Source organism: Salinimicrobium catena, from assembly GCF_900102915.1.
Lineage (GTDB): Bacteria > Bacteroidota > Bacteroidia > Flavobacteriales > Flavobacteriaceae > Salinimicrobium > Salinimicrobium catena.
Genome location: NZ_FNGG01000005.1, coordinates 1 through 57671, shown reverse-complemented (window position 1 = coordinate 57671; position 57671 = coordinate 1). Strand labels below are relative to the sequence as shown.

Below are 57671 nucleotides of genomic sequence, written 5' to 3'. Positions count from 1 at the left end.
ATTCCCGGTTTTCCGGTAGAGAAAATAAAGGGAATTCAGTTATATTTGGCAATCGACTAGAAAATTATCCCCCGAAAACATTCAGGAAAATCAGAATTTAAAGACATTATGAACAGCAGATATTTTACAGAGGAACACGAATTATTCAGAAAAAGCTTTCAGGAGTTTTTGCAGAAGGAAGTTGTGCCGCACATCGAAAAATGGGAAAAGACCGGAACCATTGAAAGGTTCATCTGGGAGAAATTCGGTGAGATGGGCTACTTCGGGATCAATTATCCTGAGCAGTACGGCGGAATGGGACTGGATATTTTTTATACCGTGATCTTTCTGGAAGAGTTACAAAAAATAAATAGTGGCGGATTTGCGGCTGCCATGTGGGCCCACGCATACCTGGCAATGACGCACGTGGCGAAAGAAGGAAGCGAGGAGATCAAGCAAAAATATCTTACCGCCAGCATTGAAGGAAAGAAAATTGGCTGCCTTTGTATCACTGAGCCTTTTGGAGGAAGTGACGTGGCCGGCATGAAAACCACCGCTGTTAAAAAAGGAGATAAATATGTGATCAACGGATCCAAGACGTTTATCACTAACGGAGTTTATTCAGATTACCTGGTGGTTGCTGCCAAGACCAATCCCGAGCTGCATAACAAAGGGATGAGCATTTTTATTGTGGACAGAGACACTCCTGGGATCTCTGCCACCAAATTGGATAAACTTGGATGGAGAGCATCAGATACCGCCGAGATCGCATTTGATAATGTTGAAATTCCCGCGTCTCATCTTATGGGCGAAGAGGGTAAAGGTTTCCCTTATATCATGCAGCATTTCGCTTTTGAGAGGCTCATCATGGGGATCAACGCACATGCCCGTGCAGAATATGCGCTTGATTACACTTTGCAATACATGAGCGAAAGAGTTGCTTTTGGAAAGACCATTGATAAGTTCCAGGCGCTGCGTCACAGCATAGCCGAAATGGCCAGTGAGGTGGAAATGAACAAAGAATTCAATTACTCGGTTGCTGAAAGACTTGGAAAGGGAGAATACGTGGTGAAGGAAGCGAGCATGTCTAAACTGCTTTCCACAAAGATGGCCGATGAGGTGATCTATAAATGCCTTCAGTTCCTTGGAGGGTATGGATACATGGAAGATTATCCGCTGGCAAGGCTTTCCCGCGACAGCAGACTGGGGCCTATTGGAGGAGGTACCTCAGAGATCCTGAAAGAGGTGATAGCAAAGATGGTCATAGATAAGAAGGAGTATAAGCCGGCGGCTAAATAATTCAAGATTCAGAATTCAAGATCTGGAATTTGGAGCTTGGAATTTGGAATTTTTTCAACTACTTATTTTAAAACTGAAAAATTTATAAAATTTAATTGTGAGATTGTAATTAAGGAGTATCTTTGCAACTCAAAATTTTTAAAGAAAGGAGGTGACACTATGTTAATAATACCAGTAAAAGACGGAGAGAATATTGATAGAGCGCTGAAGCGTTTCAAGCGTAAATTTGATCGCACAGGAACTATGCGTCAGTTGAGAAGTCGTCAGCATTTCACAAAACCGTCTGTAGAACGTAGAGCTCAAGTCCAAAAAGCGCAGTACATTCAGCACTTAAGAGATCAGGAAGAGATCTAGTATCGAATCCTAAGCTTTAGTTCTTAGATATACAAATAAATGAACTGTTGGTAAGTTAAAGTTTGATAACTTTGCTTGTCAACAGTTTTTTTATGCCCCAAAACCAACTCCATTCCTTTCTGCAATACCTTGAACTGGAAAAGAACTATTCTCAGCATACTGTCACTGCCTATAAGAAGGATCTGGAGGCTTTCGCGGAGTTTATAGAGTTTCAATATCAGGGGCAGAACCTCAAGGAGGTGGCTTATCCGCAGGTGCGCAGCTGGCTCGTGCAACTGGTAGAAGAGGGGCTTTCCAATTCCAGCATCAACAGGAAGATATCTTCTCTAAAATCTTATTACAAGTTCCTTCAGAAGACAAAACAGCTGGAGATCTCTCCTCTTGCCAAACATAAAGCCTTGAAAATCTCGAAAAAGCTGCAGGTCCCTTTTTCCGAAAAAGAGATCGACCTGGCACTTGACGCTTTTCCGGCAGCAGGTTTTGAGGAGATCCGGAATAAGCTCATGGTCGTGCTGCTGTATTCCACCGGTATAAGAAGGAGTGAGCTCATCAATATCAAGCTGCAAAACGTGGATGTACCGGGCAGGTCCTTAAAAGTGATAGGGAAGGGGAACAAGGAGCGATTTATCCCTCTTTTGCCTTTTGTTGTAGAAGTATTGGAAGAGTATTTGCCTGAACGAAAAGCGGTGGAAAATAGCCTTTCTGAGGGTTATTTATTTCTCACCGGTAAGGGCGTTAAAATGTATGATTCGCTTGTTTATAGAACAATTAATAATTATTTTAGAGGTATCTCGAGTAAGTTAAAGAAGAGCCCGCATATACTGCGGCATTCTTTTGCAACTCATTTACTGAACCAGGGTGCTCATATAAATGCTGTAAAAGAACTCCTAGGACATTCCAGTCTTGCTGCTACCCAGGTTTACACCCATAACAGCATGGCCGAATTGAACAGGGTTTACAATAACGCGCACCCCCGGAGCAGGAAAAAGGGACCTCAATAATTGTTTAATTAAACTTCAAGTACTATGAAAATGAACGTACAATCGGTCAACTTCACTGCAGATCAAAAATTGATTAATTTCATTCAAAAGAAGCTGGACAAACTGGAGAATCATTTTGACAACGTCATTTATGCCGATGTTTATCTAAAAGTTCAAAACACCAGTGAAAAAGAGAACAAGGTTTCAGAAATTCTTTTGAGCATACCGGGAGATGAGATCATTTGTAAAAAGAAGGGCCGAAGGTTTGAAGTGGGTGTAGATGAGTGCGTTAGTTCGCTGGAAAGGCAGCTTCAAAAACGAAAGAAAAAATTTAACCCTCAGGTTGCTTAAAATATTTTTTAGAAATGTTTTGAGAACTGAAAAAAATGAATACATTTGCAGTCCGTTAGAAATAGCGGACTTTTTTTGTGAAAAGAAGTTCTTTGCCGATGTAGCTCAGCTGGCTAGAGCAGCTGATTTGTAATCAGCAGGTCGTGGGTTCGAGTCCCTCCATCGGCTCTTGAAATTTTGAAAAAAGAGAGGAATTCAGATTAAGAAATTGATCTGATGTGAATTAAGATAAACTTCTCTTTTAGTTCTTAATTTTTTGAAAAAAAGCTTTGGAAGATAGTTTTATTTTCTATTAATTTGCGGCTTCAAAAAGCAAGCCATTCCAAAGCGGTGGTTCTGTGAAATACTGGAAAAGGTAAAAATTGGGGAGATACTCAAGCGGCCAACGAGGACAGACTGTAAATCTGTTGTTTTTTAACTTCGCAGGTTCGAATCCTGCTCTCCCCACAAAATTTAAAATTCCAAAAAATCAAATTCCAAATACCAAATTGGAATTTGGTGCTTGAAATTTGGAAGTTTAAGGTACTGCGGGAGTAGCTCAGTTGGTAGAGCGTCAGCCTTCCAAGCTGAATGTCGCCGGTTCGAACCCGGTCTCCCGCTCAACAAAGAAAGATCTCGTGAACGCGCAGATCTTGTCTTGTGAAATTTAGTGAATAGACCCGCTAGATTTTTATCTCCATAAGGTTTGACTTTTTGGAGATAAGCTTTTTTGCCGACGTAGCTCAGGGGTAGAGCGTTTCCTTGGTAAGGAAGAGGTCACGGGTTCAATTCCCGTCGTTGGCTCTAGATTTTGTATAAAATTGAACACTAATATATAACTAAGATTAAATAAGTATTAATTATGGCAAAGGAAACTTACGATCGGTCCAAACCGCACCTTAACATAGGTACTATTGGGCACGTAGATCACGGAAAAACAACTTTAACAGCAGCTATTACTAAAGTATTGGCTGATGCTGGTTATTCAGAAGCTAGATCTTTTGATCAGATTGATAATGCTCCGGAAGAAAAAGAAAGAGGTATTACCATTAACTCTTCACACGTAGAGTACTCAACTGCTAATCGTCACTACGCTCACGTTGACTGTCCAGGTCACGCCGATTACGTTAAGAACATGGTAACTGGTGCTGCTCAGATGGACGGTGCTATCCTTGTAGTTGCGGCTACTGATGGTCCAATGCCACAAACTCGTGAACACATCCTATTAGGACGTCAGGTTGGTATTCCAAGAATCGTTGTATTCTTGAACAAAGTTGACATGGTTGACGATGAAGAATTATTAGAACTAGTTGAGATGGAAGTAAGAGATCTTCTTTCTTTCTACGAATATGATGGTGATAACGGTCCTGTTATTTCTGGTTCAGCTCTTGGTGCACTTAACGGTGAGCAAAAATGGGTTGACACTGTATTGGAATTGATGGAGGCTGTTGATAGCTGGATCGAGCTTCCACAGCGTGACGTTGATAAGCCTTTCCTAATGCCTATCGAAGATGTATTCTCTATTACTGGTCGTGGTACTGTTGCTACTGGTCGTATAGAGACTGGTGTTGCTAACACTGGAGATCCTGTAGAGATCATTGGTATGGGAGCTGGAAAACTTACTTCTACTATTACTGGAGTTGAGATGTTCCGTAAGATTCTTGATAGAGGTGAAGCTGGAGATAACGTAGGTCTTCTTCTTAGAGGTATTGAGAAAACTCAGATCTCAAGAGGTATGGTAATCACTAAACCAGGATCTGTAACTCCACACGCTAAATTCAAAGCTGAGGTTTATATCCTTAAGAAAGAAGAAGGTGGTCGTCACACTCCATTCCACAACAACTACCGTCCACAGTTCTACGTACGTACAACTGACGTAACTGGAACTATCAACCTTCCAGAAGGTGTTGAGATGGTAATGCCAGGTGATAACCTTACAATTACTGTAGATCTTATCCAGCCAATCGCAATGAACGTTGGTCTACGTTTCGCTATCCGTGAAGGTGGTAGAACTGTAGGTGCTGGACAGGTTACTGAAATCTTAGACTAAGAATAGTCTTTTGATATAAAGTTAAGGTATTCACCCCGGTGAATGCCTTAACTTATACTTACGGGTTTAGCTCAGTTGGTAGAGCACTGGTCTCCAAAACCAGGTGTCGGGAGTTCGAGTCTCTCAACCCGTGCTTAAGGAAATGTTCGGTTATTACCCTGTATTCCTAAATAATATTGATCAATGGGGCAAAAGATTTCTTCAGCAGATAAAATTCTTTGAGCCTGCGCCCGCAAAAATCGGGTGAATAAAATTAAAATACCATGGCAGGAATAGCAAATTATTTATCAGAGTCATACAACGAATTAAAGAACCACGTAACCTGGCCAACCTGGTCAGAAGCTCAAAGACTTACCGTGGTTGTGGCTGTTTTTTCTATCATTTTTGCTTTGGTGATCTGGGGAGTAGACACTGTCTTTAGCGGTGCTATCGAGCAATATTTTGAGTGGATCAAATCATAAATCGTATTGCTATGGCAGAAGTGAAAGACAAAAAGTGGTATGTAGTTCGTGCCGTAAGCGGACAGGAAAATAAGGTGAAGGAATATATTGAGAGAGAGATCTCTCATGAAGGTCTTGAAGATTTTATAGACCAGGTCCTTGTTCCTACCGAAAAAGTGATCCAGATAAGAAACGGGAAAAAAGTGAACAAAGAGCGTGTTTACTTTCCCGGTTATGTAATGATCCTTGCAAATCTTGGCGGGGAAGTTACGCATATAATCAAATCGATTAACGGTGTTATCGGGTTTTTAGGAGAGACCAAAGGCGGAGATCCTGTGCCTCTTAGAAAATCTGAAGTTAACCGCATGTTGGGTAAGGTTGATGAGCTTTCTGTTAAGACAGACAATGTAGCCATACCATTTACCATTGGTGAAACGATTAAAGTTATCGACGGACCTTTCAACGGGTTTAACGGTACTGTAGAGAAGATAAATGAAGAGAAGCGTAAGCTTGAGGTGATGGTGAAGATCTTCGGAAGGAAGACGCCGCTGGAATTGAGCTATATGCAGGTTGAAAAAGTATAATAACTGTTACACACATATTTTCGATAGTTTAAGTAATGCTTCCACTAACAAAACTATCATCTTAAAATTAGAAAAATGGCAAAAGAAGTAAGTAAGGTTGTTAAGTTGCAAGTTCGCGGAGGTGCTGCTAACCCTTCACCACCAGTAGGTCCTGCTTTGGGTGCTGCCGGGGTGAACATCATGGAGTTCTGTAAGCAATTCAACGGAAGGACCCAGGATAAGCAAGGTAAAGTATTGCCTGTTGTTATCACTGTTTACAAAGACAAGTCTTTTGACTTTGTAATTAAAACCCCTCCGGCTGCAGTGCAAATTTTGGAAGCTGCAAAAGCTAAAAAAGGGTCTGGTGAGCCAAACCGTAAGAAAGTAGCTAGTGTTTCTTGGGATCAGGTAAGAGCCATTGCTGAAGATAAAATGCAGGATCTAAATGCATTTACTGTTGAGTCTGCAATGAAAATGGTAGCTGGAACAGCAAGATCTATGGGAATTACTGTAAAAGGACAAGCACCTTTTTAATCCAAAAAGAAATTAAGAATGGCAAGATTGACTAAAAAGCAAAAGGAAGCACAGTCTAAACTTGAAAAAGGTAAAACTTATTCGGTTGCAGAAGCTTCAGCTTTAATAAAAGAGATTACCAACGTAAACTTTGATCCTTCTGTGGATTTGGCAGTTCGTTTGAACGTAGACCCGCGTAAGGCAAATCAAATGGTGCGAGGTGTTGTTACCTTACCACACGGTACAGGTAAAGACGTAAAAGTTTTGGCTCTTGTAACTCCAGATAAGGAAGAAGAAGCTAAAGCTGCCGGTGCAGATTATGTTGGATTAGACGAGTACCTTGATAAGATCAAGGGAGGATGGACAGATGTTGATGTGATCATCACTATGCCTAGCGTTATGGGTAAACTTGGGCCACTGGGACGTGTTCTTGGACCAAGAGGGCTTATGCCAAACCCTAAGACCGGTACGGTAACTATGGATGTAGCAAAAGCTGTTTCAGACGTGAAAGCCGGTAAGATCGACTTCAAAGTTGACAAAACTGGTATTGTTCATGCAGGAATCGGAAAAGCGTCTTTTGATGCTGAAAAGATTGCTGGGAACGCAAGAGAATTATTAACTACCCTGGTAAAATTGAAGCCTACGGCTGCTAAAGGTGTATACATTAAGAGTATTCACATGTCTAGCACCATGAGTCCTAGCGTGGAGATAGATACTAAAAGGTTCACTGAGCAATAATATTATTGGATTATGACAAGAGAAGAAAAATCAAGAGTAATTGAAGATTTAACTGCCCAGTTAGCTGAAAATAACACTATTTACCTGGCAGATATTTCAGGTTTGAACGCCGGAAATACTTCAAATTTGCGTCGTGCCTGCTTTAAGGCCAATGTGAAGCTTGCGGTAGTTAAAAATACACTTTTGGCCAAGGCCATGGAAAGTTCAGATAAGGATTTTGGAGATCTTCCTTCTGTATTGAAAGGAAACACTTCAATCATGTTCTCTGACACTGGAAACGCGCCTGCTAAAGTGATCAAAGAATTCAGAAAGAAATCTGACAGACCCCTTCTAAAAGGTGCTTTCGTAGAAGAAGCTATCTATGTGGGAGATGATTACCTGGAGACCCTGGTGAACATCAAATCCAAAGAAGAAGTTATTGGGGATATCGTTGGATTGCTACAATCACCTGCTAAGAACGTTGTTTCGGCTCTTAAGTCTGGTGGTGGTAAACTGGCTGGAATTCTTAAGACCCTTTCTGAAAAAGAAGGATAAACCAAGTACGCACTTTTTAACAAATATAAATTACATTACATTTTAAAAACGATAGAAAATGGCAGATTTAAAAGATTTCGCAGAACAATTAGTTAACTTGACCGTTAAAGAAGTAAACGAGTTAGCTGATATTTTAAAAGAAGAATACGGTATTGAGCCTGCTGCTGCAGCTGTAGCTGTTGCTGGTGGTGCTGCTGCTGGTGGTGGAGAAGAAGCTGAAGAGCAAACTGAATTTGACGTAATTCTTAAAGCTCCGGGTGGATCTAAACTAGCCGTAGTGAAATTAGTAAAAGAACTTACCGGTCTTGGTCTTAAAGACGCTAAAGAATTGGTAGATGGTGCTCCTAAACCAGTGAAAGAAGGAGTTGCTAAAGACGAAGCTGAAGCATTAAAAGCACAGTTAGAAGAAGCAGGAGCTGAGGTTGAGCTTAAGTAAGCGAAGCCTACAAACTCATATAGGTTTAGACCCGGGGATTAGGTTCTCTGAGGTCTAAACCCTTTTGCGTATATAAACATTTCCTGTTTATTTCGCGCCCATTTTTTTATAATAACATAATTCCGTCCATTGATGTTAGCAACGCAAACTGAAAGATTGAATTTCTCTTCTGTGAAGAACAGACCTGATTATCCCGACTTTTTGGATATCCAAATTAAGTCGTTCCAGGACTTCTTCCAGTTGGAAACGAAATCAGAAGAAAGGGGAAATGAAGGTCTTTATAACACCTTCATGGAAAACTTTCCAATTACGGACACCCGTAATCAATTCGTACTAGAATTCTTAGACTATTTTGTGGACCCACCAAGATATTCCATCCAGGAATGTATCGAGCGTGGACTTACTTATAGTGTACCGCTTAAAGCACGGCTAAAGCTTTATTGTACAGACCCAGAGCATGAGGACTTTGAAACCATCGTGCAGGACGTGTATTTAGGGACCATCCCTTATATGACCCCAAGTGGGACATTTTGTATTAATGGTGCAGAGCGCGTAGTTGTATCTCAGTTACACCGTTCCCCGGGAGTATTCTTTGGACAGTCGTTCCACGCGAACGGAACCAAATTGTATTCTGCCCGTGTTATTCCTTTTAAAGGATCATGGATTGAATTTGCTACCGATATCAACAGCGTAATGTACGCTTATATCGATAGGAAGAAAAAATTACCTGTTACCACTCTTTTCCGTGCCATTGGATTTGAGCGTGACAAAGACATTCTTGAGATCTTTGACCTTGCAGAAGAGGTGAAAGTTTCCAAGTCTGGACTTAAAAAAGTATTGGGCCGAAAGCTGGCCGCACGTGTATTGAACACCTGGTATGAAGATTTCGTTGATGAGGATACAGGTGAGGTGGTTTCAATTGAGCGTAACGAGATAGTTCTTGATCGTGACACCGTTCTCGAAAAAGAGCATATTGAAGAGATAGTAGAAACCGGTTCCAAGACCATTCTGCTACATAAAGAGGATAATCAAACAGGAGACTACGCGATTATCCACAACACATTGCAAAAAGACCCAACCAACTCTGAAAAAGAGGCGGTTGAGCACATATACCGTCAGCTACGTAATGCCGAGCCGCCAGATGAGGAAACGGCAAGAGGTATTATTGACAAATTGTTCTTTAGTGACCAGCGTTACAACCTTGGGGAAGTAGGGCGTTACAGAATGAACAAGAAACTTGGTCTTGATATCGCCATGGATAAGCAGGTGCTTACCCGCGAGGATATCATTACCATCGTTAAATATTTGATCGAACTTATTAACTCCAAGGCAGAGATCGATGATATCGACCACTTGTCTAACCGTCGTGTTAGAACAGTAGGAGAGCAGTTGTCTCAGCAGTTTGGGGTTGGACTTGCCCGTATGGCAAGAACCATTCGTGAGAGAATGAACGTTCGTGACAACGAGGTCTTTACTCCAATCGATTTGATCAACGCGAAGACTCTTTCTTCTGTGATCAACTCTTTCTTTGGAACTAACCAGTTGTCTCAGTTCATGGACCAGACAAACCCGCTTGCAGAGATCACTCACAAGCGTCGTCTTTCAGCTCTTGGGCCAGGTGGTCTTTCAAGAGAAAGAGCTGGTTTCGAGGTACGTGACGTTCACTATACTCACTACGGAAGGCTTTGTCCTATTGAAACACCTGAAGGACCGAACATTGGTTTGATCTCTTCACTTTCAGTTTATGCCAAAGTAAACGGAATGGGCTTCATCGAAACTCCATACCGTGAGGTGGTAGACGGAAAAGTGAACATCAATGAAGAACCAAGATATCTAAGTGCCGAGGAAGAAGAAGAGAGAATGATCGCCCAGGCGAACATCCCTATTTCGGACGATGGAACTATCGAGCCTGAAAGAATTATTGCCCGTGAGGAAGGTGACTTCCCGGTAGTAGAGCCAAAATCTGTTCACTACATTGACGTTGCGCCAAACCAGGTAGCATCTATATCTGCTTCTTTGATTCCATTCCTGGAACATGATGATGCGAACCGTGCCTTGATGGGATCTAACATGATGCGCCAGGCCGTGCCTCTATTGAGAGTTGATTCTCCAATCGTAGGTACCGGACTGGAAAGACAGGTTGCTACAGATTCCCGAGTATTAATAAATGCAGAAGGAGCTGGAACTGTAGAGTATGTTGACGCGAACCAGATCACTATTAAGTATGACAGAACCGATGAGGAGCGAATGGTTAGCTTCGATTCAGATTCTAAAACTTATGAACTGGTTAAGTTTAGAAAGACAAACCAGGGTACCTCTATCAACCTGAAGCCTATCGTAAGAGTAGGAGACAGGGTTTCTAAAGGTCAGGTTCTTTGTCAGGGATATGCTACTGAAGCCGGGGAACTTGCTTTAGGTCGTAACATGAAGGTTGCCTTCATGCCCTGGAAAGGATACAACTTTGAGGATGCGATCGTGATCTCAGAAAAAGTGGTTAGAGACGATATCTTTACTTCTATCCACATTGACGAGTACTCACTTGAGGTGAGAGATACCAAACTGGGTAATGAAGAATTGACCAACGACATTCCTAACGTTTCTGAAGAGGCTACAAAAGACCTTGATGAGAACGGAATGATTCGTGTGGGTGCAGAAGTGAAGCCCGGAGACATTCTTATTGGTAAGATCACTCCTAAAGGAGAGAGCGATCCAACTCCGGAAGAAAAACTATTAAGAGCCATCTTCGGTGATAAGGCCGGAGACGTGAAAGATGCCTCTCTAAAAGCTTCTCCGTCCTTGAGCGGTGTGGTTATCGACAAGAAATTGTTTGCCCGTGCCATCAAGGATAAGCGTAAGAGAGCTCAGGACAAGGAAGATGTTGCGGCATTAGAGAAGAAGTACGAAGCCAAGTTCGCTATTCTTAAGTCTGAACTGGTGGACAAGCTTTTCGCTATCATTGGTGGTAAGACTGCACAGGGAGTTATGAACGACCTTGGGGAAGAGATCCTTCCAAAAGGTAAGAAGTACACCCAAAAGATGCTGAACGCTGTTGATGACTATACGCACCTTACCCAGGGAACCTGGACCACAGATGATCACCTTAACGCGTTGGTGGCAGACCTTCTGCACAACTACCGTATCAAGGAGAACGACATTCAGGGTAACCTAAGAAGAGAGAAGTTCACTATTTCTGTTGGAGATGAATTGCCATCAGGGATCCTGAAACTTGCCAAGATCTATATCGCCAAGAAGCGCAAGCTTAAAGTAGGGGATAAGATGGCAGGTCGTCACGGAAACAAGGGTATCGTTGCGCGAATCGTTCGCCAGGAAGATATGCCGTTCCTTGAAGACGGAACCCCTGTTGATATCGTGTTGAACCCACTTGGGGTACCATCGCGTATGAACATTGGACAGATCTATGAGACTGTTCTTGGATGGGCCGGACAAAAATTAGGGAAGAAATATGCTACCCCAATTTTCGACGGTGCGACTATAGACCAGATCAATGAATTGACAGACGAAGCCGGAATTCCACGCTTTGGTCACACTTATCTTTATGATGGTGGAACCGGAGACCGTTTTGACCAGCCGGCAACTGTTGGTGTCATCTATATGCTTAAGTTAGGTCACATGATCGATGATAAGATGCACGCGCGTTCTATCGGGCCATACTCACTTATCACCCAGCAGCCTCTTGGAGGTAAAGCACAGTTTGGTGGTCAGCGATTTGGTGAGATGGAGGTTTGGGCACTTGAAGCCTACGGTGCTTCAGCTACCCTGCGTGAAATCTTGACCGTGAAGTCTGATGATGTTATTGGAAGGGCCAAGACTTATGAAGCCATCGTAAAAGGTGAGCCAATGCCAGAACCGGGACTACCCGAATCATTCAACGTGTTGATGCACGAACTGAAAGGTCTGGGATTAGATATTAGATTAGAAGAATAAAATTTGCGGCGCGTTGTTCGCGCACCGCGCCGCATTTACAATAATTAGATAGCACCATTTATTATGGCTAGAAATAATGATAAGAATACAGTACAGAGGTTTAACAAGATCTCTATAGGTTTAGCTTCTCCTGAGTCCATTTTGGCTGAGTCTCGCGGGGAAGTTCTAAAGCCGGAAACTATCAATTATCGTACGCACAAACCTGAAAGGGATGGTCTTTTCTGTGAGCGCATCTTTGGTCCTGTGAAGGATTATGAGTGTGCCTGTGGTAAATACAAGAGGATCCGTTATAAAGGCATCGTTTGCGATAGATGTGGTGTTGAAGTAACTGAAAAGAAAGTACGTAGAGATCGTGTGGGGCATATCAACCTTGTTGTTCCTGTAGCGCATATCTGGTACTTCCGTTCTTTACCAAACAAGATTGGATACCTGCTTGGTCTACCGTCCAAGAAATTGGACATGATCATTTACTACGAGAGATACGTGGTAATTCAGCCTGGTATCGCAAAGAATGAAGATGGAGAGCCTTTAAAGAAAATGGATTTCCTTACCGAAGAAGAATACCTGAACATCCTGGATTCTCTTCCGCAGGAAAACCTTTACCTGGATGACAACGATCCAAACAAGTTCATCGCCAAGATGGGTGCAGAGTGTCTTATTGAGATCCTTCAAAGAATTGACCTTGATGCACTATCTTATGAACTAAGACATAAAGCGAATAACGAAACTTCAAAGCAACGTAAAACTGAGGCTCTTAAGAGACTTCAGGTTGTGGAGGCGCTTCGTGACGCTAACAAGAACCGTGAAAACCGTCCGGAGTGGATGATCATGAAAGTGATCCCTATCATTCCGCCGGAATTGCGTCCATTGGTGCCGCTTGATGGAGGACGTTTTGCGACTTCAGATCTTAACGACCTTTACCGTCGTGTGATCATTCGTAACAACCGTCTTAAAAGATTAATGGAGATCAAAGCTCCTGAAGTGATCTTGCGTAACGAGAAACGTATGCTTCAGGAATCTGTGGATTCATTGTTCGATAACACCAGAAAATCTTCAGCAGTAAAAACCGATTCTAACCGTCCGTTAAAATCACTTTCTGACTCCTTAAAAGGTAAGCAGGGGCGTTTCCGTCAAAACTTACTTGGTAAGAGGGTTGATTACTCGGCACGTTCGGTGATTGTTGTAGGACCAGAACTTAAATTATATGAGTGTGGTCTTCCGAAGAACATGGCGGCAGAGCTTTACAAGCCTTTCGTGATCAGGAAATTGATCGAAAGAGGTATTGTAAAGACCGTAAAATCTGCTAAGAAGATCATTGACAAGAAAGAGCCGGTAGTATGGGATATCCTTGAAAACGTATTGAAAGGACACCCGGTATTGCTTAACCGTGCTCCTACGCTTCACCGTCTTGGTATCCAGGCTTTCCAGCCTAAACTTATCGAGGGTAAAGCGATACAGCTACACCCACTGGTTTGTACCGCATTCAACGCCGACTTTGACGGTGACCAGATGGCGGTTCACTTACCACTTGGGCCGGAAGCTATTTTGGAAGCCCAGCTTCTAATGTTGGCTTCTCATAACATTTTGAACCCTGCTAACGGTTCTCCGGTAACAGTACCATCTCAGGATATGGTTCTTGGTCTTTACTATATGACCAAACCAAGAAAATCTACTCCAGAGGTGCCTGTAAAAGGAGAAGGCCTTACTTTCTATTCTGCAGAAGAAGTGGTGATCGCTTATAACCAGAAGAGAGTAGACCTTAACGCGATCATCAAGATACGCGCTAAAGATTACAACGAAGCAGGTGAATTAGTTTACCAGATCATTGAAACTACTGTTGGTAGAGTACTTTTCAACCAGACAGTTCCTGAAAAAGCAGGATATATCAACGAGGTATTGACCAAGAAATCTCTTAGGGATATCATTGGGAACATCCTTAAGATCACCAGCGTGCCTGAAACTGCTGAGTTCCTTGACCAGATCAAGAACCTTGGGTACGGTTTCGCATTTAGAGGTGGTCTTTCCTTCAGCTTGGGTGATATTATCATCCCTGAAGAGAAACAAGGTATGATCCAGGAGGCAAACGAGCAGGTTGAAGGTATTATGGCCAACTATAACATGGGTCTTATTACCAACAACGAACGTTACAACCAGGTTATTGACATCTGGACTTCTACGAACGCCGGCTTAACGGAATTGGCCATGAAGCGTATCCGCGAAGACCAGCAAGGATTCAACTCGGTGTACATGATGCTTGACTCCGGAGCGAGGGGATCTAAAGAGCAGATCCGTCAGTTGACCGGTATGCGTGGATTGATGGCCAAGCCGAAGAAATCTAGCACAGGAGGTGGAGAAATTATTGAGAACCCGATCCTTTCTAACTTTAAGGAAGGTTTGTCTATCCTTGAATACTTTATCTCTACACACGGTGCGCGTAAAGGTCTTGCCGATACCGCTCTTAAAACGGCAGATGCCGGATACCTAACCCGTCGTTTGGTTGACGTGTCTCAGGACGTGATCATCAACGAAGAGGATTGTGGTACTTTAAGAGGTGTGGATGTTGCTCCATTGAAGAAGAACGAAGAGATCGTGGAGTCTTTAGGAGAGCGTATCCTTGGTAGAACTGCATTACATGATGTGTACGATCCAATGAGCGGCGAACTTCTTGTTGAAGCCAACGTTGAGATCGACGAAGAAATAGTAAGAAAGATCACCAGTGCGCCAATAGAGAGTGTAGAAGTGCGTTCTGCACTTACCTGTGAGGCCAAAAAAGGTGTTTGTGTGAAATGTTACGGGCGTAACCTGGCTACCGGTAAAACGGTTCAGAAAGGTGAAGCCGTTGGTGTTGTAGCCGCCCAGTCAATTGGGGAACCGGGTACACAGCTTACCCTTCGTACCTTCCACGTGGGTGGTATTGCAGGAAACATTTCAGAAGAAAATAAATTGATCGCCAAGTTTAACGGGATCGCAGAGATCGAAGACCTTAAGACCGTAAAAGGAGAAGCTCCTGACGGTGGTGAGGCAGAGATCGTGATCTCGAGGACTTCAGAATTGAAGCTGAAGGATGCCAAGACAGGAACAGTGTTGAGTACCAACAACATTCCTTATGGTTCTCAGATCTTCATTAAGAACGGCGATAAAGTTGAAAAAGATCAAGTGATCTGCCAGTGGGATCCATATAACGGGGTGATCATCTCTGAATTTGCAGGTAAGATCCGCTACGAGAATATCGAGCAGGGTGTTACTTACCAGGTTGAGATCGATGAGCAGACCGGATTCCAGGAAAAGGTTATTTCTGAATCAAGGAACAAGAAGCTTATCCCAACCCTTCAGATCTTAGGTAAGAAAGACGAAGTGATTCGTTCTTATAACCTTCCTGTTGGAGCTCACCTTATGGTGGACAACGATGAGAAGATCAAGGTAGGTAAGATCCTTGTGAAGATTCCACGTAAATCTTCCAAGTCTGGGGATATTACGGGAGGTCTTCCACGTGTGACCGAATTGTTCGAAGCGCGTAACCCGTCTAACCCTGCTGTAGTAAGTGAGATAGACGGTGTTGTTTCCTTCGGAAAGATCAAACGTGGTAACCGTGAGATCATCGTTGAATCCAAGCTTGGAGAGGTTAAGAAGTATCTTGTGAAGCTTTCTAACCAGATCCTTGTTCAGGAGAACGATTACGTACGCGCCGGAATGCCGTTGTCTGACGGTTCTGTTACTCCGGAAGATATCCTGAGCATTAAAGGACCAAACGCGGTACAGCAGTATCTTGTGAATGAAGTTCAGGAGGTTTACCGACTACAAGGGGTGAAGATCAACGATAAGCACTTCGAAGTTGTTGTTAGACAGATGATGCGTAAGGTAAGGATCGTTGATCCGGGAGACACTATCTTCCTTGAGAACCAGCTGGTTCATAAAGATGATTTCATCGAACAAAACGACGAGATCTTCGGAATGAAAGTAGTCGAAGATGCCGGTGATTCTGAAACCCTTAAACCGGGACAGATCGTTTCCCCACGTCAGCTTAGAGACGAGAACTCTATCTTGAGAAGGGAAGACAAGAACCTGGCTACTGCAAGGGATGTAACTCCTGCAACCGCTACTCCTGTACTACAGGGTATTACCAGAGCATCGCTACAGACCAAGTCATTCATCTCTGCGGCTTCCTTCCAGGAAACCACCAAGGTGTTGAACGAGGCTGCGGTAAGCGGTAAGGTTGATACGCTTGAAGGACTTAAGGAAAATGTTATTGTTGGACACAGAATTCCTGCCGGTACCGGTATGAGAGAGTACGACAGTATCATTGTAGGTTCAAAAGAAGAATTTGACGAAATGCTTGAGAAAAAGCAGGAAGTAAATTATAACTAAGAAAAAAGGCCGCGAAAGCGGCCTTTTTTTATACCCTATTTTGAAGGATGAGGTAAGAAGTCAGGTACGAATCAGGCGACTGGCAATTCGGAGCCAGTAACTTTGAACTTTAAACCTTGAACCCTGAACTTTATTCCCTACATTTATTCTGAAATAAAAATCACTGAAATGAGCGACGAGAAAAAAAAGCAACAAAAAGGAAAGATCAATATAGAACTGGATGAAAAAGTAGCCGAGGGCACTTATTCCAACCTGGCCATCATTAACCATTCTGTTTCAGAATTTGTGGTGGATTTTGTGAGCATCATGCCGGGAACTCCAAAGAGCAAGGTGAAAAGCCGTATCATTCTCACTCCGCAGCATGCTAAACGCCTGCTGAAAGCCCTGGCCGACAACGTGAACCGTTTTGAAAAAGCACACGGCGAGATCAAGGATTATGAGCAGCCGAACATTCCGTTGAACTTTGGTCCTACGGGACAGGCGTAAAACATTGCTGTAGAATTCGAGTTCAACTTTTCTTTCTTTTGAACCCTTTGCAGGACCATTTTTCATTCTGCTGTTGTTCCTTCTTTTTGGCTTCTGGATCTGGTGTATGTTAGATATACTTACTTCCAGATATAGAGGATCTGAGAAGCTTTTATCGTTTCTACTGGTCGTTTTCGCGCCTGTGATAGGAACGATCATTTACCTGCTTTTAGGGAGGAAAGCCAAAATGAGAAAACAGACATTCAGACCTTTTGAAAAGAGAACCTTTTCGAGATAACCTGAAAAGTGAAATATTATCGGTAAAAAACCCTGAAGCGTTTGCTTCGGGGTTTTTTGTTAATCGGAGAAATTGGCTATTACGGTTTTCCTCATTCTATTTTTAAAATTAACATTATATTCACATTTTGAATGTTCATTTAACCGCAACATACGGAATCTATTACTAACCTAGATGTGCCCCCTATGATTTTGTAGAGCATATCTCAAACCAAAACCAAAATGAAATTTTTAAAATTCACCTTGTTGTTAGTAGCTATTGCATCCTTAACAGGCTGTGCTTCCGGCTACGATTCGATCACTCCCAAATCACTTAATTACGCTTCAGTGAATGTGAAAGATGGAGTTAAATTAGAGTATAAATATGATCTGCTTGATAAAAAATATGAGAAAAAGGAAGATAAAAGAGGAGTGAAGCTGGTAGCAGTTAGCATTACAAACACTTCAGAGAGGGATCTAATCTTCGGAAAAGATCTTACCTTAAGCTATGAGAATGGAGACTATGTTCCATTAATGGAATACGATAAAACCTTTAAAAGCCTTAGGCAAAGTCCGCTGACACATCTGTTTTATCTTCTGCTTACTCCTCTCAATCTGCATATTACCAAAGCAAGTAGCTCCGGAAACATCGTGACCAATTCCTATCCTATTGGATTGCTGCTGGGGCCGGGGATAGCCGGAGGTAATATGATCGCAGCAAGTACTGCCAATGGCAAGTTTAAAAAAGACTTGATGGAATATAATCTTCAGGGGACCATGATAAAAAAGGGAGAGACTAAATACGGTTTGATAGGAATAAATACTGATTCGTATGATGCCTTACAACCAGTTGTAAAGAATGCTTCTGAAGCGGAAACAAAAAAGGAAATTGCTCCATAAATACTGAATTTCAGCATGTCATAAATTAGAAATTCAACATTCATCATGGCAGAACGTATAAAGTCCTACAGCGAATTTTATCGGTTTTACCTTACCGAGCATCAGAACAAGACAAGCAGGGTTCTGCATTTTACAGGAACCTTCCTGGTGTTTATTCTGTTATTCTTAGCCATTTTTAACAGCTGGGGCTGGGAATGGATCTTCCTGCCGCTGGTGGGCTATGGTTTTGTCTGGGTGGGACATGCCTTTTTTGAGAAGAACAAACCCGCTACTTTCAAATACCCTTTTTGGAGCCTGATTTCTGATTTTAAGCTGTTCTTTGAGATCCTCTTCGGCAGAAAGAGTTTTGATTCAGGTAAGGATTAATTGATTCGAAGCCTCGGAAGGATGATCACACTGTCATTCTGAATGAAGCGCAGCGTATTGAAGAATTTGGTATTTGGAGTTTGAAAGTTGGTGCTTTAAAAAAGAAGGGCCTCAAAAAATCACTTTTTGAGGCCCTTCTTTTTTTAGAATTCCGAAGTAAAATGGAATTTTATAGATGGATATTTCTGCTGCGCCATTTGCAAAGAGAAGGCGGAATCTGCCAAAAATACCAGTTGTCCGCGTTTGTCTTTGGCCAGGTATTTTGATTTTACCCTTTTAAAGTCCTTGAATTCTTCACTTTTAGCATCTTCGGGTTCTACCCAGCAGGCCTTGTGTACGTTCAGATTCTCGTAAGTACATTTTGCGCCGTATTCGTGTTCAAGGCGGTACTGTATCACCTCGAACTGCAGGGCTCCCACGGTTCCTATTACTTTTCTTCCGTTCATTTCAAGAACGAATAGCTGGGCTACCCCTTCGTCCATCAACTGGTCAATACCCTTTTCAAGCTGTTTAGACTTCATAGGGTCTGCATTGTTTATGTACCGGAAGTGTTCAGGAGAGAAACTTGGAATACCCTTATACTGAAGGGTTTCCCCTTCGGTCAAAGTATCTCCGATCTTGAAGTTTCCAGTATCATGTAAACCGACAATATCTCCCGGATAGGAAACATCCACGATCTCCTTCTTTTCGGCAAAGAAAGCGTTCGGACTTGAAAACTTAAGATTTTTGCCGTGTCTTACGTGCAGGTAAGGTTTATTTCTTTCGAATTTCCCTGAAACGATCTTTACGAAGGCTAGACGGTCACGGTGCTTAGGGTCCATGTTAGCATGGATCTTGAAAACGAAACCTGTGAAGTCTTTTTCATCGGGTTCCACTTTCCTGGTGTCGCTGTCCTTGGGGCGGGGAGTAGGAGCAATGGAGATAAAGCAATCCAACAGCTCTCTGACCCCGAAGTTATTCAAAGCCGATCCGAAGAAGACAGGCTGCAGGTTTCCGTCCAGGTAATCTTTTTTATTGAATTCCGGGTAAACTCCCTGAGCCAGTTCCAGTTCATCTCTCAGGTTTCCGGCAGCTTTCTCCCCGATAAGGTCATCCAGTTCGTTCGAAGAAAGATCCGAGATCTCTACGGTCTCTTCAATATCTTTTCTCGGGTCACCGGTAAAGAGGTTCACGTTCTGTTCCCAGATGTTATAGATCCCTTTAAAGTCATATCCCATCCCTATAGGGAAACTCAAAGGGGTTACTGTAAGATTCAGCTTTTGTTCGATCTCGTCAAGAAGTTCAAAAGCGTCTTTTCCTTCACGGTCAAGTTTATTGATGAACACGATCATGGGAATGTTGCGCATGCGGCAAACTTCCACCAGTTTTTCGGTCTGTTCCTCGACCCCCTTCGCGACATCTATCACCACGATAACAGAATCAACAGCGGTAAGTGTTCTGAAAGTATCTTCCGCGAAATCCTTGTGCCCCGGAGTATCCAGGATGTTGATCTTGATATCTTTGTATTCAAAAGCAAGTACAGAAGTTGCTACAGAGATCCCCCTTTGCCGCTCGATCTCCATAAAGTCACTGGTCGCGCCTTTTTTGATCTTATTCGATTTTACGGCGCCGGCTTCCTGAATAGCTCCTCCAAAAAGCAGCAGCTTTTCGGTAAGGGTGGTTTTCCCGGCATCGGGGTGGGATATGATCCCGAACGTTCTTCGTCTCCTGATCTCTTCTGAAAATTTCATACAAATATTTAAGGCTGCAAAGATAATTATTTGAACGTGAATTTCGTTCCTCTATTCAAGAAGCTGTTAAACCCAAATCGGCTTTATTTTCTATACCGATTTCGTACATTTGGAGTTCAAAATTTGAAATGAAAGAAGAACAAGTTATCCTGGTAAACGAAAAAGATGAGCAGATAGGCCTAATGCCGAAGATGGAAGCTCATGAAAAAGCACTGCTGCACAGGGCCTTTTCGGTCTTTGTCTTCAACGATAAGAACGAGTTGATGATACAGCAGCGAGCCATGGGGAAATACCATTCCCCCGGCCTGTGGACCAACACCTGCTGTAGTCACCAGAGAGAAGGGGAGACCAATATCGAAGCCGGAAAACGCCGTTTACAGGAAGAAATGGGTTTTAGTACAGAACTGAAGGATACCATTTCATTCATCTACAAAGCACCATTTGATAACGGGCTTACCGAGCATGAATTCGACCATATCCTGGTAGGAACTTATAATGGAGAGCCAAATCTTAACCCCGATGAGGTGCACGCCTATAAATGGGTGGACCTGGAAACGCTTAAGGAAGACATGGCCAAGAATCCGGATATTTATACGGAATGGTTCAAGATCATTTTTGACAAGTATTATAAACACATTCAGCAATGAAGGTTACGGTAAACAGGAAAGCACATTTTAATGCCGCCCACCGCCTCTTCCGGAAGGAGTGGGATGATGAAAAGAACAAACGGGTTTTTGGGAAATGCAGCAATCCTCATTACCACGGGCATAATTATGAGCTTACCGTCTCTGTTACCGGCGAGATCTGTGAGGAAACGGGATTTGTGATCGACCTCAAGGATCTGAAAGATCTGATCTACGAAAAGATCGAAGTGCCTTTTGATCATAAGAACCTTAATCTGGAAGTTCCTGAGTTCAAAGAACTAAACCCTACTGCTGAAAATATTGCAGTGGTGATATGGCGAAAGCTGCGGCATGAACTGGCTGCTCACCTTGATCTCGAGGTAACCTTGTATGAGACGCCACGGAATTTTGTGACCTACAGAGGCCAATAAAAAAACTGAAAAAAATATTTTTCGAATCGGGAAATAGTGTAAATTCGCACCTGAAATCAAGCACAAGATGGCTAACAACAAGAGAACACTTAAAAGAGATATCAATTACGTTTTTGGAGATATCATTGAGGCGGCTTACCTGCACCAGGTAACTCATCCAAAAGAAGATCCTGCAAAATCTGAAGCGATCGTTGATGAGGCAATAGCAGGTTTTGACGAATTGGTAAGCAAGATGAACCAGAAAGATGTTGAAAATAAAAAGCAGCATTTTAAAAATATCGAAAAAGAGCTTGAAGCTAAGGCGCAGGTTCTTGTAGAAAAAGTGAACGCTTTATAATTTAAAGCAATTGCCGATGTAGCTCAGCTGGCTAGAGCAGCTGATTTGTAATCAGCAGGTCGTGGGTTCGAGTCCCTCCATCGGCTCAAAGCTCCTTCAGAAATGAAGGAGCTTTTTTTATGGAGGGACGAGAAGTTTATCCCGAGCGTAGTCGAGGGGAGTCCCTCCATCGGCTCTTAATTAAAAACCTCTCGTTTTCGAGAAGTTTTTTGTTGCATTTTTGTGGGGGACGAGAACCCCGAAGCGTCGGGGCCGAGCGTAGTCGAGGGAGGAGAAGCTTGTCCTGAGGAAAGCAGCCCATTGGCTGCTTTAGTCGAGGTGGATCTCTCTATCGGCACATTGGACCTTCAGAAAGGAATAACTATTTATTGTACTGTGATAAGAAGTCCCTGCCTTCCAGGGAAATTCAACTACTTAAAAAAAAGATCCCGCTTCTCAGCGGGATCTTTCAATTCTGAATAAATAAGAATTCAGTTTATTCTGTATCGGCTTCGGTTTCTGCTTCAGCAGTATCGGCAGTAGCCTTTTCTACAGCTCTTCTTTCAGCTAAGAATTCCTTCAGGCTTTGTCCGTACCTGGAGGTTTTTACTTCCGGAGTTAAAGATTTGTAAATGGTGTCAAGATATTTGATGTTGGCATCATATACTTCTGAGATCGCCAAGTAAGGAGCCACCTCCATATCTTTATTGTTTATAGCAAAATTCACGGTGTACAGATATCTCCTTTTTAACAGGTTGTCATGAGCCTGTTCGGTGGAGTCAATTAATTTCTCATCATTTTCCTTTTTAGCCAACAGGTTTGATTTGATCAACTCCAAATTTTTCGTGTTGAACTTCTGCATCATGCTGCGATATTCGGTAAGTTTTTCCTGATTTTTGGAACCCTCAACCACAGCATCGGTCTCAAAGTTCTTAAGCGTGGTGTTCACTATCATTTCTCCCGGCTCGGCAAAGAACAACAGCCTGTCGTCATAATCACTGTTGTCAACCTTGTTCAGGTAAAAATAGAGAACCTGCGGACCATCAATGAAAGTTTCAAATTCAAAGGTTTCCTGTCCGCTAACAATTACGGAATCCAAAGTGACAAGGGCAGTATCTTCTATCTTTTGCAGATAAAGTGTTCCTTTCTTAAGTCCCTGTACTTTTCCTTTTACAGTAAGGTTCTTTTCTTCGGTTGAACAAGCTGCCAGCACAAGGCAGCACAAAATAGAGGTGAGTAATCCTAGTTTTCTCATGTACGTGTTAAGATGAATTTGGTCGTAAATATTGTAAAAAAGATTCTTTTTTGACTATCCGGCAGAGGCCATTTGCATAAGTATGGTACTTAATATTGCACCATAAGTTCCCACTACATAACCGAACACGGCCAGTAACACTCCTACTGTTGCAAGTGACGGATGGAAAGCGGCGGCTACAACCGGTGCAGAGGCGGCCCCTCCAACGTTCGCCTGGCTTCCTACGGCCAGGAAGAAATATGGAGCTTTGATCAGCTTCGCTACCAGGATGAGAAGGCCTGCGTGAATAGACATCCAAACCAAACCTATGGCGATAAGTCCGGGATTGTCAAAGACCATGGTAAGGTCCATTTTCATACCGATCGTAGCCACCAAAAAGTAGATGAACACACTTCCTATTTTGCTGGCGCCCGCACCTTCATATTCTTTGGCTTTGGTAAAAGAAAGAAGGATCCCCACGGCAGTGGCGATGGTGATCATCCAGAAAAAGGAGGATGAAAAGGATGATAGTGCCGATTTACTGTCGTTAACCGCTTCAAAGTTTGATGCCAGCCATTCTGAAATTCCATTGGCGCCCCAATGTGCAAGTCCAACCGCCCCAAAGGCAATTGCCAGCATTATGATAAGGTCTGCCAGGGAAGGATTCCTGGTGACACTTTCGGCATAAGCAGTTACCTTATGCTTTAATTGGGTGATGGCAGAATTATCTGCCCGCAACCATCTGTCTATCCCTTCGGTTTTCCCGATACCCATCAGGAGGATCGCCATCCAGATATTGGCAACCACGATATCAACAAGTACCATTCCGCCGTAAAGATCCGGATTGTATTCGAAGATCTCCAGCATGGCAGCCTGGTTCGCACCACCACCAATCCAGCTTCCTGCAAGGGTGGCAAGTCCGCGCCAAACGGCATCGGGGCCTACACCGCCAACGGTTTCAGGAGAAAAGATAGAGATCAAAAGTATGGCTAAGGGTCCGCCTATGATTATCCCAATAGTTCCTGTAAAGAACATGATGAGAGCTTTGGGGCCCAGGTTAAAAATGGCTTTCAGGTCAATGCTTAAGGTCATCAATACCAAAGAGGCAGGCAGCATATACCTGCTGGCGACAAAATACAACTGCGAGGTTTCATCTGAGATGAGGTTGAGCGAGTTGAGGATGGCCGGAATAAGGTAGCACATCAATAAGGCAGGAACTACCTTATAGAACTTATACCAAAAACCTGTTTTTTTAGAGGATGTCAGGAAAACGAAACCAAGCGCAAGCATCAAAAGACCTAATACGATGGCATCATTTGTAAAAATGGGGGGATTGTCCATAGCTTATTTTGTAAGGACGGCAAAGTACAATTTTTTAAGAAAATTTTAAAGCTTTCACCGGCTAAGAAAGTCCGAAAAGTTTTTGCAGGCTAATGGCCACCCCGTCTTCTTTTCCATGATGGGTGATTTCATTGGCGATCTCCAGGATCTCGGGCTTGGCATTGCCCACAGCCACACCTCTGCCCACAGCGTGTAGCATTTCGTAGTCGTTGTAATTGTCACCAAAAGCCACACAATCTTCCAGTTGAAGGTGAAAATGCCGTTCCAGAAGTATCTTAATCGCCGTTAATTTGGAAACCTTTCTGTTGGCTATTTCAAGATAGGTGTCTTTGGAGCGGTAGAGGTGAAGTTCGTTCTTAAAGTTACGGCTAAGGTGATCTGTGATGCAGTCAATATATTCTTTTTCTCCCATGCACATGATCTTGTGAGCCCCCTTATTTTCTTCCTTCCATTTTGCAATGACCTCTGCATTTGATAATACTTCTGGGCTGACCCGGGTGTTGTTCTCTTCCCTTTCAGCCCAGCGGTCCATCTTAGGAACGTACCATTCTTCGGCATTGTAAAGACTCAGGTGACAATTGAGATTAGCATTAAAGTCGTGCAGATTTTCGATTATTGGGACCGGGATCTCTGTGGAGCCCACTACCTGGTTGTCGACCAGTATTAGTCCGCCGTTGTAGCAAATAAGCGGTTGATGAGAAATGTGCAGGTCGTGTTGCAGGTGCCGCATAGCCTGGGGCATCCTGGAGGAGATCAATACCACCGGCACCTTTTTTTGCAGTTGCTGAAAGACTTCCTTTGTTAATTCTGAAAGTTTACGGTCCTTGTTCAGCAGGGTGCCGTCAATGTCGGTAAAGATAATTTTATAAGGCATTACAGGGAATTAATGAAATTGGTAATTACCGGAACCAGTTCCGGATGCAGCGGCAGGCCGGCATCATTGTAAGATTTTGAATTTTCGAGATCATCTCCTTCGATCTTTCTGAACACGTGGTTCATCTTTTCCAGGATGACCAATTCGGCTTCGGGTTTGGACTTTTTCAGGTGTTCTGCCTGTTCTTCCTGCACCTGCAGGTCATTGGAGCCATTGATCAGGAGAACCGGGATGTCTAGTTCCTGGATCTCCTTTTGAGGATCATATTGCATCCAGGACAAAATAAAAGGCTGTACCGAAGGTCTGAATACCATCTCCAGCATTGGGTTATAATTCCTGCTGCTTCCGGTTTCCCGCATATCCTTAAAGCTTTGCTGCACATTCTCTTTTAGGCCGGGCATTTGTCCGGCTATCTGATCAACAATGATGGAGTCAATAGGGTAAGCTGCTCCGGCTATAGAGATAAAAGCGTCGGCCTTGTCTTTTGCTGCGATCATCCCCACCAGGGAACCCTGGCTGTGTCCTAAAACGCTGATATTTTTATAGGCATCAGCATTCTTAAAATGGTCTAAAGCTGTAGAAACATCGGTGATAAAATCATCAAAACGAATATCTTCTTCTTTAATACCCAGTCTTCTCATTTGCAGGATTCGCTTGTCAAAACGATAGGTGGCGATCCCGGCTTCGGCGAGTTCGGTTGTTAACTTTTTAAAAGCATCGTTCTTCATGAAAGATTGGTTTCCGTTGCGGTCAACAGGCCCCGATCCCTGTACCAGGATCACCAGCGGCGGTTTCTCCACATCATTTGGAAACGTCAGAGTGCCTTTGATGTATTTGTTAAGGTCAAGTTCTTCTGAAGTGAATGCAGGCTGCTGGGCTACAACAACAGTAGACAGAAGAAAAAGGAAAGCGATTAAAGATCTAGTTTTCATGATCTGATTCGGGTATAGGTTGAAAATATCTTTTTAAAATGTCTTTTGCCGCTGCCGGACGCTGGGTTCCTATCAGGAATTTCCTGTCTTTATGGGTTACTATCTGTATTCCGTTTCTTCCGTAGATAAAATAGGCCTTCCAGTCGCGGCCAATCCCTCTAAGGCCCCAGCCGCCAAATTCTGAAGAATCATACTTTCTTAGGTAGCACTTTTTGATCTCCTTCCAGGAAAAATGTTTTTTGGTAAAACCAAAGGGTTTGAACCAAACGGTAACCCCTTCCTGGTCGATACGGGTTTCGAGCCGCAAATATAGCAGGCCCAGCACAATTGGAAAAGTAATGGCAAGGCTAATAACCGAAACGGCAAGGGCAGTGCCTTCTTCTGCATTAAGTGTGGCGTAATAAGCTGTGCCAATTACAATGACAATGATGGCGAGGATCAACATAGAAAGCCACCACCGGTTAATGAACTGTTTTTCCTGGAAGATCTTCATAAATCATTTGGTTTGTCTTAAAGTTACAAATTTCGGCCGAAGAATTTGGGCAAGGTTCTTGCCTGTATAAAAATGCAGGGGCGTTTTTATATCTTTGCCCTTTAAACACATACTACACATGAAAAAAATTTTATTGATCGCTGCTCTTGTTTTTTCTTCCATATCCTTTGCTTCTGAAGGAGACTGGGGTAGAACCGGCCACCGGGCTACCGGCGAAGTAGCTGAAGAATATCTTTCTAAAAAAGCAAAACAACAAATAAAGGAACTTTTGAACGGGCAGAGCCTGGCTTTTGTCTCTACTTATGGAGATGACATTAAAAGTGATCCTCAATATCGTAAATATGGACCCTGGCATTATGTAAACCTTGATGAGGGGCAAACTGAATATTCGAAAGAAGAAGCCAATCCCAAAGGTGATCTTGTGCAGGCTATAAAAACCAGTATTACTGTTTTAAAAGACCCGAAAGCTTCTAAAGAAGACAAGGCCTTTTATCTTAAAATGCTGGTTCATTTCATGGGAGACCTTCACCAGCCTATGCACACAGGTAGAGGAGAAGATAAAGGCGGGAACGATATACAGGTAAGATGGTTCGGTAAGGGGTCTAACCTGCACAGAGTCTGGGACAGTGAAATGATCAACGATTTCCAGATGAGCTTCACCGAACTTGCAGAAAGTACAGATGAACTTACAGCCAAAGAAATAAAACAAATTAGATCGGGCTCTATTTTGGACTGGATGTATGAATCAAAAGAATTGAGCAAAAAGCTATATGATTCCGTAGAAACAGGAGAAAAATTAGGTTATGAATACATGTATGAGTGGTTTCCTGTAGCTCATGACCAGATCCAAAAAGGCGGAATTCGCTTGGCTAAGGTACTGAATGATATCTTCGGATAATTTAAACACAAAAGGTGTAAAGATCCCGGACTAAAAAGGTCCGGGATTTTTTTTGCTAAACTTTTACAGAATGTAAAGCTTTGTGCTTATTATTGCACTTTTGGTTTTTATGTTGTATAATTCGTTAAAAATAAATAATTTGCAGGGCCCTGCAGTTATAGAAACTTAACCTAAATAATTTGAGAAATAATTACTTTCTGAGTGTTATTGGCTTTCTACTGTGTCTTTCCCTGTATCCCCAAACTACATTAAAGGCTTATAAAGACAGCATTCAGCAGCTAAAAAAAGCTGCCAATGAAGCTTATGATACCTACGATTATAATAAATCTATAGAATATTCGCTGGATATCATCAAACTGGCGGCCCCAAAGAATGATTACTATAATCTTCAAAAGGGGTACAATTTTTTGGGGGTTGCCTATGAAGTTTTAAAAGATACTTCGAGGGCACGGGAGAATTATGAGAAAGCTCTTCGTTATGCTGAACTGACTAAAAATGATACGCTCTTATTAGGTTCATATAATAATCTCGGAAATATACTTTCCTCCAATCCGGAAACCATAGAGCAAGGGCTGGATTATTATGAGAGGGCGATAGAAATAGCATCAAAATCCCTCTCATTAAAAGATGCCATTACTCCTGTAGTTAATATTGCCTGGACACATTTAGAGAATGGTGAGCATTCCAAAGCCTCACCATTTTTGAAAAAAGCGTGGCAATTAAGTAGCCAAGAATCAGATAAAAGTCTCCAAAGTAACCTTTTGACGCTTATGGGAATGTACTATTCGGGAATTGATGAGTTTGCTGATTCCAGAGAACATTTCCGCCAGTCAATTGAAATGGCGAAAAAGGATTCTTTATTAGTAGAAGCTTCCTTCGCATATGAGGAGTACTCTAAAATGCTAGTGAAGAATGGTCTTTTTGAGGAGGCATATTCCGCTCTTAAAGAACATCAGGAGTATGAAGAGTTGCTATTCCAAAAGGAAAAGAATCACCAGAGGGAAGTTGTCTACGGAAGATTCCAAACTGAAGAGTATAAAAAAGACCTTGCTGCTGCCCAACGGGAACAACAATATAAAGATGAGGTACTGGCCAAGACCAGACAGATCACGTTAATTATGATCTTTTCTCTCGCCGGATTGTTTCTTTTTCTCATCTTCCTTTTCAGGAACAATAGAATTCGCAAAAAACTGATAGGAGAGTTGCGCGAAAAGAACGACGAGCTTACCGCTGCCAAAGAAGAAGCCGAACGGCTGTCCCTGCTGAAAACCCGCTTCTTTTCAACCGTTAGCCATGAGCTAAGGACCCCTCTTTATGGGGTAGTGGGTCTTACCTCCCTGTTGCTGGAAGAAAATGAGAACGAAAAACAAAAAGAAGATCTTAAATCTCTTAAATTCTCCGCAGATTATCTTCTGGCCCTTATTAATGATGTGCTCCAGATGAATAAGATGGAGTCAAATCTGGTTCATCTGGAAAACGGAAATTTTGATATGCAGGAGCTGTTCAAAGGCATCGTAAAATCTTTTGAAACCACCCGAAATCATAACAACAACAGCATAGAACTGCAGATAGACGAAAATATTCCTCGCAGCCTTATCGGAGATTCCATGCGTCTTTCGCAGGTAATGATGAACCTGGTAGGAAATGCGGTGAAATTCACCCAAAACGGAAAGGTGTGGATCAAAGCTCAACTCAAAGACTGTGGAGAAAGAGGTTGTGTGATACAGTTCGAGGTAGGGGATACCGGTCCCGGGATTCCCAAAAACAAGCAACAGGAGATCTTCGAGGAATTTTCCCAGCTTCAGTCCAATAACTACAATTACCAGGGAACGGGTCTTGGCCTGCCTATCGTGAAAAAACTGTTGCAGCTTTTTGGCTCAGAGATCCACCTGGAAAGTGAAGAGGGTAAAGGATCTGTCTTTAGTTTTGAGATAGAATTTGAGAAAGGCAATGAAGAGGTCCATACTCCTGTGAAGAAAGTTACTGGAGAGTTCATTGATCAGCAGGTGAAGAGAGCCCTGATCGTAGACGACAATCGTATTAACCAGGTGGTGACCCGCAGGATATTGGAGCAACGGGATTTTGAATGCCTTGTAGCCGGAAGCGGGGAAGAAGCCCTTGCCATCCTTAAAACAGAATCCTTGGATGTGGTACTTATGGATGTGAACATGCCGGGAATGAACGGAATGGAGACTACACAGGAGGTGAGGAAGTTCAATCCTAACATTCCTATTATCGCCCTAACTGCTGTTGAAGTGGGAGAGATGCGCGAGGAGATCCTTAGCGCCGGGATGAACGATATCATCAACAAGCCTTACAACATTCCTGAATTCTTCAGCACCATCTTCAGGAATCTGTTACAGCCGGTAGCTTAAAAATTCAAAATTCAATATTTAAGATTCAATATTAAGGACCTGTACTAAGTTTACACCATAAAAAAACCGCTTTCCTTTCCAGGTAAAGCGGTTTTCTATTGTATTAGAGAAACTTCTATTTCACCATTTCAAAGCTTCGCTTGATAAAGGCGGTAAGCTCTTCGCCTTTTAGAAGGTTTTGAGACAGTTTGGCAAGATCCAGCGACTGCTTGATCAAACGCTCCTGTTTCTTGGCTGTTTTGGTGTTCAGGATCTCAGAGATCAACTCGTGGTTGGTGTTCACCACCAGGTTGTACATCTCTGGCATGTTGCCCATTCCAAACATTCCGCCGCCGGTTTGCTGCATCTCCTTCATTCTTCTCATGAACTCAGGCTGCGTGATGATCAATGGCGCAGCGTTGCTGTCCATGGCTTCCAGCTGGATGCTGTATTTTTCCTTTGGGATCACCTTTTCAAAATCTTCTTTCAGCTTCTCTTTTTCTTCATCAGAAAGTTTGGAGATCTTTTCTTCATCTTTTTTGATTAGGTTGTCTACGTGATCTGAATCTACCCGTACAAAAGAGATCTTCTCTTTAGAAGTTTCCAGTTTTTGTAACAGGTGAGAAACGATAGGAGTGTCCAAAAGAAGCACCTCGTAACCCTTGTCTTTTGCCGCTTCAATGTAGCTGTGCTGCTCATCTTTGTTTGACGCGTAAAGGATCACTTTGTTGCCATCCTTGTCTGTCTGGTTCTCTTTGATCTTTTCTTCGAACTCCTCAAAAGTGAAGTATTTATCATCTACCGTTGGATACAGGGCAAAAGCCTGGGCCTTCTCGAAGAATTTCTCTTCGGTAAGCATTCCGTATTCAATAACGATCTTGATGTCGTTCCATTTTTTCTCGAAATCTTCCCTGTTGTTGTTGAAGAGCGTCTTCAGCTTATCAGCTACCTTACGGGTGATGTAGCTGGAGATCTTCTTTACGGCACCGTCTGCCTGCAGGTAAGACCTGGAAACGTTCAGCGGAATATCAGGAGAATCGATCACCCCGCGCAACATGGTAAGGAATTCGGGGACGATGCCTTCTACATTATCGGTCACGAAAACCTGGTTCTGGTAAAGCTGTATCTTATCCTTTTGGATGTTCATATCCTGTGACATCTTTGGGAAGTAAAGGATCCCGGTAAGGTTAAAAGGATAATCTACGTTTAGGTGAATGTGGAATAACGGTTCCTCGAACTGCATAGGGTATAGTTCCCTGTAGAACTCATTGTAATCTTTGTCCTCAAGGTCTGTTGGCTGCTTGGTCCAGGCAGGATTGGTGTTGTTGATGATGTTGTCAACCGTCTTGGTTTCCGGCTTGGCATCTTCGGGAGCGTCTTCGGGTAACTCGATGGTTTCCTCTTTAGTCCCGAACTTGATAGGTATAGGCATGAACTTGTTATACTTTACAAGCAGCTGCTCTATCCTGTTCTCTTCAAGGAATTCCTTATCATCTTCATTGATATGAAGAATAATGTCTGTTCCGTGTTCTTTTTTATCGGCTTCTTCAAGGGTGAATTCTGTAGTTCCTTCACAAACCCAGTGAGCGGCAGGCTCATCCTTGTATGACTTGGTGATGATCTCTACTTTGTTGGCCACCATGAATGCCGAGTAGAACCCAAGACCAAAGTGTCCTATGATCCCGCTGTCTTTGGCAGTGTCTTTATATTTTTCAAGGAATTCTTCAGCTCCCGAAAAAGCCACCTGGTTGATGTATTTTTCAACCTCTTCCTTGGTCATTCCGATTCCCTGGTCAGAGATCCTAAGTTGTTTTTTCTCTTTGTCGATGGATACCTCAATGACAGGATTTCCGTATTCCACAGAAGCTTCTCCAATGCTGGTGAGGTGTTTTAGTTTTAAGGTCGCGTCGGTCGCGTTTGAGATCAACTCCCTTAGAAAGATCTCATGATCACTGTAGAGAAACTTCTTTATTAGAGGAAAAATGTTTTCTACAGATACATTAATGTTTCCGGTTGCCATATAATTTGATGTTTAGATACTATTAAAATTGTTCAGCCACCAAAAGGCAAAAAAAGTACCAAGGAAACTTCGCTGACAAACTGACATAAATTGTAATGATAAAGAGTTTTTTCCGTCTAAACAGGAGCATGAGGCTGGCTGACAGTGTTTTGCATCATTTTTGAATGTAACTAGCTGAATCAAAACCACAAACGGAATGGCCACTACTAAGAAAACTACTAAAAAGGAGAAGCTTACCCGGGAAAGGCTGATCGCCCTTTACATGGATCAGGTCCTCGAAACGGGTACGACTCCAAAGAACATCTATAAATTCACAAAAGATAATAACCTAAAGGAGGAGGATTTCTATTCTTTTTTCGGAAGTTTTGCAGCCCTCCAAAAAGGTGTTTGGGAGCGCTTTTTTGAACATACGACTGAAGTGATGCAAAAAAGCGAAGAATATTCGGGCTTTTCGGCTAGAGAAAAGTTACTGACATTTTACTATACATTTTTCGAGATCCTGTCTGCTAACAGGAGCTATGTCCTCTTTAGCCTGAAACAGGAGAAAGGAGCGCTAAAAAAACTGCAGCAATTGACCGGGTTGCGAAAAAGAGTAAAAGAGTTTTCCCGCGACCTTATCAGGGAAAGCAGGTTTGCAGAAGAGGAGAGGACCATAAAAACTCCCGGATCTGCTTTTGCTGAAGCTACCTGGCTACAGTTGCTGTTTCTGTTGAAGTTCTGGATGGATGATAGTTCCCTGCAGTTCGAAAAAACAGATGTGGCGATAGAGAAATCGGTAAACACGGTCTTTGACCTGTTTGATACGACAGCTTTAGAACGGGTGCTGGACTTTGGCAAGTTTATCTGGAAAGAAAAAATGGCCTGATCCATCCCCGTTAATTACCCGCAGTTAGAAGACCCCTACTGTTCTGCTGCGGGTTTTTTCTGAAAAAAATCTATGAAGACAATTGATAAGATACCTACCGGAAAACTGGGCCGCACCGGTAAAATGTTGCAAACAGGCCTGAAGGTGGGAGGCAACTACCTGAAATATTACAGCAAAAAAGCGGTAAATCCTGAAGCTTCCCTCGAGGAGCTGCACCAGAGCAATGCAGATGATATCTACAATGGTTTGAAAAGCCTTAAAGGCAGTGCGCTCAAGCTGGCGCAAATGCTCTCTATGGAAAAGAACCTGTTGCCGGGCGCGTATGTGGAGAAATTCAGCCTGGCACAATTCAGCGTACCGCCGCTATCTGCTCCCCTGGTTAGAAAGACCTTTAAAAAATATCATGGCGTATATCCAGAAGACCTGTTCGATTCCTTTTCCAGGGAGTCGGTCAATGCGGCGAGCATTGGTCAGGTGCACAAAGCGACAAAAGACGGAAAAGAGCTGGCTGTAAAGATACAGTATCCCGGCGTGGCCGAAAGCATTAGCTCAGACCTCGCAATGGTAAAGCCCATAGCCCTCAAAATGTTTAACCTGAAGGCAAAGGATTCTGAAAAGTTCTTCAGGGAAGTGGAAGGGAAGCTGCTGGAGGAGACCGACTATCTGCTGGAAGTGAAACAGAGCAAAGAAATTTCCGAAGCCTGCGAAGTGATTCCGAATATGTATTTTCCGAAGTATTACGAGGAGCTTTCCAGCGAAAAGATCATCACCATGGATTGGATGCATGGCCGGCACCTAAGTGATTTTGCCAAAACTAATAAGGACAAAAAGGCTGCTGACAAAATAGGACAGACGCTTTGGGATTTTTATCTGTTCCAGATCCATGGCTTAAAAGCTGTGCATGCCGATCCGCACCCCGGGAATTTCCTGGTAGACGAGGAAAACAACCTAATTGCTATAGATTTCGGATGCATTAAAAGATTGCCTGAGGAATTCTATCAACCTTACTTTGAGTTGACCAAAAAGGAAAATTTTGAAGATCCCGAATTACTGAAGTCCAGGTTACATGATCTGGAGATCCTTCAAAGTTCGGATTCAGAAGCAGAGGAAAATTATTTTACACAGCTGTACTATCAAATGCTGAGTTTGTTTTCCCGTCCATTGAACACCGAAAAATTCGATTTTTCAGACCCGGCATTTCTGGCAGAGATCGCCGCTCTAAGCGAACGTTATGGGAAGGATCCAGGGCTAAGGAAAATGAACACCAACCGTGGCAGTGAACATTTTATATACATCAGCCGTACCTTTATGGGGCTTTATATGTTGCTGCACGAATTGGGGGCGACAGTTGATACCGGGGCGTTTAGAAAGTATTTGTAAGGTTGCTTTGGAGTTCTCCTTCTTTTAGGGGGTAAAATGTTAGTTTATCTTTAAATCTGATAATCAGGCTGTTAATTATCATAAATGACTTAATTTCAGGTGTTTGTAGTGTTATATTAAAATAGGTTCGGAATGGATTCCGGATCATGGAAAGAAATGTCGAACTTAAAAATCAAACACTATGAAAACTTTAAGCTTTAGCCTGTTTTTCTTGTTTACCACCGCCATATTCGCCCAGGATTTTGACACTTATGATGAGAACAATGACGGGGTTTGGGATGAAAATGAGTTTGCAGAAACCAACGATGAAGACTATGACCTGTGGGATACAGATAGCGACGGATTGATCGACGATGATGAATTCAATGAAACTACCTTCAGAACAACCGACAGAGATCGAGATGAACGCATTAACGAAAATGAGTGGAACGAAGGTTCAGAAAGAATGTACAGTATTTATACCGGTACCTACGATTTTGATGACTTTGACACGAATAGAGATGATGCCATAGACAATGATGAATGGAATGAAGGTTTTGCCGAAAACAATGATTGGTTTGATGCCTATGACCGCAATCGTGACGGCAGCCTTGATAATGATGAGTGGAACAGCGGTCTCTTTAACGATTGGGATGATGACGGTGACGGTTTCCTTGATGAGGAAGAGTATACTGTCAACGAATCCTTTTACGAAAGAGATGATTACTAATAGGTGAAAGAAATAGGAATGAAAAAGCCCGCATTTGCGGGCTTTTCTGTTTTTAATTCTGAAGCTGGGGAGTAGCGTTTTCTGAAACTTCCTCCTCCGGGTCCTTGTTCTTTACGTATTTTTCCAGCCACTGGTCCTGCTCCCACAGCACGTGCAGCACAGATTCCTTTGCTCTGTACCCGTGGCTTTCTTTGGGCAGCATAACCAGCCTCGCTGTCGCTCCAAGTCCTTTAAGAGCGTTAAAATAGCGCTCGCTTTGCATAGGATAAGTTCCGGAGTTGTTATCGGCTTCTCCATGGATCAGCAATAAGGGCTCGTCCATTTTTTCTGCGTGCATGAAAGGCGACATGGTGTAATATACTTCAGGCGCTTCCCAGTAGTTGCGTTCTTCGCTTTGAAATCCGAACGGAGTAAGCGTACGGTTGTAAGCCCCGCTTCTCGCGATTCCGGCTGCAAAAAGATCGGAGTGTGATAGCAGGTTCGCCACCATAAAGGCCCCGTAACTGTGTCCTCCAACCGCTACCCGGTTTCTGTCAATGTAACCCATTTCGTCTACCGCGTCTATGGCTGCTTTGGCATTGGCCACCAACTGGTCCCTGAAGCTGTCGTTTGGTTCGGTTTCACCTTCACCTACAATAGGGAAAGAAGTGTCGTCAAGCACTACATAACCTTTGGTCACCCAGTAGATGGGAGAGCCATAATAGGGGTAGGTAAATTCATTTGGATTGGAAGTGTTCTGAGAGGCGCTGTTCTTGTCTTTGTATTCTCGCGGATAAGCCCACATGATCATCGGCGCTTTCTCCTTCTTCTCCTTATCATATCCTACCGGAAGATAAAGAGTGGCATTCAGTTCCAGGCCGTCTTCACGTTCATAGGTGATCACTTCCTTGTGTACTCCCTGCAGTGCCTTGAACGGATTTTCAAAGTCGGTGACCTGCGTAAGGCTGTTCTTCTTGTTGAGGTTCCTGATGTAATAATTAGGATATTCTACCGGAGATTCAATGCGAACCAGGATCTTTCCTTTTTTCATGTCGATAGCCTCTACCAGAGTTTCCTTCTTATCTGTATAGGAAGACTGGTAAAGACGATCTTTCTTTTGTGTTTTCAGGTTGATCTTGTCCACAAAAGGAAATTGACCTTCTTCGCTATAACCTGCACCCATTAAAAAGGCGTTTTGGCCTTCAAGGGTTAGCACAGAAGTTCCGAACTTATTCTTGTGTGTCACGAAATCTCCGGGATCGCTGTAAACGTCCTGGTAATTTCTGTCGAACAGCACCTTGGCTTCTTTGGAAGGATTAGAGGGGTCAAAAACATAAGTTCTGGTATTCCTCGTGTTCCACCAGTAATCCCGTGCAATGGCAGTATTGTCATCACCCCAGATAATACCGGCGTAACGATCTTTGGTCTTTAAAACTGATTTTCCGTCTCCTTTAAAAGGTGCTTCAAGCAGGAACACTTCATCTCGAAAAGGTACTTCTACTTCGGGATCTCCTTTGTCAAGTGCCATTGCATACACAAGGGTAGCCGGCTTGTCGCTGCGCCACTGCATATCTCTTTTTCCTTCTCTCTCGGCCATGAAGCCCTGCGGCAAGACTTCGGTCAATGGCACTTCGAGCACCTTGCTTACCAGGTTTCCGGCTTTGTCATAAACAATGCTTTCAGAAGGGAACCTGTAATAAGGCACCAGGTAAGAAAAAGGTCTTTTTATGGTAGTGACCATCACGTAGTTTCCGTCAGGTGAAAAAGAGATCTGCCTGTACATGTCGGCCGGTTTCCATTCAGAAGAAGAGCCGTCAAGGGAAACTTTTACCAGTTTTGACTTTGCCAGCTGCTCAAAATTATGCTCATCATTCGGGTTTTGTAAAAGGTCCTGGTAAGTCCGGTTCTGGGCCTTTTCCCCGTCGCTTGTTGAAATGGTCGGTCCTGAGGGAACTGCAGTTTTTGTGTCAATAAGTTCCTTTCGGTCATCGGGAAGCATTTTTACCAGTAAGGCTTTTCCGTCTTCAAACCAATCGGCCGGATTGCCAAGATTCGCATTGAGATTAGCCCCGGTAAGTTTCTTTGCCTGCCTGGAGGCAATATCCATTACCCACAGTTCCACCCCTTTTGTAGTAGTATGTGTAAAGGCCATCTTGCTTTCATCTGGTGACCAGTTGAAGTTTGAAAGCCGGGCAGCTTCCGGAAGGCCGGTAACCGGTTGAGGCTGATCTCCATCTATGGACTTCAGCTTAATGTTGTTGTAGTAGTTGGTGCGGCTGCCAATGTTGGTAGCGGGATTGATACGAAGGCCGCCAAGACGCAATTCTTCTTCACTGAGTTCCGCGATAGATTTGTAAGGGTCGCGGTAAAGAAAGATCACTGTTTCCCCCTTGCTGTCCACGAGGGTGGATGGGGCGGGGCTCACGTCTACCAGTTCCAGGATCTCGTTGGAAGGTTTCTGGTAAGTAAGTTTTTCCTGGGCCAGCATGCTGGCCGTGATAAAAAGACTTAGAAAGTAAAAAGAGAGTTGTTTCATAGGAAGAAATTTAAAAGAGTATTTCATACATTAATAAATCCAAAAAGTTAATCTTTCTTATATTGCGCCGGCAATTTTTATTAATTGCTTAAATTAAGAGAAATATTTTATCAGATCCTAAATAATAATAAATGTATCAGTCAAAAATAGCAGGTCTTGGTAGTTATGTGCCGGAAAATGTGGTGACTAATGACGACCTTGCCAAATTAATGGACACAAATGACGAGTGGATCCAGGAGAGAACCGGGATTAAAGAGCGCCGTCATATTAAGAAAGGAGACGGCAATACCACCGCTACTATGGGGGTGAAAGCCGCGAAGATCGCCATTGAAAGAGCCGGAATTTCTAAAGACGATATTGACCTTATCGTTTTTGCCACCCTAAGTCCGGATTATTATTTCCCTGGAGGAGGGGTACAGGTGCAGGATATGCTGGATATCAATACCTGCCCGGCACTTGATGTAAGAAACCAGTGCAGTGGCTTTATCTACGCCCTGTCTGTGGCCGATCAATACATCAAGACCGGCATGTACCAGAATGTGCTTGTGATTGGAAGTGAGAACCACAGCGGGGGATTGGATTTTACCACCCGCGGAAGAGGGGTTTCTGTCATCTTCGGGGATGGGGCAGGAGCTGCCGTAGTTACCCGCAGTGACCATAACGGGCAGGGAATTCTTTCAACCCATTTGCATTCCGAAGGAAAACACGCGCTTGAGCTTTCCCTGAAGGGACCAAGCACTTTGCACTGGGTGCCAGAGATCATTGCTGAAAATCCGCAGGGAGATGACATTCCTTACTATCCCTACATGAACGGGCAGTTCGTGTTCAAGAACGCGGTAGTACGTTTTTCTGAAGTGATCATGGAAGGACTGCAGGCAAACGGTCTTGATGTGAAGGATATCGACATGCTTATTCCGCATCAGGCCAACCTGAGGATCTCGCAGTTCATTCAGCAGAAATTCAAATTAAGCGATGACCAGGTGTACAACAATATTCAGAAGTATGGTAATACCACCGCAGCTTCCATTCCTATTGCCTTAACCGAGGCCTGGGAAAATGGAAAGATCAAAGAGGGTGACACCGTAGTGCTTGCTGCCTTTGGTAGCGGCTTTACCTGGGCCAGCGCCATCATGAAATGGTAATAATTACTCGGAATTTTATCCGGATAAAGTCATATAAACAAAAAACCGCAACGACTTTCGTTGCGGTTTTTTTTGGCTAATCAAACAAAGGTTTAGAACATTCCGCCATTGGCAGTATTGTCGTCACGTTGTTTTCTTTGAAGGGCTTTGTTCTTGCCGCCGCCAAACCTGTAGGAGAATCCTGCGTATACGGTCTGAGTGTCGGGCATGAAACTTCCTTCCTGTGGAAGAGGCCTGGTGGTACTGATGTCCTGGCTCATGGTGTCAAAAATGTCATTCACATTCAGGCTTATTGATGCCCTGTCTTCCCAGAAGCTGTACCTGGCACCGGCATTGAAGAAGTAAGAATCTTCTATGTCAAACTGCAAAGTTGAATGAGGACTGTTGTACATTCCGAAGAGCTGTAATCTAAACCGGTCTGTCACCTTGAAGGTATTGTTGACCTGGATCCTGTAATTCGTGTTCTCATCCTCGATATACTCTGTGCCAATGAATCCAGAAAGGGTTTGGCTGTACAGATTGAAGCTGGCGTTAAGGTCCCAGAACCGGTAAGGGTTAAGGTTCGCTGAAAATTCAAGACCGTAAAGATCATTGTCTCCGACGTTGGCAAAGGTGAGGATGATGTTCTCTTCATCCTGCGGATCGATGGCCATTGTCTGGATAATATCATCTGTGGTCCTGCGGTAGAATACCCCGGCGGTGAGGGAATTCCTTCCAAACTTACGGGTGTAGTTCAACTCATAGGAGTTGGTGAACTCTGGCTGTAATTCAGGATTTCCCACTATGGTAAGTCGGGGAGTGGAGAACTGTCGAACAGGATTCACCTGCCCAAAAGATGGCCTGTCTACCCTGCGGCTGTAACTTACCTGGAAGGAGTTCTTTTCTCCGGGTACATAGGTCACGAACGCTGAAGGGTATAAAGTCAGATAATCATCTTCATAGATCACCGCTTCCTCTTCAATGGCTTCCACATTATAATTTTCAAGTCTTGCACCCACCTGGTAGGCCCATTTACCAAAGTCCTGTCCAAAAGTAGAATAGAAGGAGTAGATGTTCCTGTGGTAATCGTACAGGGTCGAATTGATGAACTCATTGGTGGATTCATAGTCATTCCTGATCCTTAACAACCTCGCTTCTGCACCCAGTTCCAGTTTGCTCTTTTCAGACAGAGGATTTACGTAATCAAGGTTGGCAATCGTGTTAAACCTGTCTTTTACCAGGTCATCCTGGTAGGGAGACGCAACTGCGTTGCCGGCATAAGAATAGAATGCTTCTTCTTCATTGGTGTACTCGTTGTAATCTACTTCAAATCCCAGGTTGTGGCCCTCTTTCTCAAAATCATGGAGAAACACGAAATTATAGGTAGAAGAGATATTTTCCTGGTCTGTATCAAAAAGCTGGGAATAATTTCTATCCGGCTCATTTGGGTATCTTACGTCAACAGTACCGTCAAAATCTTCGTAGAACTTGTTCTGCCTGGTAAAAAAAGAAAGGGTATTGCGCTCGTTCAGGTAGAAGTCCACCCCAAATTTTCCAAGATAACTTCTGTTCCCAAATAACAGGTCGTGGTATTCTCCCGAGCCATCTGTGAGGTTTACAATATGCCCGTCCAGGAGGTTCTTACGGTCGTTGGCGCCAAGGTTGGTGTAAAAGTTGAACTTTCCCTCACGATAGTTCATGTTTAGGGAGCCGTTCCAACTGGTGCGTTCGCCAATGGTTACCCCTCCGCTCACGTCGCCGTTAAAGCCAAGGTTGGTATTCTTGTGCAGTACGATGTTGATGATCCCGCTCATTCCTTCCGGGTCATATTTCGCGGAAGGATTCGTGATCAATTCGATCTTTTTGATAGAGGTGGAAGGGATGGTCTTCAGCAAAGTGGCGGCATCCATGTTTGAAGGTTTTCCGTCTACCAGGACCTTCACGTTCTGGCTTCCCCTAAGAGCGATGTTGCCGTCCTGGTCAACGCTCACCGAAGGGATGTTGTTCATGATGTCTGAGGCTGTAGGTCCCTGGGTGGTGAGGTCTTTCCCTACGTTGATGATCTTGCGGTCAATACGCTGTTCAATGGTCGATCTTTCTGCCACCACGGTCACATCATCCAGTTGTGCCACATCGGCTTCCAGGAAGATCTCTCCCAATTGAAAGTCCTTCTTTCTGTCCGAAATGACCACTTCTTCGGTGTAGGTTTTGTAACCCATGAACTGTACCTGGAAAGTGTATGTCCCTTCTTTCAGTTTTTCAAGGCTGAAGGTACCGTCTTCAGAACTTACTGTTCCGGTGACGATATCACCTTCCGCATTCTTTACACTGATGGAGGCATAGGGGATAGGCTCCTGAAATTGCTGGTCCATGACCACTCCGGTCACGCTGCCTAAAATGGCAGGATCGGTATTGTTTCCGAAAACTGAGGCCGATACTAAGGCGAAAATTAGAATTAAACTCTTCATTTTTTGATTGATTTATGATGATTAATGTAATGCAAGTTACTTGGTAAAGCATACTTCTGAAGCAATAGAGGTTCCAAAAATGCTGCTTTATCCTAAAGACGATCAAAAAGGAACGGCGTTACAGGCTTTTCCATTAATTACTGAAAAACTTGTTTTTAACAGTACCTTGTATAACAATAGACTGTTCAAAACAGATTTTGTTACACCAAAAAAGAAAAAACCCACACAAAAATTGCGTGGGTTTAACATCAGAGCTCTTTTAACACTAACCATCATGTACTTATAGAGACCCCAATGCGGGAAATATTTCTTACCTTAAGAGACGAGGAAATGTTATATTCGTTACAGTTTTTTAAAAAATGTTTAAAATGGAGGATAAGAAGACGCTGGTTATAGGAGCATCAACAAACAGGGGCAGGTATTCAAATATTGCGATCAACAGGTTGAGGTCGCACGATGTACCAACTGTAGCTATAGGGCTTAGAGGAGGGGAAGTTTCCGGAGTGCAGATAGAGACCGAAAAAGTACCTTTCCAGGATATAGGTACGGTCACCCTTTACATCGGTCCGGCAAGACAGCCCCAGTATTACGATTATATCATCTCGCTGAAGCCCCAAAGAGTGATCTTCAATCCGGGTACAGAAAATCCTGAATTTTATAAGCTTCTGAAGGAAAATGGCATCGAGAGCGAAGTGGCCTGTACCCTCATCTTACTTGCGACGGATCAATACTAATCCCAGGAAAGTGATCGCCCCGTTGAGGATGAGCAGTTCGTAATTGAACTGGTAGCCTCCCAGGTATTCCGCAGGAATATTGCCGATGATATAGGTGATGGTAACAGAAAGTACCGCTACCAGCCACACCCATTTGTCCTTTATCTTCATCTTGGTGAAGATCCCAAAGCTGAACAGCCCTAACAGGGGTCCATACGTGTAGGTCGCGGCCTTGAGCAGCAGATCGATCACGCTGCTGTCAAGCAAATACTTGAAGGCAATGATCACGGCCACAAGCAAAACGCTTATCCCTATATGAACCCGCTGTCTTAACCCTTTTTGATGGGAAACCTCCCGTCGTTCGATATCCAGGAAATCCACGCAAAAACTTGTAGTGAGAGAAGTAAGAGCACTGTCCGCACTGGAATAAGCCGCGGCAATAAGTCCCAGGATAAAGATCACGCCAAGTCCTATTCCCATATTTCCGTTTAGGGCAACCTCGGGAAAAAGCAGGTCTGTTTTCTCTTTTCCGTCAAGCATGGGTACTGCAATTCCGCTTTGTTCCGCATAAACAAAGAGCAGGGCTCCCAGGAACAGGAACAATAAATTCACAGGAACAAATACCAGGCTGTATGACATCACGTTCTTTTGCGCGTCCTTCAGGTTCTTACAGGTAAGGTTCTTTTGCATCATGTCCTGGTCCAACCCCGTCATACAGATGGTGATGAACATTCCGCCAAAAAAGGCTTTCACAAAATGGTCTTTGTCCAGGAAACTGTCGGTAAAGAAAGTTTTGGTGTATGGCTGCAATTCCTGCGCAGTAAAGAAATCAGAAAAGCTCCAGTTGAGTTCCTGGGCCACGAAATATACAGCAACGGCAACCGAGCCCAGCATGAACAGGGTTTGTAGAGTGTCGGTCCACACGATGGTCTTGATCCCTGCCCTGTTGGTATAGAGCCAGATGAGCAAAATTGAGATGGTCACGGTCACCACGAAAGGCACGTTCCAGGCTTCAAAAACAAAGTATTGCAGCACGGTGGCCACCAAAAACAGCCTGAATGAAGCTCCCAATACCCTTGATATGAAGAAAAAGAAGGCTCCTGTACGATAGCTCACAAACCCGAAGCGCTGCTTCAGGTACTCATAGATCGAGGTGACATTAAGACTGTAATAGATGGGCAGCAATATGTATGTGATCACTAGGTAGCCCGCCAGGTAACCTATCACCACCTGCATATAGCTGAACTGAGAATCGCGCACCCAGCCCGGTACCGAAATAAAAGTCACTCCAGAGAGCGAAGCTCCCACCATTCCGAAGGCCACTATATACCACGGACTCTCCTTATTGGCTTTGAAAAAGGTCTCGTTGCTGGAATTTCGGCTGGTGAAATAGGATATGATCAGAAGTACGCCAAAATAGGCTGCTACCAACAATAGTATCTGGAGGGGCTGCATAGTTGAAATTTTACCGGGGCAAAATACAAATTAAGCTGAAATGAGCAGCAAAGAGAAGAACTGTAAATTTTCTGGTGCTTGTGTGAAAAAGCCGTAATTTTGAAGCATGGAATTTTCGTCAAAGTTATTGGAGGAAGCGGTGAACGAAATGTCTCAGCTTCCGGGGATTGGGCGCCGAACGGCTCTGCGCCTGGTGTTGCATTTGCTAAAGCAGCCCGAGTCACAGACCGTGGCCCTCAGCAAGTCCCTGGTGGATCTGAAGACCGAAGTGAAATTCTGCAAAAACTGCCACAACATCAGTGATACTGAACTTTGCGAGATCTGCGCCAACAAAAGCCGGCAGAGCGAGATAGTTTGTGTGGTGGAAGATATCCGCGATGTGATGGCCATTGAAAATACCAGTCAGTATAGGGGATTGTATCACGTGCTGGGAGGCAAGATCAACCCTATGGAAGGCGTTGGGCCTTCGCAGCTCACCATCAAGAGCCTGGTGGATAAGGCCAGGAGCGGGGAGGTCAAAGAGATCATTTTCGCCCTTAGCAGTACACTGGAGGGAGATACGACCAACTTCTACATCTTTAAGCAGCTGGAAGGCCTTGACATAAGGACCAGTACCATTGCCCGCGGAATTTCGGTGGGTGACGAGCTGGAATATGCCGATGAGGTGACTCTTGGCCGCAGTATTACTAACAGGATTCCCTTCGAAAACTCTTTAAAGAGCTAAGATCTTTGTACCTTTTGCCCATAAGGCAGAAGAAGCCTTTTTAAAAAAGCGAAAAAATAGCTTCTGCGGAAACCGGTGAAAGTTGTAATTTTACTCGGGAAAGCAGCCTGCAAAAAGGCAGGAGCAGCTTCTGATATTTTTCTGCTGCTGAAAATTTATTATTAAAAAAGCTATTTTTTTAGTAAATTCGCAGTCAATCTAACTTAACACATCTTCGAGATAAGAATATGGCAAAATTTGAACTTAAATTACCCAAAATGGGGGAAAGTGTTGCCGAGGCAACGATAACAAATTGGTTAAAAGAAGTAGGAGAGACCATTGAGGCCGATGAGGCAGTTCTGGAGATTGCCACCGATAAAGTTGACAGTGAGGTTCCCAGTGAAGTAGACGGGGTGTTGGTGGAAAAACTGTTCAATGAAGATGATGTGGTGCAGGTGGGGCAAACCATCGCCATCATTGAGACCGAAGGAGAAGAAGGCGCTGAAGCTACCCCGGTAGCCGAGCAGGAAGTGCCTTCAGAAGAGATACAGGAAGCGGTAGCCGAAGCCGAAAAAAGGGTGGAGGAAGCCAAAGAAATAAGCGTAGCCGATTTTTCGGGCAGCGACAGGTTCTATTCGCCGCTGGTGAAGAACATCGCTAAAGAAGAGGGAATATCTTTCGAAGAACTGGAGCAGGTAAAAGGTACCGGCAAAGACGGAAGAGTTACCAAAAATGACATTTTAGAGTACGTAGAGAACAGATCGGCACAGCCTGCACAGGCAGCCGCGCCTCAGCAAAAAGCCGCGCCGCAGGCAGCGCCGCAACCGGCCAAGACTCCGGTGAGCGTGAACGGCGAAGATGAGATCATCGAGATGTCCAGGATGGGCAAAATGATCGCCCACCACATGGTGGAGAGTGTGCAGACTTCGGCTCACGTGCAGTCTTTCATCGAGGTAGACGTGACCAACATCTGGAACTGGCGCAAGAAGAACAAGGATGCCTTTGAAAAGCGTGAGGGTGAAAAACTCACTTTTACGCCTATCTTCATGGAGGCTGTAGCTAAGGCCATAAAGGACTTCCCGCTGATCAATATCTCTGTTGACGGCGACAAGATCATCAAAAGAAAGAACATCAACCTGGGAATGGCAGCTGCCTTGCCAGACGGAAACCTGATCGTTCCCGTGATTAAGAACGCAGACCAGCTGAACCTGGTAGGCATGGCTAAAAAGGTTAATGACCTGGCTAATCGTGCAAGACAGAACAAACTGAAGCCGGACGATATTCAGGGCGGTACATATACCGTGACCAACGTGGGAACTTTCGGCAGTATCATGGGTACGCCGATTATCAATCAGCCGCAGGTGGGTATCCTGGCGCTGGGAGCCATTAGAAAGGTTCCTGCCGTGATCGAGACTCCAGAAGGGGATTTCATCGGTATCAGGTACAAGATGTTCCTTTCTCACAGCTACGATCATCGGGTGGTGAATGGCGCGCTGGGAGGACAGTTCGTGCAGCGAGTGGCCCAGTACCTTGAGAAATTTGACAAGAACAGGGATCTGTAGATCTCTTTAAAAGAAAATTTAAAGCCATATTTCCGTGAAAAGCGGAATTATGGCTTTTACTTTTTTTAAATGCTGCTGAGAGAAATTTCAGGGCCTGTAAAAAATAGTATCTTTACCAAAACCCGAATTTTTAAAATGGAGTTGAAACTTACCAAACCTATTTGCTTTTTTGATCTGGAGGCAACGGGTACCAATGTGGCAACAGATCGTATAGTGGAGATCTCAATTCTTAAGGTGTTTCCAAACGGGAACAAAGAGAGCAAGACCTGGCTTGTGAACCCCGAAAGGCCTATTCCGAAAGAAGTGGTGGCCGTTCACGGTATCACCGATGAAAAAGTGGCTAATGAACCTACTTTCAAGCAACTGTCGGGGCTGGTTTACGAGATGATCAAAGGCTGTGACCTTGCCGGCTACAATTCCAACAGATATGATATTCCGCTGCTGGCTGAAGAGATGCTGAGAGCAGGTGTTGATTTTGACATGAAGAACATGCTGGCCGTTGACGTGCAGACCATCTTTCACAAAATGGAGCAGCGCACACTTTCCGCAGCCTATAAATTCTACTGCGGAAAAGACCTGGAAGGAGCGCACAGCGCGGCTGCCGATGCCGAGGCTACTTATGAAGTGCTGAAATCTCAGTTGGATCGCTATGAGGAGCACCTTGAGAACGATGTGAAATTCCTTTCGCAATTCAGCGCGAGAAAGAACTGTGCAGATTTTGCCGGATTCATCGCCTTCAACAAAAAAGGGCAGGAGGTATTTTCCTTCGGAAAGCATAAAGGTAAATGCGTGGAAGATATTTTTGACCAGGAGCCCGGGTACTACGGGTGGATGCAGAATTCCGACTTTCCGCTGTATACCAAAAAGGTGCTTACCGCCATCAAGCTGAGAAAGCTCAATACCAAAGTCAAATAAGAAACCTTCCGCAGAAACAGCTATGAAGATCATTTGTGTAGGCCGCAACTATACCGAGCATATAGCCGAGCTTGAGAACGAAAAACCAACAGACCCGGTGCTTTTTATGAAGCCCGATACTGCTATCCTGCTTAAAAAACACCCCTTCTTTATCCCGCCATTTTCAGATGATGTACATTACGAGGTTGAGCTGCTGGTGAGGATCAACCGGGTTGGAAAACACATTCAGAAGAAGTTCGCCCATAAATATTATGACCAGGTGGGATTGGGAATTGATTTTACTGCCAGAGACCTTCAGCAGAAGTTGAAAGAGAAAGGCTTGCCCTGGGAAAAGGCCAAATCTTTTGACGGGGCCGCGGTAATTGGCGAAAAATGGCTGGACAAGCAACGGTTTCAGGATGTGGACGATATCAATTTTAGCCTTCAGAAGAACCGAAATGTGGTGCAAAAAGGAAATTCTTCTCACATGCTTTGGAAGATTGACGAATTAATTGAATATATTTCACAATATTTCACGCTTAAGATAGGCGATGTGATATTTACAGGAACACCCGCGGGGGTAGGCCCGGTAGCTATTGGTGATGAACTCACGGGTTTCATAGAAGAGGAGCAAGTTTTTTCAATACAGGTAAAATAATGAGCAGTTACAATTTAGACAGTGTAGAAGAAATGGCCGGCGGCGACCAGGACTTCGTTAAAGTCGTAGTACAGACATTCATTGAGGAGATCCCGCCCGATCTTGAAGCCATGAACCAGGCCGTGGCCGAGAACAATCCCGGGCAGGCTTACCAGTATGCCCACAAAATGAAGCCCAACCTGCAAATGTTCGGGCTGGAGCTTATGCCGCAGATCAAGATCATTGAAGAATGGTCAAAAGAAGGGAAAAACAAAAAAGAAGTGGACGCGGCCGCTCAAAAGATCACTCTTAAAGTAAAATCTGCCGAGCAGGAGCTCAAAGAAGACTTTGACCTGTAATGACCGCAGAAGTTATCACCATTGGAGATGAGATCCTTATTGGACAGATCGTAGATTCTAATTCGGCCTTTATAGCTAAAGAGCTGAACAAGATCGGTATTTCTGTCTTCCAGATCACCTCCATACAGGATGATAAGCTGCATATCCTCAACGCCCTTGATGAAGCCTCGGCCAGGGCCGATATCATCATCATGACCGGCGGACTGGGGCCTACCAAAGACGACGTCACCAAATATACTTTTTGCGAATACTTTGACGACCGGCTGGAGCTGAACGAGCAGGTGCTTGAACATATCGAGGAACTTTTTAAAAGATATAAGGTCACTCCCATTTCAGACCTTAACCGGGAGCAGGCCATGCTGCCATCCAAGGCCGAAGTTCTCCACAACGAATACGGCACCGCACCCGGAATGTGGATGGAAAAGGATAAAAAGGTCTACATCTCCATGCCCGGAGTGCCATACGAGATGAAGGAGCTTATGGAGCGGGAGGTGATCCCAAGGCTGCGGGAAAAATACCACCGGCCGTTCATTTATCACAAGACCATACTTACTCGCGGTATGGGGGAAAGCGCCGTGGCGAACAAACTTGCTGCCTGGGAAGAAAAACTTCCATCTCATTTGAAGTTCGCTTATATGCCTGATATTGGCAGCGTGAGGCTGCGTATTTCGGGGAAGGGGCAGGACGAGGGTGCGCTTATCTCTGACGTGGAAAAGCAGGTGGAAGGCCTGTATGAGATCCTGGGAGATATCATTTCTGATGAACAGGACGAGGACGAGACCATCGCGGTACAGATCAGCAAGATTCTCACCGCTGAAAAGAAATTCCTGGCCGCGGCTGAAAGCTGTACGGGGGGCGCGCTGGCTGCCGAATTCACCACTCATCCCGGCGCCTCAAAATGCTTTAAAGGCGGAATGGTCTCATATGCCACCCAGACCAAGGTCGAAATGCTGCAGGTGAAAAAAGAGCTTATCGAAGAATTTAGCGTGGTGAGCGCCGAGGTAGCTGAAGCCATGGCCCGGAACGCCCGAAAACTTTTTAAAACCGATTACGCGCTGTCAACTACCGGCAACGCAGGCCCTACAAAAGGCGACAGCGATGCCGAGGTGGGCACGGTCTATATCGGCCTTGCCACTCCTGAAAGAACTTACTCTAAAAAATTCCTTTTCGGGAATCATAGGGATCAGGTGGTTAAAAAAGCGGTTTATAAGGCGTTTGAGATGATCTTGAAGGAGATTACTGCGTAGAAATTAGAAGTTAGATGTGGGAAGTTAGAAGTTAGAAGTTGGTCGTGTGAACTGTAAAAATAGGCCGTCAGTTCAAGTGATTTTCAAAACCGATTCCGGATGCTTTTTCCAGACAGGTCCGAACCTGCGGTTTTGAAAATCGTATCGAGAACAAGGCAATTGGAAGTTAAAAATTCGATGTTTGAAGTTGTACTTTGTTTTTTCCTTCTTTACTTTGAAACGTCTTTGCGAAGGAGCCATTGGCGACTGAAGCAATCTATTTGTCGGGAGCGTGAATTACTTCAATGGTGATTTTCAGAAAACAACATGAGATTGCCGCGCTTCATTTCATTGCGCTCGCAAAGACGTAATAAAGAAAAAGTAGAGCTAAGAGCCAACAACCAACAGAAAAACGGGGAACAAAAAACAGAAAACCGGCAACATTCCTAAGCTCTTGCAGCAGAACCCTTCCGAAGAAAAAACTCAAAAAATATTTTTCTTCCCCTATTGGCTATTAGGTAAAAAATTCGTTAATTTGCAGCCTGTTTTGAAATAACGAGTTAAAGTATAGAGCAATGTCAAGAGTTTGTGAACTTACAGGTAAGAAAGCGATGGTAGGAAACAATGTTTCCCACGCGATGAATAAAACAAAACGTAAATTTGACGCCAATTTGGTTAAGAAACGTTTTTACATTCCTGAGGAAGATAAATGGATCACTTTGAAAGTGTCTACTTCTGCAATTAAAACCATTAATAAAAAAGGAATCTCTGCTGTAATTAAAGAAGCAAGGGAAAAAGGATTTTTAACCAAGTAGTAATCCTCACATTTAACACGCAGTACAATGGCAAAGAAAGGTAACAGAGTTCAGGTTATATTAGAGTGTACAGAGCACAAAGCGTCTGGGAAACCGGGTACTTCAAGATACATTACAACTAAAAACAAAAAGAACACGCCAGACAGAATGGAGCTGAAGAAATTCAACCCTATTCTTAAGAAGATGACGGTTCATAAAGAAATAAAATAATAAGTCATGGCAAAGAAATCAGTAGCATCATTACAAACAGGATCAAAGAGATTGACCAAAGCGATCAAAATGGTTAAGTCTCCTAAAACCGGCGCCTATACTTTTGTGGAAGCAATTATGGCTCCAGAACAAGTAAATGACTTTTTGAACAAGAAATAAGTTATTTCAAAAAATATTGAAAGCCGTCCTGATGACCATCGGGACGGCTTTTTCTTTTTGCGTATATTTACAGGCGAAATGAGCGCGGCGCACTTCCCGTGCCGCTTTGAACATTAAGATCTAACAATGAGTTTATTCAAGAAAATCTTCTCTAAAGAGAAAAAGGAGACCTTAGATAAAGGGCTCGAAAAATCGAAAACAGATTTTTTCTCAAAACTCGGTAAGGCTGTTGCCGGAAAATCAAAAGTAGACGATGAGGTGCTCGATGACCTGGAAGATGTGCTGGTGAGCAGCGACGTGGGCGTGGCCACTACCGTGAAGATCATTAACCGCATTGAAGACCGCGTGGCGCGAGACAAGTACCTGGGGACAGATGAGCTCAACAAGATCCTTAGGGAAGAGATAGCCGCTCTTTTGGCCGAGACCAATTCGGGTGAAGGAACGGAATTCTATGTGCCTACAGATAAGAAGCCATACGTGATCATGGTGGTGGGCGTGAACGGTGTGGGGAAGACCACTACCATTGGAAAGCTGGCCTACCAGTTCAAGAAAGAAGGAAAAAAAGTTGTGCTTGGCGCGGCCGATACCTTCCGTGCCGCTGCGATAGATCAGCTGCAGGTGTGGGCAGACCGTGTTGACGTACCCATAGTAAAACAGAAGATGGGCAGCGACCCTGCTTCCGTGGCCTTTGACAGTGTGCAAAGCGCCGTGAAACAGGACGCCGATGTGGTGATCATTGATACCGCCGGGCGTTTACACAACAAGGTGAACCTGATGAACGAGCTTTCAAAAGTTAAGCGGGTGATGCAGAAAGTGGTCGACAATTCTCCGCATGAAGTGCTGCTGGTGCTTGATGGGTCTACCGGTCAAAACGCTTTTGAGCAGGCCAAGCAGTTCACAGCGGCTACAGAAGTTACTTCCCTGGCCGTAACCAAACTTGACGGTACCGCGAAAGGCGGGGTGGTGATAGGCATCAGCGACCAGTTCAAGATCCCCGTGAAGTATATTGGAGTGGGAGAAGGCATGGAAGACCTGCAGGTGTTCAATAAATACGAGTTCGTAGACTCTTTTTTCAAATAGATCAATAAGCCTCCCTTTATGAAAAATCTTTTTTTCCTGGCCTTTTTGGCCCTCACACTGTTTTCCTGTAAGTCTGAAACCGAAAAAGATACCGAACCTGCTGTGGTCTGGGAACGGAATGACGAAACCGCAGAACTCGAAGAGCAGGCGCAGCATGAGGTCGAACGCATGCAGTTCAAACTCATCAATTCAAAGTTCCTGGACAAGAATACCATCTGGAACGAGTTCGATGAGGAGCTGGCCGATTTTACTGAAGAAAAATACGACAGCCTGAAGCCGCTCATCCTTGAGCAGGACATTCCGCAATTGCAGCGGGCTGTGCAGCAAGCAAAATTATCTTACGAGGAACTTACCAAGTTCTATATCTACCGCATCAGGAAGTTCGAGAGCGACAACGACCTGTCGCTTAACGCGGTGATCGCTTTAAATCCCGATGTTGTTGAGGATGCCCGAGAACTCGATGCCCGCGGCAAGCTGAGGGTGAACGAGAATTCCATGTACGGAATGCCCGTGCTGCTCAAGGACAATATCAATACCGATAATATGCCTACCACTGCCGGGGCCATCGCTTTGGCAGAGAACACTCCGGCTGAAAATGCCTTTATCGTAGAGCGTTTAAAAGATCATAAAGCCCTCATCCTCGGAAAAGTGAATTTGAGCGAGTGGGCCTATTACTTCTGCGAGGGTTGTCCGCTGGGCTACAGCGCCGTGGGCGGGCAAACGCTGAATCCCTACGGAAGAAAGCAATTTGAAACAGGCGGTTCCAGCTCCGGAAGCGGGGTGGCCGTGGCCGCTAATTACGCCGTAGCCGCTGTGGGTACCGAAACCGCCGGTTCCATTTTATCGCCGTCTTCCAAGAATTCAGTAGTGGGACTGAAACCGACCGTTGGCCTGCTTAGCCGAAGCGGGATCGTTCCCATCTCAAGCACTTTGGACACGCCCGGACCCATGACTAAATCGGTTATCGATAACGCTATTTTCCTAAACGCCATGACCGGGAAGGATACTGTTGACGCGGCCTCTGTGGAGGGCGGAAAGAATTATGTACGAGGCCTTGAAAATGCCACTTTGGAAGAAAAAAGAATAGGGGTGATGAAGCCGTTGATGGCCGATTCGCTGTACAATGCCGCGGTGGAACATCTAAGAGCTCAGGGCGCCGAAGTGATCGAATTCCAGCCGGCGGAGATCCCGTTGGACAGCTTTACCACCCTGCTGGATGCCGACATGAAAAAGGACCTGCCCGCTTACATCCAGACCGGCGCGGGAGACAACATTGAGCTGAAGAACGTGGAAGAGATCATCGCTTTTAATGAGGAAGACTCTGTGGTACGCGCTCCTTACGGACAACAGCTGTTCGAAGGCATCGCTGCCGACAGTACCTCTGCGGAAGAACTGGAAAAACTGAGCGCTCGTTTACAGGAGAACGGCAGGAAGTTCTTTGACGTGCCCATGCAGGAGCACAACCTGGATGCGGTGCTGTCCATCAACAATTACCACGCTGCCTACGCTGCGGTTGCCAAATACCCGGCGCTTACGGTGCCTGCCGGTTATGAAACTACCGGAGAGCCCAAGAACGTCACGTTCATCGCCAAACCTTTTGAAGAGCAAAAGCTGCTTGAGCTGGGCGCTGCCTTTGAAAAGAACTTCAGGAAACGCAAGGCTCCTAAAAACTACAACTAAGATGTCTCACAGGAACCTGGTCATCCTCACCAAGATCGTGCTGTTCTACAGCCTTTTCTACGTGCTGCTGAAGGCGATCGTACTGATCTTTGGGAACGCCTGGCTTGTGCCCAATCTATTGCTCATGCTGCCTTATCTGGTCCTGGCGGTCATCGGCTGGTTGCTGGTGAAAAAGGAAAACTATACCTGGTTCTATGTGGCGGCGGGCGCGGCGGTGATCATCCTTACCCGTATTTTTGAAACTCAATTCTCGGTGTGGGTGCAGCAAATGGTAACAGAGTAACCTGCTCAGAAAAGGATTTCGAAAAATATATTTTACAGCCTGAAGCCTTCTTCAGGCTTTTTTCTTGCCAAATTTTTAACGGAAACTTCCTTTTACGGAAATTCGTAAATCGCTTTAACAAAATTTTATAAATTTACAGGATCAGCAGCAGTGGTTTTTATCCAGCCTAAATGGGGTGCTAAAAAATGCTTGTTGTTGTGGTAAAATACGTTGGCAGCAAGCTAAAAGAAGAGGAACTAATCAAAATCAATAAATATGAAAAATCAAATTTTCCTAGCTTTATCAATTCTAACAGCTAGTGCAATGATTACAGGATGCTGTGGAACAAGAATGGCGTCTTGCCCTGACGGTAGACCTGTAAGTTTTCCGAAATCTGAAAAATGTGCTGCTAAGATTTACCAAGATGCAGTCAAAGATTTTAATGCTAATTTAAAAGCTACCGTAAATGTGGTAGACCAAGTTACTGTAGGAGTCGATAACCTAGAAATTAAAAACGAATCTAAATTATTGAAAGATAAACTGAATCAGGAAAGCATAAGGCTACAAGAAACCTTAAAAGCTAGTTATCTTGCAATTACTCGTGACCCATGTTCAAATTCAGAGAGACACTACAAACTTGTTGAAAGTGTGAATGCTAAAAACTATGAATTGCAACAACTCAAAACCACACTTGAGAATGAGACTAAACAAAAAGAAATAGAAAGCACATTGGATGATTATCTATATCAAAGGGGTAAACGAGAAGGTGCCGCTATGGGCAAAATTGCCGGAACGTTAGACAGATACTTCAAGGACAATAACAAATACCCTGATTCACTAGATGATATTGCTATTCAAGAGGAAATAAACTTTCTAGGCTCAAGTCGTTTAGAATACAAACTAATAAGTCCTTCCGAGTTCACTATGAAATTTGCTGGAGAAGATTATGTACTTGGTTCTTCTGACGACAAACTCTACAAAGGTAAAGATGGAAAAACCGAAAGATTAAATTAAAAGCCAGCTGCCAGCAATGGGTATAAAACATAGGGCGGACAAGGCTTTCTGAAAGGTTCGTTCAGCTAGCAAATTTTGGTTTCGGTGGACAGTGAATCGCTCCTAAAGCCCTACGTTTCATACCCGAGACCGTTAGCAGTAATTTCTTTTAAAAACACTCGAATGAAACAACTTAAAATTGATTTAGAGAATTGCTTTGGCATTGGAAAATTAAACCATCAATTCGATTTTGAAAAAAGTAATACTCACTTAGTTTACGCTCCAAATGGAACAATGAAAACTTCTTTTGCAAAGACATTTGAATTAGTTTCAAAGGATGATCCCAGGAACAAACCGTGTGACCGTATTTACAAATCCAGAGTTTCTAAATATGAAATTTTAAACGAAGATTCCGAAATTAATCCAGATGATATATTAGTAATAAATGCCGAGGATGATAGTTTTGATGCATCAAGTAAGATCAGTAGTTTTCTTGCAAGTAAAGAACTAAAAGATGAATATGATAATATATATCAAGAACTAAATGAATTAAAAGTTGAATTCATAAAAAAATTAAAAGCCATTTCGCAAAGTACTGATTGCGAAACTGAATTTATTAATACATTTTCAGAAGATGAAAATTCAGATTTTTTTGAAGTTCTTTCTAACCAAGTAAATCAACTCAAAACGGAATTTGAAAAATATGATTTTCGTTATAATGACATATTTGATAAAAAAGGTAACGTGAAGAAATTTCTTGATAAGAATCAAGCAATTTTAGACCAATACGTTAGTGACTACAAAAATATAATATCTAATTCCAAATTTTTCAAAGAATCTGCAAACAATAGTTTCGGTACATATCAGGCCAATACTATAATAAAATCAATTGAGGATAATTCTTTTTTTGAAGCAGGCCATAAATTCGTTTTGGAAGACGGAACTGAAATCGAAAACGCTGAAAATCTAAAAACAATTGTTGAAGAAGAAATCCAAAATATTTTAAATGATGAAAAACTAAAAAAGTCATTTGAGAAAGTAGATAAAGCAATTGGTTCCAATGCAGAGTTAAGGGCCTTTAAAAAAGTTATTGAAAAAAATAATCTGATTTTAGTCCAATTGAAGGACTATGAAAAGTTTAAACAAGAAGTTTGGATTAATTACTTTTCCGAAATCAAAAAAGAAGCAGAGGAGTTAGTAGATCAATACTCAGGAAAAAAAAGCAGATTAGAAAAGATTATTAGCGAATCAAAAAAAGAATTTGATTTATGGACTAGGATCATAAAAACCTTCAATTCGCGATTCCACATCCCTTTCAAAGTTAATATCGTGAACCAAGAAGATATTATTTTAAAAGAAGAAACTGCTAATCTGAATTTTGATTACTCCGATAGAGGAGATGTGCCTGTAAAACAAAATCGGGAAAATTTACTAACCATTTTGAGCAAAGGTGAACAAAGAGCCTATTTTATCCTTCACTTTTTATTCGAGATTGAATCGAGAAAATTAAAAACTAATAAGAATCTTTTAATTTTTGATGATGTTGCAGATTCATTTGATTATAAAAATAAGTTCGCCATTATTGAGTACATAAAAGAAACTCACGAACAAGGTCATTTTAAAACAATTGTGTTAACTCATAATTTTGACTTTTATCGAACTGTTGCTTCTAGATTACATTTAGATAGAGATGTAATTTATATGACAACTAAAAATGTTCAAAACGAAATAACTTTTCATAAAGGCCAATATATAAATGATGTCTTCAGTTATCTTATTAGAAATTATCAAAATCCTAAGTTCTTTATAAGTCTAATTACATTTGTCCGAAATCTAATTGAATACAGCGAATCTAAGACTAATGAACACTATGTTACTCTTACAAGTTGCCTACATAGAAAAGAAGAAACGGAAGATATAAGTGTAGATCAAATCTTTGAGATATTTAAGGGCAGATTAGTCAAATTAGAAGATAAGACTATAACTTTTGGAGAAAAAAGATTAATTGATTTCATTATTGAAACAGCAGATTCTATTTCGGATGAAGATGCTGATGAGATAGCTCTTGAAAATAAAATTTGCCTTGCAATAGCTATCAGATTGCAAGCAGAAAAATATCTAATTGCTAAACTTCCAGATGTTGATTTAACCGACATTAAGAAAAACCAAACTCAAGTTTTATATAAAGAATATTGTTCTAATTATCCCAATAGTGAAGCTATAACTACACTAGATAAAGTTAATTTAATGACACCAGAAAACATTCATATCAATGCTTTTATGTTTGAACCATTAATTGATATGTCAATAAATCATTTGACACTTTTATATAGAGCAGTAAGTAATTTAAACTAGAGAAACTACCTCTAACACCGCTTCATCGCAAATAACGGGTTTTATCGAAAAAGTGTAATTTTAGAAACCAGGAAAGAAATGGTTAAGCCGACAAATTCGCGTCCCTACTCCCGCAACTAAAGGTCCCAAAAGATTGGATCAGAAATTTTCCAGACTACCTATTTCAAAAAACCAAACATGAAATATAAACTAACCTCTGCATTTTTAATTATAGGATTCGCCACTTTTGGGCAGGAGTTCGGGTTTGATATTCACAAAACTTCTCTTGACCAATATATACAGATGGAAGAAGATCTGGGCAGTGAAAGCCTTCCGGTTACTTCCAATCACGTGTCCTTCAGCGGAAATGCTCAACCCTTTAAATTTAGACGGCAACAAAAAGGCTTACCAGACCTTATCTCTTATTACTACTTTAAAGAAAAAGACTCCGCAATGTCTCATGTTCTTTATGAATGGGATGAAAGCCGGCAGGCTGAAAACACTGATCTTGACAGGAAAAAGTCCAGGGAATATCAAAAGGCCCTGATCAGGAAATTCAACCAACTGGAAGAAAGGATCTCAGACCGGTATGGAGAACCTGAAACCACAGGGGATCTTACTGACCTTGAACAGGCAGATAAAAAAAGCGGCCTTGAGAAAAAGGACTTATGGCGGCCAAACGATAGTACAGAAATAGAATTGTATACTGTCATTTCAAATTATTATGAAAAGAGAGGAATGATCACCATAAAACCCACCCATAGGATAAGGCTGGAAGTAAAGAAAACCGAAAAAGGTGATAATAATTCCTCAACAATAAGTGAAGAAAGGCTTCAAACCTTAACGGCTTTGACCGGTGAATTCTTTCGGGCACTGTCAGCTGAGGATCTTTCAGGATCAAAACAGTTCTTATCTGCTCGAATTAAAGAAGCCGTGACCAGGGAGCAACTTACTGCTTTGATTGCCAATATCGATTTTGACAGAGAGACCGAGCTGATCTATAGCGGAATCCAGGTGGGGACTGATGGCAGGTCCTATACCATGCTTCAGTATAAATACAAGGATGACGTTGGCGATATTCCGAAGTTGTAGCACATTTGTAGAAAACAGTAAAAGTTGATGAATGAGTATTTCGACTACTTTATGAAGAAAAAATCATATTAATATGTGGCGGACTTTTAGAGATTTAGGAGGGTTTATTTGGGTTATACTTAAACTTGGACGGACTGACTTGGAGAGTGAACAATCTAGAGAAAATTGGGAAAGAAATATTCTTACTTCAATTGTAATTTTATTAGTCCTGACCTATATCTCAATAGCATCAGAATAAAATTCGCTAAATAAAAAAGCTTTAAAACTTAGATTATGGCAGCAGGGGGACCAGCGGATCATCCACTAACTGACATCTTAATATATAATTTGGATGTGTACAACAAAAAATGCGATGATTTAGTTAGGCAAATTTCTAAATTCGTCTCTATTCACACTCTTTTTGAAATGTTCGATTGGTTTGATAATTTCTCGGCAACAGAGGAGCAACTGATAGAATTTGAAAAAGTATTATCTCTCAAACTAAATGAACTCCAATCTCTCGCTGAGTCGAATGGCTGGGAGAAAAAATAAAACGTGCTACAACAATGAATAACACAAATTGCGGAACCCTTCCAAAAATGACATTTTTGACTACCTTTAAAATAATTCTTTAACGGAAAAATTCGAGTTCCCAAGCCGCAACTTGCGTTATTCGAGACG

54 protein-coding genes and 6 tRNA genes (1 of these 60 running past the window's edge) are annotated in these 57671 nt (G+C 43.2%); 50 read left to right on the top strand and 10 right to left on the bottom strand.

From position 1 onward, the window contains the following. From BLS64_RS10995 to BLS64_RS10885, 23 genes are all read left to right on the top strand, one after another. Window positions 1–60, top strand: partial view of a ComEA family DNA-binding protein gene (locus BLS64_RS10995; protein WP_093113619.1) — the end only. It extends 813 nt beyond the left edge of the window; the window shows 60 of its 873 coding nt (coding positions 814–873); its start codon lies beyond the left edge, outside the window; the stop codon is at window positions 58–60. 48 nt (window positions 61–108) lie between these two features. Beyond that, window positions 109–1278: an acyl-CoA dehydrogenase family protein gene (locus BLS64_RS10990; protein ID WP_093113620.1), complete on the top strand. Its 1170-nt coding sequence runs from the start codon at window positions 109–111 to the stop codon at window positions 1276–1278. A gap of 159 nt (window positions 1279–1437) precedes the next feature. Then, window positions 1438–1632 (top strand): 30S ribosomal protein S21, encoded by a 195-nt coding sequence (gene rpsU / locus BLS64_RS10985; protein WP_093113677.1) that lies wholly within the window; start codon window positions 1438–1440, stop codon window positions 1630–1632. Between the two features lie 92 nt (window positions 1633–1724). Further along, window positions 1725–2633 (top strand): tyrosine-type recombinase/integrase, encoded by a 909-nt coding sequence (locus BLS64_RS10980; RefSeq protein ID WP_093113621.1) that lies wholly within the window; start codon window positions 1725–1727, stop codon window positions 2631–2633. Between the two features lie 24 nt (window positions 2634–2657). Then, window positions 2658–2963, top strand: a complete 306-nt coding sequence (gene hpf / locus BLS64_RS10975) for a ribosome hibernation-promoting factor, HPF/YfiA family (protein WP_093113622.1) — start codon at window positions 2658–2660, stop codon at window positions 2961–2963. Window positions 2964–3057: 94 nt separating this feature from the next. After that, a tRNA-Thr gene (locus BLS64_RS10970) sits at window positions 3058–3131 on the top strand. A gap of 196 nt (window positions 3132–3327) precedes the next feature. Next, window positions 3328–3410 (top strand) — tRNA-Tyr (locus BLS64_RS10965). 80 nt (window positions 3411–3490) lie between these two features. After that, window positions 3491–3563, top strand: a tRNA-Gly gene (locus BLS64_RS10960). Window positions 3564–3674: 111 nt separating this feature from the next. Further along, window positions 3675–3746: transfer RNA gene (locus tag BLS64_RS10955), tRNA-Thr, on the top strand. 58 nt (window positions 3747–3804) lie between these two features. Beyond that, window positions 3805–4992: an elongation factor Tu gene (gene tuf, locus BLS64_RS10950; RefSeq protein ID WP_093113623.1), complete on the top strand. Its 1188-nt coding sequence runs from the start codon at window positions 3805–3807 to the stop codon at window positions 4990–4992. Window positions 4993–5052: 60 nt separating this feature from the next. Continuing rightward, a tRNA-Trp gene (locus BLS64_RS10945) sits at window positions 5053–5125 on the top strand. Between the two features lie 130 nt (window positions 5126–5255). Then, window positions 5256–5453, top strand: coding sequence for a preprotein translocase subunit SecE (gene secE, locus BLS64_RS10940; RefSeq protein ID WP_093113624.1), 198 nt, complete (start codon window positions 5256–5258; stop codon window positions 5451–5453). Between the two features lie 11 nt (window positions 5454–5464). Further along, complete coding sequence (gene nusG / locus BLS64_RS10935) at window positions 5465–6016, top strand: transcription termination/antitermination protein NusG (protein ID WP_093113625.1); 552 nt, start codon at window positions 5465–5467, stop codon at window positions 6014–6016. 75 nt (window positions 6017–6091) lie between these two features. Then, the gene (gene rplK, locus BLS64_RS10930; RefSeq protein ID WP_093113626.1) at window positions 6092–6529 is read left to right on the top strand and encodes a 50S ribosomal protein L11; all 438 of its coding nucleotides are present in this window, start codon (window positions 6092–6094) and stop codon (window positions 6527–6529) included. Window positions 6530–6547: 18 nt separating this feature from the next. Next, window positions 6548–7246: a 50S ribosomal protein L1 gene (gene rplA / locus BLS64_RS10925; RefSeq protein ID WP_093113627.1), complete on the top strand. Its 699-nt coding sequence runs from the start codon at window positions 6548–6550 to the stop codon at window positions 7244–7246. A gap of 12 nt (window positions 7247–7258) precedes the next feature. Then, the gene (gene rplJ / locus BLS64_RS10920) at window positions 7259–7780 is read left to right on the top strand and encodes a 50S ribosomal protein L10 (RefSeq protein WP_093113628.1); all 522 of its coding nucleotides are present in this window, start codon (window positions 7259–7261) and stop codon (window positions 7778–7780) included. Between the two features lie 58 nt (window positions 7781–7838). Beyond that, window positions 7839–8216 (top strand): 50S ribosomal protein L7/L12, encoded by a 378-nt coding sequence (rplL, locus tag BLS64_RS10915; RefSeq protein WP_093113629.1) that lies wholly within the window; start codon window positions 7839–7841, stop codon window positions 8214–8216. Between the two features lie 132 nt (window positions 8217–8348). Beyond that, entirely contained in the window at window positions 8349–12161 is a 3813-nt protein-coding gene (rpoB, locus tag BLS64_RS10910) for a DNA-directed RNA polymerase subunit beta (protein WP_093113630.1), read from the top strand. A 63-nt stretch (window positions 12162–12224) separates the two neighbouring features. Continuing rightward, window positions 12225–16526 (top strand): DNA-directed RNA polymerase subunit beta', encoded by a 4302-nt coding sequence (gene rpoC / locus BLS64_RS10905; protein ID WP_093113631.1) that lies wholly within the window; start codon window positions 12225–12227, stop codon window positions 16524–16526. Window positions 16527–16694: 168 nt separating this feature from the next. Next, window positions 16695–17012 (top strand): DUF3467 domain-containing protein, encoded by a 318-nt coding sequence (locus tag BLS64_RS10900; RefSeq protein ID WP_093113632.1) that lies wholly within the window; start codon window positions 16695–16697, stop codon window positions 17010–17012. 73 nt (window positions 17013–17085) lie between these two features. Then, window positions 17086–17289, top strand: coding sequence for a PLD nuclease N-terminal domain-containing protein (locus tag BLS64_RS15470; RefSeq protein WP_407690098.1), 204 nt, complete (start codon window positions 17086–17088; stop codon window positions 17287–17289). Window positions 17290–17510: 221 nt separating this feature from the next. Further along, window positions 17511–18167, top strand: coding sequence for a hypothetical protein (locus BLS64_RS10890; protein ID WP_093113634.1), 657 nt, complete (start codon window positions 17511–17513; stop codon window positions 18165–18167). A gap of 45 nt (window positions 18168–18212) precedes the next feature. Further along, on the top strand, window positions 18213–18533 hold the full coding sequence (locus BLS64_RS10885) for a DUF962 domain-containing protein (RefSeq protein ID WP_093113635.1): 321 nt from the start codon (window positions 18213–18215) through the stop codon (window positions 18531–18533). Window positions 18534–18676: 143 nt separating this feature from the next. On the opposite strand, the gene BLS64_RS10880 is transcribed toward BLS64_RS10885, so the two are convergent. Then, a complete protein-coding gene (locus BLS64_RS10880) occupies window positions 18677–20263 on the bottom strand; it encodes a peptide chain release factor 3 (protein ID WP_093113636.1) in 1587 nt (528 codons plus the stop codon). Window positions 20264–20391: 128 nt separating this feature from the next. On the opposite strand from BLS64_RS10880, the gene idi reads away from it, so the two are divergent. The 4 genes from idi (at window position 20392) to BLS64_RS10860 (ending at window position 21740) form a co-directional block, all read left to right on the top strand. Then, window positions 20392–20910, top strand: coding sequence for an isopentenyl-diphosphate Delta-isomerase (gene idi / locus BLS64_RS10875; protein ID WP_093113637.1), 519 nt, complete (start codon window positions 20392–20394; stop codon window positions 20908–20910). Then, window positions 20907–21317, top strand: coding sequence for a 6-pyruvoyl trahydropterin synthase family protein (locus tag BLS64_RS10870; RefSeq protein WP_093113638.1), 411 nt, complete (start codon window positions 20907–20909; stop codon window positions 21315–21317). Before idi ends, BLS64_RS10870 begins: the two co-directional genes overlap by 4 nt. Before the next feature lie 67 nt (window positions 21318–21384). Further along, a complete protein-coding gene (locus BLS64_RS10865; RefSeq protein ID WP_093113639.1) occupies window positions 21385–21654 on the top strand; it encodes a hypothetical protein in 270 nt (89 codons plus the stop codon). Between the two features lie 12 nt (window positions 21655–21666). Further along, window positions 21667–21740 (top strand) — tRNA-Thr (locus tag BLS64_RS10860). Between the two features lie 389 nt (window positions 21741–22129). Here the strand turns inward: BLS64_RS10860 and BLS64_RS10855 are convergent. The 5 genes from BLS64_RS10855 to BLS64_RS10835 form a co-directional block, all read right to left on the bottom strand. Next, window positions 22130–22888, bottom strand: coding sequence for a DUF4369 domain-containing protein (locus BLS64_RS10855; RefSeq protein WP_093113640.1), 759 nt, complete (start codon window positions 22886–22888; stop codon window positions 22130–22132). 54 nt (window positions 22889–22942) lie between these two features. Continuing rightward, window positions 22943–24208 (bottom strand): DUF819 family protein, encoded by a 1266-nt coding sequence (locus tag BLS64_RS10850; protein WP_093113641.1) that lies wholly within the window; start codon window positions 24206–24208, stop codon window positions 22943–22945. A 61-nt stretch (window positions 24209–24269) separates the two neighbouring features. Beyond that, complete coding sequence (locus BLS64_RS10845) at window positions 24270–25082, bottom strand: HAD family hydrolase (RefSeq protein ID WP_093113642.1); 813 nt, start codon at window positions 25080–25082, stop codon at window positions 24270–24272. Next, window positions 25082–26014 carry an alpha/beta hydrolase family protein gene (locus tag BLS64_RS10840; protein ID WP_093113643.1) on the bottom strand — a complete coding sequence of 311 codons (933 nt, stop codon included), beginning with the start codon at window positions 26012–26014 and terminating at the stop codon, window positions 25082–25084. Before BLS64_RS10840 ends, BLS64_RS10845 begins: the two co-directional genes overlap by 1 nt. Then, window positions 26004–26507: a hypothetical protein gene (locus tag BLS64_RS10835; RefSeq protein ID WP_093113644.1), complete on the bottom strand. Its 504-nt coding sequence runs from the start codon at window positions 26505–26507 to the stop codon at window positions 26004–26006. Before BLS64_RS10835 ends, BLS64_RS10840 begins: the two co-directional genes overlap by 11 nt. A gap of 118 nt (window positions 26508–26625) precedes the next feature. Between BLS64_RS10835 and BLS64_RS10830 the strand changes: the two genes are divergently transcribed. Both BLS64_RS10830 and BLS64_RS10825 read left to right on the top strand, forming a co-directional pair. Further along, a complete protein-coding gene (locus tag BLS64_RS10830) occupies window positions 26626–27405 on the top strand; it encodes a S1/P1 nuclease (protein WP_093113645.1) in 780 nt (259 codons plus the stop codon). Between the two features lie 179 nt (window positions 27406–27584). Continuing rightward, window positions 27585–29780 carry a tetratricopeptide repeat-containing hybrid sensor histidine kinase/response regulator gene (locus BLS64_RS10825; RefSeq protein WP_093113646.1) on the top strand — a complete coding sequence of 732 codons (2196 nt, stop codon included), beginning with the start codon at window positions 27585–27587 and terminating at the stop codon, window positions 29778–29780. A gap of 115 nt (window positions 29781–29895) precedes the next feature. Here the strand turns inward: BLS64_RS10825 and htpG are convergent, their stop codons facing one another. Next, entirely contained in the window at window positions 29896–31779 is a 1884-nt protein-coding gene (htpG, locus tag BLS64_RS10820; RefSeq protein WP_093113647.1) for a molecular chaperone HtpG, read from the bottom strand. A 196-nt stretch (window positions 31780–31975) separates the two neighbouring features. On the opposite strand from htpG, the gene BLS64_RS10815 reads away from it, so the two are divergent. The 3 genes from BLS64_RS10815 to BLS64_RS10805 all read left to right on the top strand — a co-directional run bounded on the left by BLS64_RS10815 (window position 31976) and on the right by BLS64_RS10805 (window position 34733). Next, window positions 31976–32644 (top strand): TetR family transcriptional regulator C-terminal domain-containing protein, encoded by a 669-nt coding sequence (locus BLS64_RS10815; RefSeq protein ID WP_093113648.1) that lies wholly within the window; start codon window positions 31976–31978, stop codon window positions 32642–32644. A gap of 72 nt (window positions 32645–32716) precedes the next feature. Continuing rightward, on the top strand, window positions 32717–34024 hold the full coding sequence (locus tag BLS64_RS10810) for an ABC1 kinase family protein (RefSeq protein ID WP_093113649.1): 1308 nt from the start codon (window positions 32717–32719) through the stop codon (window positions 34022–34024). A gap of 181 nt (window positions 34025–34205) precedes the next feature. Then, window positions 34206–34733: an EF-hand domain-containing protein gene (locus tag BLS64_RS10805; RefSeq protein WP_093113650.1), complete on the top strand. Its 528-nt coding sequence runs from the start codon at window positions 34206–34208 to the stop codon at window positions 34731–34733. Between the two features lie 52 nt (window positions 34734–34785). Here the strand turns inward: BLS64_RS10805 and BLS64_RS10800 are convergent, their stop codons facing one another. Continuing rightward, complete coding sequence (locus tag BLS64_RS10800) at window positions 34786–37248, bottom strand: S9 family peptidase (protein ID WP_093113678.1); 2463 nt, start codon at window positions 37246–37248, stop codon at window positions 34786–34788. A 131-nt stretch (window positions 37249–37379) separates the two neighbouring features. Between BLS64_RS10800 and BLS64_RS10795 the strand changes: the two genes are divergently transcribed. Continuing rightward, window positions 37380–38390: a 3-oxoacyl-ACP synthase III family protein gene (locus BLS64_RS10795; RefSeq protein WP_093113651.1), complete on the top strand. Its 1011-nt coding sequence runs from the start codon at window positions 37380–37382 to the stop codon at window positions 38388–38390. Window positions 38391–38482: 92 nt separating this feature from the next. Here BLS64_RS10795 and BLS64_RS10790 read toward each other — a convergent pair whose 3' ends face one another. Then, entirely contained in the window at window positions 38483–40837 is a 2355-nt protein-coding gene (locus tag BLS64_RS10790; protein WP_093113652.1) for a TonB-dependent receptor domain-containing protein, read from the bottom strand. 368 nt (window positions 40838–41205) lie between these two features. Here BLS64_RS10790 and BLS64_RS10780 point away from each other — a divergent pair, with 368 nt between their 5' ends. Then, on the top strand, window positions 41206–41571 hold the full coding sequence (locus tag BLS64_RS10780) for a CoA-binding protein (RefSeq protein WP_093113679.1): 366 nt from the start codon (window positions 41206–41208) through the stop codon (window positions 41569–41571). Here BLS64_RS10780 and BLS64_RS10775 read toward each other — a convergent pair. After that, window positions 41548–43005 carry a sodium:solute symporter gene (locus BLS64_RS10775; RefSeq protein WP_093113654.1) on the bottom strand — a complete coding sequence of 486 codons (1458 nt, stop codon included), beginning with the start codon at window positions 43003–43005 and terminating at the stop codon, window positions 41548–41550. The two genes, BLS64_RS10780 and BLS64_RS10775, sit on opposite strands and share 24 nt — an antisense overlap. A gap of 106 nt (window positions 43006–43111) precedes the next feature. Here BLS64_RS10775 and recR point away from each other — a divergent pair, with 106 nt between their 5' ends. The 16 genes from recR (at window position 43112) to BLS64_RS10695 (ending at window position 57542) form a co-directional block, all read left to right on the top strand. Continuing rightward, a complete protein-coding gene (recR, locus tag BLS64_RS10770) occupies window positions 43112–43729 on the top strand; it encodes a recombination mediator RecR (protein WP_093113655.1) in 618 nt (205 codons plus the stop codon). A 227-nt stretch (window positions 43730–43956) separates the two neighbouring features. Then, complete coding sequence (locus BLS64_RS10765) at window positions 43957–45270, top strand: dihydrolipoamide acetyltransferase family protein (protein ID WP_093113656.1); 1314 nt, start codon at window positions 43957–43959, stop codon at window positions 45268–45270. A 135-nt stretch (window positions 45271–45405) separates the two neighbouring features. Continuing rightward, window positions 45406–46185 (top strand): 3'-5' exonuclease, encoded by a 780-nt coding sequence (locus tag BLS64_RS10760; RefSeq protein WP_093113680.1) that lies wholly within the window; start codon window positions 45406–45408, stop codon window positions 46183–46185. Between the two features lie 22 nt (window positions 46186–46207). After that, on the top strand, window positions 46208–46822 hold the full coding sequence (locus BLS64_RS10755) for a fumarylacetoacetate hydrolase family protein (RefSeq protein ID WP_093113657.1): 615 nt from the start codon (window positions 46208–46210) through the stop codon (window positions 46820–46822). Next, complete coding sequence (locus BLS64_RS10750; RefSeq protein WP_093113658.1) at window positions 46822–47160, top strand: Hpt domain-containing protein; 339 nt, start codon at window positions 46822–46824, stop codon at window positions 47158–47160. The genes BLS64_RS10755 and BLS64_RS10750 overlap by 1 nt, the downstream gene beginning before the upstream one ends. Next, the gene (locus tag BLS64_RS10745) at window positions 47160–48407 is read left to right on the top strand and encodes a competence/damage-inducible protein A (protein ID WP_093113659.1); all 1248 of its coding nucleotides are present in this window, start codon (window positions 47160–47162) and stop codon (window positions 48405–48407) included. Before BLS64_RS10750 ends, BLS64_RS10745 begins: the two co-directional genes overlap by 1 nt. Window positions 48408–48961: 554 nt before the next feature. Then, on the top strand, window positions 48962–49201 hold the full coding sequence (rpmB, locus tag BLS64_RS10740) for a 50S ribosomal protein L28 (protein ID WP_093113660.1): 240 nt from the start codon (window positions 48962–48964) through the stop codon (window positions 49199–49201). A gap of 27 nt (window positions 49202–49228) precedes the next feature. Then, window positions 49229–49411 (top strand): 50S ribosomal protein L33, encoded by a 183-nt coding sequence (gene rpmG / locus BLS64_RS10735; protein ID WP_093113661.1) that lies wholly within the window; start codon window positions 49229–49231, stop codon window positions 49409–49411. A gap of 6 nt (window positions 49412–49417) precedes the next feature. After that, on the top strand, window positions 49418–49570 hold the full coding sequence (locus BLS64_RS10730; protein WP_093113662.1) for a DUF4295 domain-containing protein: 153 nt from the start codon (window positions 49418–49420) through the stop codon (window positions 49568–49570). Window positions 49571–49696: 126 nt separating this feature from the next. Continuing rightward, complete coding sequence (gene ftsY, locus BLS64_RS10725) at window positions 49697–50650, top strand: signal recognition particle-docking protein FtsY (protein WP_093113663.1); 954 nt, start codon at window positions 49697–49699, stop codon at window positions 50648–50650. 18 nt (window positions 50651–50668) lie between these two features. After that, complete coding sequence (locus tag BLS64_RS10720; protein ID WP_093113664.1) at window positions 50669–52330, top strand: amidase family protein; 1662 nt, start codon at window positions 50669–50671, stop codon at window positions 52328–52330. A 1-nt stretch (window position 52331) separates the two neighbouring features. Continuing rightward, the gene (locus BLS64_RS10715) at window positions 52332–52613 is read left to right on the top strand and encodes a hypothetical protein (RefSeq protein ID WP_093113665.1); all 282 of its coding nucleotides are present in this window, start codon (window positions 52332–52334) and stop codon (window positions 52611–52613) included. A gap of 255 nt (window positions 52614–52868) precedes the next feature. Next, a complete protein-coding gene (locus tag BLS64_RS10710; RefSeq protein WP_143019304.1) occupies window positions 52869–53606 on the top strand; it encodes a hypothetical protein in 738 nt (245 codons plus the stop codon). Window positions 53607–53768: 162 nt separating this feature from the next. Next, window positions 53769–55940 (top strand): ATP-binding protein, encoded by a 2172-nt coding sequence (locus BLS64_RS10705; RefSeq protein WP_093113667.1) that lies wholly within the window; start codon window positions 53769–53771, stop codon window positions 55938–55940. 177 nt (window positions 55941–56117) lie between these two features. Further along, entirely contained in the window at window positions 56118–57011 is an 894-nt protein-coding gene (locus BLS64_RS10700) for a hypothetical protein (RefSeq protein ID WP_093113668.1), read from the top strand. A 273-nt stretch (window positions 57012–57284) separates the two neighbouring features. Beyond that, complete coding sequence (locus BLS64_RS10695; RefSeq protein ID WP_093113669.1) at window positions 57285–57542, top strand: hypothetical protein; 258 nt, start codon at window positions 57285–57287, stop codon at window positions 57540–57542. The last annotated feature ends 129 nt before the right edge of the window (window positions 57543–57671 follow it).

Coding starts and splice junctions, on each gene's coding strand:
- BLS64_RS10755 (WP_093113657.1), top strand. CDS start 46,208: ATGAAGATCATTTGTGTAGGCCGCAACTATACCGAGCATATAGCCGAG.
- recR (WP_093113655.1), top strand. CDS start 43,112: ATGGAATTTTCGTCAAAGTTATTGGAGGAAGCGGTGAACGAAATGTCT.
- BLS64_RS10795 (WP_093113651.1), top strand. CDS start 37,380: ATGTATCAGTCAAAAATAGCAGGTCTTGGTAGTTATGTGCCGGAAAAT.
- BLS64_RS10765 (WP_093113656.1), top strand. CDS start 43,957: ATGGCAAAATTTGAACTTAAATTACCCAAAATGGGGGAAAGTGTTGCC.
- BLS64_RS10900 (WP_093113632.1), top strand. CDS start 16,695: ATGAGCGACGAGAAAAAAAAGCAACAAAAAGGAAAGATCAATATAGAA.
- rpoB (WP_093113630.1), top strand. CDS start 8,349: ATGTTAGCAACGCAAACTGAAAGATTGAATTTCTCTTCTGTGAAGAAC.
- BLS64_RS10865 (WP_093113639.1), top strand. CDS start 21,385: ATGGCTAACAACAAGAGAACACTTAAAAGAGATATCAATTACGTTTTT.
- secE (WP_093113624.1), top strand. CDS start 5,256: ATGGCAGGAATAGCAAATTATTTATCAGAGTCATACAACGAATTAAAG.
- BLS64_RS10700 (WP_093113668.1), top strand. CDS start 56,118: ATGAAATATAAACTAACCTCTGCATTTTTAATTATAGGATTCGCCACT.
- htpG (WP_093113647.1), bottom strand. CDS start 31,779: ATGGCAACCGGAAACATTAATGTATCTGTAGAAAACATTTTTCCTCTA.
- rplK (WP_093113626.1), top strand. CDS start 6,092: ATGGCAAAAGAAGTAAGTAAGGTTGTTAAGTTGCAAGTTCGCGGAGGT.
- rpoC (WP_093113631.1), top strand. CDS start 12,225: ATGGCTAGAAATAATGATAAGAATACAGTACAGAGGTTTAACAAGATC.
- BLS64_RS10810 (WP_093113649.1), top strand. CDS start 32,717: ATGAAGACAATTGATAAGATACCTACCGGAAAACTGGGCCGCACCGGT.
- BLS64_RS10730 (WP_093113662.1), top strand. CDS start 49,418: ATGGCAAAGAAATCAGTAGCATCATTACAAACAGGATCAAAGAGATTG.
- nusG (WP_093113625.1), top strand. CDS start 5,465: ATGGCAGAAGTGAAAGACAAAAAGTGGTATGTAGTTCGTGCCGTAAGC.
- tuf (WP_093113623.1), top strand. CDS start 3,805: ATGGCAAAGGAAACTTACGATCGGTCCAAACCGCACCTTAACATAGGT.
- rplJ (WP_093113628.1), top strand. CDS start 7,259: ATGACAAGAGAAGAAAAATCAAGAGTAATTGAAGATTTAACTGCCCAG.
- BLS64_RS10990 (WP_093113620.1), top strand. CDS start 109: ATGAACAGCAGATATTTTACAGAGGAACACGAATTATTCAGAAAAAGC.
- BLS64_RS10880 (WP_093113636.1), bottom strand. CDS start 20,263: ATGAAATTTTCAGAAGAGATCAGGAGACGAAGAACGTTCGGGATCATA.
- BLS64_RS10815 (WP_093113648.1), top strand. CDS start 31,976: ATGGCCACTACTAAGAAAACTACTAAAAAGGAGAAGCTTACCCGGGAA.
- BLS64_RS10745 (WP_093113659.1), top strand. CDS start 47,160: ATGACCGCAGAAGTTATCACCATTGGAGATGAGATCCTTATTGGACAG.
- rplA (WP_093113627.1), top strand. CDS start 6,548: ATGGCAAGATTGACTAAAAAGCAAAAGGAAGCACAGTCTAAACTTGAA.
- BLS64_RS10870 (WP_093113638.1), top strand. CDS start 20,907: ATGAAGGTTACGGTAAACAGGAAAGCACATTTTAATGCCGCCCACCGC.
- hpf (WP_093113622.1), top strand. CDS start 2,658: ATGAAAATGAACGTACAATCGGTCAACTTCACTGCAGATCAAAAATTG.
- rpmG (WP_093113661.1), top strand. CDS start 49,229: ATGGCAAAGAAAGGTAACAGAGTTCAGGTTATATTAGAGTGTACAGAG.
- BLS64_RS10775 (WP_093113654.1), bottom strand. CDS start 43,005: ATGCAGCCCCTCCAGATACTATTGTTGGTAGCAGCCTATTTTGGCGTA.
- BLS64_RS10760 (WP_093113680.1), top strand. CDS start 45,406: ATGGAGTTGAAACTTACCAAACCTATTTGCTTTTTTGATCTGGAGGCA.
- BLS64_RS10840 (WP_093113643.1), bottom strand. CDS start 26,014: ATGAAAACTAGATCTTTAATCGCTTTCCTTTTTCTTCTGTCTACTGTT.
- BLS64_RS10885 (WP_093113635.1), top strand. CDS start 18,213: ATGGCAGAACGTATAAAGTCCTACAGCGAATTTTATCGGTTTTACCTT.
- rpsU (WP_093113677.1), top strand. CDS start 1,438: ATGTTAATAATACCAGTAAAAGACGGAGAGAATATTGATAGAGCGCTG.
- idi (WP_093113637.1), top strand. CDS start 20,392: ATGAAAGAAGAACAAGTTATCCTGGTAAACGAAAAAGATGAGCAGATA.
- BLS64_RS10710 (WP_143019304.1), top strand. CDS start 52,869: ATGAAAAATCAAATTTTCCTAGCTTTATCAATTCTAACAGCTAGTGCA.
- BLS64_RS10830 (WP_093113645.1), top strand. CDS start 26,626: ATGAAAAAAATTTTATTGATCGCTGCTCTTGTTTTTTCTTCCATATCC.
- rpmB (WP_093113660.1), top strand. CDS start 48,962: ATGTCAAGAGTTTGTGAACTTACAGGTAAGAAAGCGATGGTAGGAAAC.
- BLS64_RS10980 (WP_093113621.1), top strand. CDS start 1,725: ATGCCCCAAAACCAACTCCATTCCTTTCTGCAATACCTTGAACTGGAA.
- BLS64_RS10805 (WP_093113650.1), top strand. CDS start 34,206: ATGAAAACTTTAAGCTTTAGCCTGTTTTTCTTGTTTACCACCGCCATA.
- BLS64_RS10780 (WP_093113679.1), top strand. CDS start 41,206: ATGGAGGATAAGAAGACGCTGGTTATAGGAGCATCAACAAACAGGGGC.
- BLS64_RS10850 (WP_093113641.1), bottom strand. CDS start 24,208: ATGGACAATCCCCCCATTTTTACAAATGATGCCATCGTATTAGGTCTT.
- BLS64_RS10715 (WP_093113665.1), top strand. CDS start 52,332: ATGTCTCACAGGAACCTGGTCATCCTCACCAAGATCGTGCTGTTCTAC.
- BLS64_RS10835 (WP_093113644.1), bottom strand. CDS start 26,507: ATGAAGATCTTCCAGGAAAAACAGTTCATTAACCGGTGGTGGCTTTCT.
- BLS64_RS10705 (WP_093113667.1), top strand. CDS start 53,769: ATGAAACAACTTAAAATTGATTTAGAGAATTGCTTTGGCATTGGAAAA.
- BLS64_RS10855 (WP_093113640.1), bottom strand. CDS start 22,888: ATGAGAAAACTAGGATTACTCACCTCTATTTTGTGCTGCCTTGTGCTG.
- BLS64_RS10800 (WP_093113678.1), bottom strand. CDS start 37,248: ATGAAACAACTCTCTTTTTACTTTCTAAGTCTTTTTATCACGGCCAGC.
- ftsY (WP_093113663.1), top strand. CDS start 49,697: ATGAGTTTATTCAAGAAAATCTTCTCTAAAGAGAAAAAGGAGACCTTA.
- BLS64_RS10845 (WP_093113642.1), bottom strand. CDS start 25,082: ATGCCTTATAAAATTATCTTTACCGACATTGACGGCACCCTGCTGAAC.
- BLS64_RS10720 (WP_093113664.1), top strand. CDS start 50,669: ATGAAAAATCTTTTTTTCCTGGCCTTTTTGGCCCTCACACTGTTTTCC.
- BLS64_RS10750 (WP_093113658.1), top strand. CDS start 46,822: ATGAGCAGTTACAATTTAGACAGTGTAGAAGAAATGGCCGGCGGCGAC.
- BLS64_RS10790 (WP_093113652.1), bottom strand. CDS start 40,837: ATGAAGAGTTTAATTCTAATTTTCGCCTTAGTATCGGCCTCAGTTTTC.
- BLS64_RS10695 (WP_093113669.1), top strand. CDS start 57,285: ATGGCAGCAGGGGGACCAGCGGATCATCCACTAACTGACATCTTAATA.
- BLS64_RS10890 (WP_093113634.1), top strand. CDS start 17,511: ATGAAATTTTTAAAATTCACCTTGTTGTTAGTAGCTATTGCATCCTTA.
- rplL (WP_093113629.1), top strand. CDS start 7,839: ATGGCAGATTTAAAAGATTTCGCAGAACAATTAGTTAACTTGACCGTT.